This window comes from Pseudoclavibacter sp. AY1H1, from assembly GCF_002931055.1.
Classification (GTDB): domain Bacteria; phylum Actinomycetota; class Actinomycetes; order Actinomycetales; family Microbacteriaceae; genus Pseudoclavibacter.
Window position 1 is genome coordinate 115343 of sequence record NZ_PSXX01000011.1, and the last position, 40570, is coordinate 155912.

The following is a 40570-nucleotide window of genomic DNA, read 5'->3' on the forward strand; positions in this document are numbered from 1 at the left end:
TCTTCCTCATCGACGTCGCGCCGACGAGCCTCATCAGCGACCTCAACACGTTCTTCGCCCCCTACCGCATGAGCACGCTGCTGCTGCTCTCCGGCATGCTGCTCGGCCGCTCCCTCGCGAAGACCGGCCCCACCTACTTCGCGGGCAAGCTGCGCACGCTGCTCTGGCCCTACCTCGTCTGGGGCACGGTCTACTGGCTCGTCACCATGCAGGACGGCTGGACGCAGCCCAGCAGCTGGATAGCTCTCAGCTGGCTGTGGTTCATCTTCTACCTGGCGATCTACTACCTGGTCGCTCCCCTGCTCACGCGCATCCGCGGCCCCTGGTTCGCGGTCGTCCCGCTCGGACTCTGGGCGCTCAGCGCGATCCTCTCCACCCGCGGAATCGTCCCCCTCGTCCCGCTCGGAGACCTGGCCTACTACGGTGGTTTCTTCTTCGCCGGCCACCTCATCGCGCAGTACCGCGGCCAGCTCGCGCGCTTCGAGCGGTGGCCGGTGATCATCGCCTGCACGCTGACCGCCGTCGGCTTCGGGGCCCTGCTCATCGGCCAGACCCACGGCACCTACTTCGGCCTCGACCAAGCACTCCGCCTGGTCTCCGACACCAGCTCGACCGCGCCAAGTGACGGATCCCTCACCGCCGCAACGCGCCTCATCGACCGCTACGAGCTCGTGTGGATCCCCGTCGTGCTCGCCGGCGTCGCCGCCATCATCATGATCACGCGGCGCCTCACCGGCGCGACGCGCGGCCGCGACGGCGACAGCGCCCGCTGGCTGCAGTACATCGGCCGGAACTCGGTGGTCTTCTACGTGGTCCACTACCCCGCGCAGATCATGATCACCTCGTGGGTCGGCGACTGGGGCCTGCTCGACCCCACCTGGATGCTGATCATCAACACGGTCGTCGCGATCGGCCTCAGCTGCCTGTTCTGCTGGCTGCGACGGTGGCCAGCAGGTGACGCCGCATTCGTCTTCCCCAAGCTGCGGACGAGCGGGAGCCCCGCTACGCCTTGAGCGGGGCCCCGTTGTGCACGAAACCCGCCCAGGCGGACGTCACCATGTCGTCGAGCGTGTACTGCGCGGTCCAGCCGAGCTCGTCCGTGATCCGGGATGCGTCGGCCACCAGCAGCGCAGGGTCGCCGGGCCGACGCGGAGCCACCTCGGGCTCGAACGACAGGCCGCTCGCGCGACGCACCGCATCCACCACCTCGAACACCGAGTAGCCCTCACCGCGACCCACGTTGTACTCGGCAGAGACCGGCGTGCCCGCCGCGATCGCGTCGAGCACCGCCAGGTGCGCATCCGCCAGGTCGACGACGTGCACGTAATCGCGCACGCACGTGCCATCCGGAGTCGGGTAGTCGTCGCCGAACACCAGCGGAGCCTTGTCCTCAGCGAGCTTCTCGAAGATCATCGGCACGAGGTTGAGGGCGAAGCGGTCGGCCAGCTCGTCGCTGCCAGCGCCGGCGACGTTGAAGTAGCGCAGCGAGACGGCCGTGATTCCTGCGGCCTTCGCCGCGGCCTGCACAAGCCACTCGCCGGCGAGCTTCGTCTGCCCGTACGGGTTGATGGGGTTCTTCACGTCCGACTCACGGATCGGCTCGTCCGAGCCCGTGCCGAGCCCGTACACCGCCGCCGATGACGAGAACACGAGGCTCTTCACGTTGGCCCGCTGCATCGCCTCGAGCACGTTCGCGAGGCCACCCATGTTCTGCTGGTAGTACCACGCGGGCCTCGCGACCGACTCCCCCACCTGCTTCTTCGCGGCGAAGTGCACGACGCTCGTCACCTCGAGCGCCTGCATGATGTCGGCCAGCGCGTCCGCCGCACCCGTCGTCGAGATGTCGAAGTCGAAGTGCGGCGTGGCACCGACCTTCTCGGCCGTTCCCGTCGTGAGGTCGTCGATGACAACCACCTTGTCTCCGCGAGCCTCGAGGGCCGCGAGCACGTGAGCGCCGATGTAGCCGGCACCGCCGGTGATGAGCACAGTCATGGAGAATCCCCTCAGAGGTGCGCCAACGACGCGCTCCTGCGCGTCGTTGCCGATGTCGTCGAGCCCACCGAAGTGCGCCCTCCGACATTCTGGCAGTTCTCGGAGCCGCCCGGGCCGACCGTGGTCGATCTCCCTGATCGCGCGCCTAAACGAAGCGAAACGATCATGGGAACGGACTCAGCCCTGCCGGGCTTTCATGCGCGGGTTCTTCTTGTTGATGACGAAGACGCGGCCGCGACGCCGTACGATCTGCGCACCAGGGACCTTCTTGAGCGCCTTGAGCGAGTTGCGAACTTTCACGAGGACCTTTCTTCTTGAGAATCTTTCTCATTAGACTAGCCCCATGACCTCCGATCGACCAAGCGCCCAGACCGTCACCAGCTCGCTCGGCCTGACACTCGTCAGCGGGCTCGAGACATCGGGCCGACAGCTCGTCACCGCGCTCATGTGCGGAGAACCGAGCGGACCGACACCCGTCACGGAGTTCGGCGACGAGCAGACGAACGCCCTGGAACTCGGCGTCGACATCGCCGACGACCTCCTCCGGCAAGCCGCGGACGGACGCAGGGGCAACATCATCGTCGAGCTCTCCTCGGACGCCGAGACGCAGAGCGTCGGCCTGGCCATAGACCACGTCATCGCCGAGGCACGCAGCCACCCCTCCGCGCCGGACACCGCCGACGTCACCGTCGGGGCCAGAGAGTTCATCACCGTCGCGAGCATCGGCGACATCCGACGCCTCCTCTTCCAAGAAGGCACGCCGCTACCCGAGGATGCCAACACCTCCGCCACGCTCGCCGAGCAGCTCGAGTTCGCCACCATCGTCGTGCTCACCGGAGCCGACGCACACCCCTCAGGCCTCATCAGCGAGACCTGCACGCTCATCCAGCAGCTCAACCCGACGGCGGTGATCACCACCCCGGCCGCGGCCTCGGATCTCGGCAGGCACCTCAGACCGATCCGACCAGGGCTCGCACACCAGCTCGCCTCGACCGCCGGATGGATGCTGCGCCTCGACGACCGCATGCACTTCCCGCCAGCCCGCGGCCACATCGACTGCACCGTCTTCACCGAGCCACGACCGTTCCACCCGGAGCGCCTCGCCGCCGGTCTCGCGAACCTCACCCCCGAGCAGGTCGGGCTCATCACCAGATCACGCGGCCACTTCCGCCTCGCCAACAGGACAGATCACGTCGGCGACTGGTCGAGCACGGGAGGCAACATCCAGCTCGGGGCATCCGGCGTCACGAGCGCTGATCCCGAAGCGCCCCTCGGCACCTCGATCGCCGTCTTCGGGCGCCAGCTCCGCACCGACGCCATCGCCAGCCTGCTCCACGAGTGCGCCCTCACCGACGAGGAGCTCATCGCGGGCCCCAGTGCCTGGTGCGACTACGCCGACCCGTTCCCCGGGTGGGAATGACCGGCTGAGGAGACGAGCCCGCCCCACCCTCCGTGGCCGCCCTCAGCGCGCGGAGAGCGGGAGGTGGATCTCGAACGTCGTGCCGCTGCCGACCGTGCTGGACGCCTCGAGGCGCCCACGGTGCGCCTTCACGATCGCGAGCGTGATGTTCAGGCCGAGACCCACACCGGGGACCGCCTGCTTCGTGGCCGTCGTCGCACGGAAGAACTTCGTGAAGAGGCGGTGCATCTCCTCCTCGGGAATGCCCATGCCGGTGTCCGAGACGTAGACCACGACCTCGTTGCCGTCACGCCGCACCCCGACACGGACGACGCCGCCCTCCGGAGTGAACTTCACCGCGTTCGAGATCAGATTGTCGATCGCCTGCCCGAGCCGCATCGCGTCCCCGGAGAGGACGACGTCCTCGCCGCCGGCCTCGCCGACCAACTCGACCGACGCCTGCGCGGCAGTCGGCAGGGCCGTCTCCAGGGAAAGCCGCACGACCTCCCCCAGACGCACCGGCGAGAACTCCATCGGCACCTTCCCGGCATCGACCTGCGCGACGAAGAGCAGGTCGCCGACCAGCGACAGCAGGCGGTTCGCATTGCGCTCCGCGACGTCCAGGTAGTGGCGCTGCTCGTCGTTCAGCGGGCCGCTCTCCTCATCGCGGGCGAGCTCGAGGTAACCGAGGATCGAGCTCAGCGGCGTGCGCAGCTCGTGCGAGATGGTGCCCACGAACTCGTCCTTGAGCCGAGACGCCTCGTTGACCGGCGTCATGTCGTAGGCGATGAAGATGTGGCCGACCGTCTCACCATCCGGCGTCTTGCGAGGAGCACACGTCATGAGCGCCGGCATGGGTTCGTCCTCGGCGCGCACGAGCTCGACCAGCGTGCCGGCCTGCTCGTTGCATCCCGCGGTCTCGACCAGACGCCGCAGCAGACGGTTTCCGTCCTCCTCGTCATCGCCCTCGCCGCGGATCGCGGACGCGGAGTCCTCCGAGAGGAAGTCCGTCACATTTCGTTTGCCGACGACAGCAGAGGACGACGGACCGAGGAGGTTGCGCGCCCCTGGCCCCCACGCCACGATCGTCCCGTCGAGCTCCGTCACGATGGCGATCTCGTGGACCGCCGCGTTCCAGACGCTGAGGTTGAAGGCCTCCGAGGCGCGCAGCTCACGGGTGGCCACCTCTCGCGCCTTCTCGCTCGCCTGCACCTCCAGCAGGCGTCGCTCGCGCTCCTCGGCATAGAGCCTGGCGCTCTCCACCTGCACCCTGGCACGGTGGGACATCTCGTTGATGACGCTCGCGATGACCGCGAACACCAGCGGCGTGAAGACGATCCGCAGGATCTGCGGATCATTCCACGGCGCCGTCCCCATGAGGTAGGGAAGCGCGAGCGTCACCAGCAGCGTGCCGATGGCACACCAGATCGCCCGACGCCCGGGCTCGGTCGCGATGAAGATCAGCGGCAGGAGGACGAGGGACGTGAACATCGACAGCGCCCCACCGGTTCCCACGCGGAAGAGGCCAAGGGCGAGCATGGAAGCCATGGGGAGGATCAGCCGCGTGCACGGCGGCGCTGTGTCCCACGGAACCAGGAAGGCAGCTCCCGCGAGGGCGACGACGATCACCACCCCCGTCCACGCCGGAACGGGCTCCGTGATCAGGGCCCCGGGAACGAGGAGGATGGCCCCGAGCGCTATCAGCAGGCCGAGCACCGACGCGAGCTGACGGATGGCGGGCGACGTCGTGTCGACCGTGAACTGGCCGAATGGACTCTTCACCGAGACACTCATGACTGGACCTCTCTGAGCCTCGCGACGAGGCTGGCCAGCGAGAAGGGCTTCGTCAGATAGTCATCCGCCCCCGCCGCCTCACCAGCCTCCTGCGCCACGACATTGGCATTGGCCGACACGATGATCGCGTGCGCCCGAACGTCGCCCTCCTGGGCGCGCACACGCGCGAGCACCTCGAGCCCCGACAGCCCAGGCATTGAGACGTCCAGGAGCAGCAGATCCGGCACCGACTCGAGGGCGGCCCGCAGCGCGCTCACCCCATCGCCGTACGAGCCCACGATCTCGAAGCCTGCCCGCCGCGCGGCAGTCTCGAGCAGGAAGCGGATGTCGTCGTCGTCATCCGCGATCACCACCCTCGCCGCCATCAGGTGCGCCTCGCACGCAGACGCGCGACAAGCCCCTTGACCTGCTTGCCCGTGAACGGCTTCGGGAGCACATCGTCCGAGCTCGGGTAGTCGGTCTCGTCGAGCACCGAGGAGATGACGATCGCCACCTCGGGAACCAGCTCGCAGATCCGCTCGCGCACCTCCCAGCCGCTCCCGACCCCCAGCAGCAGATCGATCACCGCGACGTCCGGGACCTCCACGCGGATGCTCGCAAGGGCCTCGTCGAGCGTTGCCGCCGACTTCGCGGCGCACCCCGCCTTCCGGAACTGCGTGCGCAGCAGCTCGCGCTGGTCCGCATTGTCGTCCACGATCAGCACCCGCAACTGGTCACCGCTCACAGGAAGAACACCTCTCTCACGACAACCAGCACTGCGACACCCACAAACGCCAGCGTCGCCTGCAGGTACAGGCGGTTCTCCGCTCTGGCGTCCCGCTTGATCTCCTCGGTCAGACGGCGTTCACCCAACTCGCTCATGCCAGCACGGCTCCGCTCTTCTCCGTCTTGTCCCACGTCATCGCGGCGCCACGCGCCTCCTTGATGTAGGAGTCGAACGTCACCGCGCAGAGAATCGGCCCGTAGCCGATGAGGTAGACGAGGATGGGATTCACCACCCGGCCGAACTTCGTCGAGTCGATCAGCTTCATGCCCCACGCCGCGACCATGCACAGCGAGATCCACGCGAAGATCGCCAGGTTCCACGCGTCGTATCCGCCCTCGGTGAGCGTCAGACCGAACATCGCCGGGATGCGCTGCTCGAACAGGCCGGGGAAGAACGCCGCCAGCAGCACGACCATCGAGATCAGCCCGGGGAAGAGCAAGACCTCACGCCACGCCACCCTGCCCACCTTCGGATCGAGCTGTGCGGCGAACAGCATGATGTACACGTATGCGCAGCCCACCACGATCCAGAGCGCGCGGAACACGAGCATGGCAAGCGGCGAATCCATCAGGTACAAGCCGATGAGGCCCACCGACGAGAGCAGCATCAGCACCGGCAGCAGGAACACGCTGAACCAGAAGAGGCCGAACGAGATCGTGCCGAGCTTGTGCTCCTTCGACGGGCGGAACCAGAGGTGGCTGTACCGCTTCGTCAGCTGCACGTTGCCCCTGGCCCAGCGCAGCCGCTGCTTCCAGAGATCCCCGACGTGACGCGGCTCCTCGGCCAGCACGACAGCGTGCGGCTCGAACACCACCTTGCGGCCAGAGAGCTGCGTCTCGAACGTGGTGACCGTGTCCTCCGCCAGCGAGCTCGTGTCAATCTGCCCGCCGATGGCAAGCAGGTTCTCGCGCGAATGCAGCTGCGCACCTCCAGCGAGGCAGGCCAGAGCTCCGAGCACATTCTGCGCACGCCGGCTGCCGACCTGCGACAGGACGTACTCGAACGCGATGAACCGCGTCAGGTAGTTCTTGCGCAGGCTGCCCTCGCTGATGTACGCCGTGACCGACCCCACCTCGGGGTCGGCGAGATGCCTCGTCATCTTCCGCATCGAATCCGGAAGGTAGATGACGTCGGCGTCCATGATGAGCAGCGCCTCCATCCAGTCCTCGCTGAGCACGCGACGGAGCCCGTGGTTCAAGGTGTGCGCCTTGCCCTCCCCGCCCTTCTCGCGACGAAGGTGGAAGACCCGGCCCGGGTACCGACCGGCACGCTCGAGGACGACGTCAGGGGTGTCGTCCGTCGACGCGTCGTCGACGACGTACACCCTGAGCCGCTCCGGCGGGTACTCCAGGGCCATGAGCCGGTCGATGGACCCGCCGATCACCGCCCCCTCGTTCCACGCCGGGACGACGACGGCCACGTTCGGCAGGTACGGCGCAGCCTTCTCGTAGTGGTTGAAACGAGCGTGCAGCGGCACGATGAGGAACTGGTAGGCCATCGTGAAGGCCGGTATAGCGCCGATGGCGACGAACACGACGAAGATCGTCGCCAGCACCGCACCGCCGATATCGAGCCAGGCGTCGGCGCTCACGCGAGCCCCCCGGCGTCCGACGAACCGAACGCGGGCACCTCCGCCAGCAGCTCGCGAACCCGGGCATAGACGCCGACGTCAGCAGCACGGTGGCTATCCGTCGAGGCGACCAGCGTCGCCCCCTCCGAGAGAGCAGCCTCGATCGCCCGCGAACTCGGGCATACCCACTTCTCGTTCACCTCGATGGAGGTTCCCGTCTCACGAGCGGCAGACGCCCACGCCGAGAGGTGCTCCGCAGAGAGCTGAGACTCTTCGATGCCCACCTTGGGAAGGATCGAGAAGGGATGCGCCAGCTGCGCACCGCCACCGGCCGTCCGCATCGCGCCGATCGTCGCCCCGATCAGCAGATCGAGTGCATCCTCGACCGCAAGACCAGCCGCCAGACGCTCCCGCGTCTCACGCGGCGACCACGGGCCATCCGGACCAGGGAACTGATGATCGGCGATGACGATGCCATCCACCCCTCCGGCCCCCACCCGCAAGTCGCTCGGCACGTCGAGCGTGCCCCGCGCATCCATGATCTTCGCCTCGACGCCGATCACCAGCTCGACCCCGGTGGTGCGCCTCGCCGCGACGACCGCAGCCACGAAGTCCGGCACCCAGGCCGTGCTGCCGCGCACGTGATCGGTCGCCCGCATCGTCACCAGGCCGCGCTGTTCGGCGGCACGGACGTTCGCCGAGATGGGACTCTCCGCGTCGTCCGAGAAATCGGAATGGACATGCCAGTCGCCGAGCAGCAGCGCTTCGAGACCGGGACCCGCCTTCGTGTCAGTCACGAGCGAGAACTTCGTCAAAGGGCAGGAACACATCCTCGAGGAAGCGGACATTCGCGACCTCACGGAACTCGACGCGCGACGGAACCGGCCGTTCGAGCGCGATATCCACCGCAAGCGACGGCATATCGACACCGGCCGCGATCGTCAACGGCATGGCGCCAGAGAACCTCGGGTTGATCTCCAGCAGCGCGGGGCGACCATCGGTGCTGTACCGCAGCTGCACGTTCGCCACCCCCACGAGCCCAGCCGCACGGGCGCAGGCGGCAGCCGTCTCCTCGAGCTCAGCGCGGTGCACCGTCCTGCCGGCGACCGCCACGCCCGAATCGACGCGAGCACGCAGACGGGGAACCGCCGCGATCGCCTCGCCGTCGGCACCCATCACGACGTCCACGGAGAACTCGTCGCCCGGGAGGTTCTCCTGGATGAGCAGGGCAGCATCCCGCGTCTTCGCCTCGAGCTCCTCCCGCGAATGCACGAGGTGCACGCCGCGAGAGCCCGCACCGCTTCGGGGCTTCACGATGACCGGGAACACCCAGTCGCGGGCGATGCCCTCGTCGTCGAGCAGAGCCGTGGCCGGCACCAGTGCGTGCGGCTCGCACGCCTGCACCAGCAGCCACTTGTCGAGGCACGTCGCGAGCGCCTCCGCGGAGGGCGCGGCGAGCACCGCGCCGAGCTCCGCGCGTCGCGCCGCGAGCGGCGGGAGCTCCACGTCGACGGTCGACACGAGCACATCGATGCCGTCTGCGGCGACCAGGTCGATCAGCGCATCGCAGAAGCCTTCGGAGAGGCCAGGAGGAACGAGCCTCCGGTGCGCCTCATCCACGAGGTACAGGCCACTCGCCCAGCCGTCCATATCGGCGGCGAACACCTCGAGGTCATCTCGACCGAGGAGAGAGCGGATGACCGCCACCCCAGCCGGCCCGCCGGCACCCGTGACCAGGACTCGAAATCTCATGCGCGGTTCTTCTTCTCAGTCTCAGTCGTGCCCAGATTATGCACCGTCGCGAACTCACCGTCGCCGCGCTCCGCAGTGATGCTACTCGCATCCCGGATCACCTCGAGCGGCTCGCTGTACGTGCCAGTGCCGAAGCGCGACCAGTACCGTGCGGCGGAGAGCACGAAGTCCGGCGCCAGGTAGTCGCGGATGTCGGCCTGCGACGCGAATTGCGCAAGCAGACCGAGCTTCATATCCGTGAATCCGTCGACCGTCACGAACCGCGTCGGACGGAAGTCGATCGTGGACGACGGGCTCTGATAACAGGCCACACTCGCCACCCTGCGACTCGCGACGAGCGTCGCCTCGTGCACGGCACGGTGGTCTTGATGCCGGTCATTCCGAGAATGCGTGTAGACGATCGTCGGGTCGGTCTCCGCGATCACCCGCTCGATGATGCCCACCGTCGGGTCATTGTTCGGAATGGCGGTATCCGTGAGGTCCTCGAGAAAGAGACGAGCACCGAGCGACTCCGCAGAGGCAAGCGACTCGTGCTGCCGATCCGCAGCGTCACCGCCGCGGCCGCCGCGAGACAACGTCAGGATCACGATCGAATCTCCGGCTGCCGCGTGCGCCGCCAGCGTGCCGCCGACGCCGATCTCCACGTCGTCCGGATGCGCGCCGATCGCGAGGACCCGACGGCGCGGGCTGCGCGCCCGCTTGACCCTCGCCGCCTCGACGAGACGCTGCACCGTGCTCACCAGCACCGCCCCAGGGATGGGCTTCTGCAGGAACTCGTCGGCGCGATCGCGCAGGGCGCGAACCGCGTACTCGACGGAGGCGTGTGCCGTCATGACGACGACGGGCAGATCTGGCTTGATCTCGCGCAGACTCCCGAGAACCTCGAGTCCGTTCGCCCCCGGCAGCTCGACATCGGTGAGCACCAGGTCGGGGTTGAAGTCATTCACGTGCATCAGCACCGCAACCGCGTCCCGAAGCACGCGGACCTCGCACCCGAGGCGCCTCCGGAGCACCGTCTCCAGGAACTCGGCGACGTCGCCATCGTCTTCGATGATGAGAATGCGGTACGAAGCCTCTGGCATAGTCGCCAACAGTAATCGGAAAAGCAACCAGCGGCACCCGCTTCCGGCGATTCTCGAATGCGAGCGAAATACCCGGAGAATGCGAAAAAGGAATGCCTATGAACTTGCCGCCTTTCCGACGATGCGGCAGCTCAACGACGACCGCTACGCGGCGACCGCATCCTGCGATGCCGACGGCTCCTCTCCTCCCGGAGGAATGCGACACCACGACTCCGCGATAAGACCGATAACAAGCAGAGCCACCGCCCCGGCAAGCGAGAGGACCGCGTGCCAGATGGGCTCCTCAGGCGGCACCGTGCGAGTCACCGCGAACGCCAGGACGCCGAGCGCCGCACCGGCCAGCAGCGACGACGCGAGGCTCGCCGCCCGCGCGAACGCGAGAACCCGGAACGCGTACTGCGGATCGACACGCCTCCCCTTCACCTCACGTTGTGGCCCCCTGGTGCCATGTTCTTGACGCGCGCCGTCGTTCGACGACCGGTCTCGCTCGAGCCCGGGGGCCCGCCGCCGAGACTCGGCGTCGCGACGCTCACGCCACAGACGGCGCGTGTACGCGCGGATCGGCCACGCGAGCCACAGCAGCAGCCCCGCGAGAACAACAAGCGTCAGCGGCATGGTCAGCGGGGGCGCCACGACGGCGCGCCCTGAGGTCACGAGCCACGTCTCCACACACCAGGCCAGGACACCGCCGATGACGCCGAGCCCGACGAGCAGGCCCGGCCTCGTTCTGCTCGCCAGGTTCACTGAGCGATCCGCTCGACGCGATCCTCCGCCGCGGCCCGCAGCTCAGCGACGCTGCCGTGAGGGGCGAGCTGCGCGCGCGGATCGACCTCCAGCCACGGAGCGAGCACGAACGCGCGCTGGTGCGCCCGTGGATGCGGCAGCACCAGCTCGCCGCTGCTGACCTCGCCAGCCACCTGGATGAGGTCGAGATCCAGCGTCCGGCTCCCCCACCGCGTCTCACGGGTGCGTCCATGCGCATCCTCGATCGCATGCAGCGCCTGCAGGAGCTCGGTTGACGGCAGCTCGGTGTCCACCAGCACCACCGCGTTGCAGTACGCGGGCGCCTCCTCGCTGACCCCCTCGAGGGTGAGCGCCGGGGTCTCGTAGAGGCTCGAGGCCGCGACGAGCTTCGTGCCAGGCAGCTCGGTGATGCTCCGCAGCGCCGACCTCAGCGTCGCCTCCCGGTCGCCGAGGTTCGCGCCGAGCGCGATCACGGCCTGACGGACCCGACGGGCCCGCTCAGCGGGTGCGACGTTCGGAGCGCCCCCAGAGCCGATCACGATCGCCGCGTCCGACGCCGTTCGCGCCGCCGCCGCTGCCGCCGCCTCACGGGCGTGGAAGTCGTCCTCCGCGCTCGCCGACACCGCGTGGGCCGCCGACGACTCGAGATGATCGCCCCGCAGCGTCGGCCGGTGACGGAGGATGCTCACCGCCACGTCCTCGAAGTCCAGCGCGACCGGCGCCTGCGGCTTGTGCACCGTGATGCGCACGGCCACGGCATCGTCGAAGCCGAACGTCGCCGACGCGAGACGCTCCGCGAGCGTCTCGATGAGATCGACCGGCTCGCCCGTCACGATCGCGTGCAGCGCGTGCATCCACTCCCCGTAGTGCAGGGTGTCGCCGATGTGGTCGCTCGACGAAGCCGCCGCCGCATCGACCCACGCCTCCGCGTCGACATAGAAATCCTGACCATCGCGGCGCTCGTGATCGAAGACACCGTGATGCCCGCGCGCATGCATGCGCGTGATGAGGATGCGGTCGAGCTCAGGCTCGGGCGCGCCGGGGCGAAGAGCCGCCACCGCACCAGGCGCCAGATCGGCGCCGCCGCCACTCGCATCCGCGACCCGTTCGCGCGTGAACGCGTGCTCGTGCGCCTGCCCGCCGGCCGCGACCGCCTGGGCCGCCCGCACCTCCGCACCGCGCCGCCGATCAAGGTCCGGCTCGTGCCCGCTCATGTGGTCAGTCATCCTGTGCTCCTTCACGCCAGGAGGCGACGACATCCAACGCCACCCGGTTCGCCTCGACATTGTGGACACGCACGCCCCAGATGCCCGCCTTCGCCGCCAGCGCCGTGATGACCGCCGTCGGCAGGTCACGCTCCGTCACCTGCGCGTCCGAGCGCAGCATCTCGCCCGTGAAGCGCTTCCGGGAGGCGCCCACGAGCAGCGGGTGCCCGAGCGCCACGAACTGCTCGAGCTCGCGCAGCACCGCCCAGTTGTCATCCCTGCGCTTCGCGAACCCGAGGCCCGGATCCAGGACGATCTGAGACTCGTCGAGCCCCGCCGCGACGGCGCGGTCTCGCGCACCGGCCAGCTCGGCCAGGATCTCCGCCGCCGGGTCGCGGTAGTCGGCGAGCTCGTTCATGCGCACCGAATGGCCGCGCCAGTGGCTCAGGATGAACGGGCTCCGGCTCTCGGCGACCACCTCGAGCATCGCCGGATCGGCCAGCCCACCGGACACGTCGTTGACGTACTCAGCACCAAGTGCGAGCGCAGCCGCGGCCGTCTTCGCGTACATCGTGTCGATGCTCACCAGCACACCGAGCGCCGCCAGCTCCTTGACGACCGGCAGTACGCGGGCCGCCTCCTCCTCCTGCGGCACCCGCACCGCGCCCGGCCGCGTCGACTCGCCGCCGACGTCGATGATGTCTGCGCCCTGGTCGACGAGCTCCCGAGCGCGCCGCATGGCCCGCTTCGTGCGGCGCTTCTCGCTGAACAGGTCCTCGAACCTGCCGCCGTCGCTGAACGAATCAGGCGTGATGTTCAGGATGCCCAGGATGCGCGGACGCTTCGGGATAGCCGGCTGCAGCAGGTTCGTGAAGCGCTGCGGCAGGGCGAACGGCCTCGTGTTCGTCGTCACCGGGCCAGTGTCGTCGGCCTCATCCACCGAGCTGGCGACCGCGGCTGAGCCAGCGGCTTCGGTCTCGGCTTCGGTCGGCGTCTCCGCGGCCGGAAGACCCGCACCCGACTGCGCCTCCGCGGCCGAGGCCGACGCCTCGAACGCCAGCGCCTGCTCGGACCCCGAGGCCTCCTGCTCGACGAACAGCGGCGCGTCGTCCTCGCCCGCCGTCGAGCGAGAGCGGCGCACCGGATCGAACCGCGCACCGCGCAGCACCTGCCCCTGCACCGCGACTGGCTGATCGGATCCGGCAGCGCCCTCGGGAACCTCGGGCGCCGAGGTGACCTGCGCCTGGGACTGCGAGCCGATCAGCCCCATGATCTCCGCCCGGGCCACCGGGTCCGACAGCTCCCCGCGCGCCGACACTGTCACCACGGTGCCAGCCTGCTGGCGGGAGCCGCGAAGCCCCGCGCAGGCGTGACTCGCCTCGATCACCGCGAGGGCACCACGCGCATCCAGCGCCGACATCATGACGTCGACAAGCTCGTCGCCGAGCCGCTCCTGCAGCGTCGGGCGTGCGGAGAGCGTCTCGAGCATGCGGTGCAGACGGCCGAACCCCACGATCGACGCAGACGGCACGTACGCGAGGTGCACACGCCCCGAGAACGGCAGCAGATGATGCTCGCATACCGACCGGAACGCGAGATCTCGCAGCACGACAGGCTGCGACACTCCCCCGGTCACAGCCACCCCAGCATCCTCTTCGAACGGCGACTCGATCTCCGCCACCGGGAACCTCGCACTCGCGAGCGGCCCGCGCGCATCCACACCGACACCGCCGAACAGCTCGAGCGCCGCCTCAGCCACACGGACCGGCGTGCGCTCGAGCCCAGGGCGATCAGGATCTTCACCGATCGCCGACAGGAACTCTCGGACAGCCGCCTGAGCACGCACCAGGTCGATGCGCCCCACCGACCCCGAATCGATGTCGTTCATCTGCAAGTCCTCACTCCGCGTGGCCCGCGGCGCGGGTCTGGTTCCATCCTCCCGCGAATCGAACCCCGCGCGCACCCCCGGCCTCGCCGCGCGCGTCACACTCAGCGGTCCCTGTGCGAGGCGCCGCCAGATTGACAAGACCCGGTGGATCTCGAAAGGGTCGAAGGACCGACGAGCAGAGGAGTCACCATGACCGACGACCGGCCCGGCTTCCGGAGCTTCGCATCCGCCCCACTCGCCATCGCGCTGTGGGTCGTCACCGTCGGCGCGACCGCGCTCTTCCTCGCGCTCGGATGGAACCTGCTGCAGATGGCCATCCTCATCGTGCCCCTCGCGGCCGTCAGCGTCGCCGTGACCGTCTCCGCCCTCAAGAAGACGAGGCGCGGCACCGGCTGAACCTCGACCCCCGCAGCGCGTGAGACCCGCCCGCTGACGAGGAATGCAGGCTCCCAGATCTGGGAGCCTGCATTCTTCTCGCGTGGCGTACGCTCACCGTGCGGCGTGCGGCGCGGCGTGGGGTCTAGAAGCCGAGCTCGGCTCCGCCATCCTGCGCATGCTCGATCGGGTCCATCTGGTCGACCGGGATGTGCGGCTTGAGCGGCACCGGCGGCAGCGCGCTCACGGGACGGTCGGGGCTCGACAGCCACTGCGGGCGCTCCGGGAGCTTCCGAACGGGCTTGAAGATCTCGTCGAGGCGGATGTGGTCGAGCGTCTCCTTCTCGAGCAGCTCCGCCGCCAGCTGGTCGAGAATGTCGCGGTTGTCGTTGATGACCTTCCACGCCTCGTCATGGGCCTGCTCGATGAGCAGGCGCACCTCGCGGTCGACGGTCTCCGCAACCGACTCCGAGTAGTTGCGCCCGGCTCCCGCCTGCTGGCCGTACACCGTCTCGGCCGACGACTCTCCGAGCTTCACCGAGCCGACGGATGCGGTCATGCCGTACTCCGTGACCATCTTGCGCGCCGTCTTCGTGGCCTTCTCGATGTCGTTCGACGCGCCCGTCGTGGGGTCGTGGAAGACGATCTCCTCCGCAACGCGTCCGCCCATCGCGTACGACAGCTGGTCGAGGAGCTCGTTGCGGGTGACCGAGTACTTGTCTTCCAGTGGGAGCACCATCGTGTAGCCGAGCGCGCGACCACGCGGGAGGATCGTGATCTTCGTCACCGGGTCGGTGTGGCGCATCGCCGCGGCAGCAAGCGCGTGCCCACCCTCGTGGTACGCCGTGATGAGGCGCTCCTGGTCGTTCATGACGCGGCTGCGACGCTGCGGGCCGGCGATGACACGGTCGACCGCCTCATCCAGCGCCTCGTTGTCGATGATCTGCGCGTTGGAGCGAGCCGTGAGCAGGGCCGCCTCGTTCAGCACGTTGGCGAGGTCTGCACCCGTGAAGCCGGGCGTCTTTCGGGCGATGACACGGAGGTCGACGTCCTGCGAGAGCGGCTTGCCCTTGGCATGCACGCCGAGGATGCGGGCGCGTCCGTCGAGGTCGGGGGCGTCCACGCCGATCTGCCGGTCGAAGCGACCAGGACGGAGCAGGGCCGGGTCGAGCACATCGGGGCGGTTCGTCGCGGCGATGAGGATGACGTTCGTCGACCCATCGAAGCCGTCCATCTCCACGAGGAGCTGGTTCAGCGTCTGCTCTCGCTCGTCGTTGCCGCCGCCGATCCCCACACCACGGTGGCGTCCGACCGCGTCGATCTCGTCGACGAAGATGATGGCGGGCGAGTTCTGCTTCGCCTGCTCGAAGAGGTCACGGACTCGGCTCGCGCCGACACCCACGAACATCTCGACGAAGTCCGAACCGGAGATCGAGTAGAACGGCACGCCAGCCTCACCGGCGACCGCACGGGCCAGCAGCGTCTTGCCCGTTCCCGGAGGGCCGTACAGCAGCACGCCCTTCGGGATGCGAGCGCCCACAGCCTGGAACTTGGCCGGCTCCTTGAGGAACTCCTTGATCTCCTGCAGCTCCTCCAGCGCCTCGTTCGCGCCAGCGACGTCGTCGAACGTGACCTGCGGGCTCTCCTTCGAGACCAGCTTCGCCTTCGACTTGCCGAACTGCATGACCCCACGACCGCCGCCGCCACCGAGGCCGCCCGCGAAGAGGATCCAGATGAAGAAGCCGATGAGCAGCAGCGGGAACAGGATGCTCACCGCCGAGAGCAGCCAGCTCGGCTGAGGCACGTCGTCGTCGTAGCCGCCAGCGGGAGCAGCCGAGTCGACCGCCGACACGACATCGTCGGCGCGCGCATCCACGAAGTAGAACTGCACGTTCTGGCCGTACTCGGGGTCGGCCTGCGCGAGCTCCATGTCGACGCGGTTGTCGCCGTTCACGATGACGACCTTGTCGGCCTTCTTCTCCTGAAGAAGCTGAAGGCCCTGCTGCGTCGTCACCTCGCGGGTGCCGCTGCCGTTGATGAGACTGAAGCCCAGGCCGATGACCAGCACGGCGAGCACCACGATGAAGATCGGGCTCTTGAAAATCTTGGTAACTTGCTTCATAAGTCGAGACTCGAGTGGCGTGCTCGGTGCCTTTCAGCCGGTTCTTCGCCAGCGCACCAGGGCGCTCAATCGAAAGTCATGGTACCCGCGGCCCCCGACACCGGCGTCCAGTGTTCGCTGCAGGCGCGCGGCGCATCCGCTCGAGCGTGCGCGCCTACTCGCCGCCGTACACGTGCGGCTGGAGCACGATGATGTCGCGCAGGTGCCGGTACTGCTCGTCGTAGTCGAGGCCGTAGCCCACCACGAACTCGTTCGGCACGTCGAAGCCGACGTAGCGCACGGGGACATCCGATTTGAGCCGCTCGGGCTTGCGCAGCAGCGTGCAGATCTCGACCGAGGCCGGGCCCCGCGACTCCAGGTTCTGCTTGAGCCACGACAGCGTCAGCCCCGAGTCGATGATGTCCTCGACGATGAGCACGTGGCGACCCGTGAGGTCCGTGTCGAGGTCCTTGAGGATGCGCACCACACCGCTCGACTCCGTTCCGGAACCGTACGAGCTCACCGCCATCCAGTCCATCTTCAGCGGAATCGTCAGCTCCCGCGACAGGTCGGACACGACCATGACCGCGCCCTTCAGCACACCGATGAGCAGCGGCTCGCACTCGGCGTAGTCGCTCTCGATACGGCGGGCGATCTCGGCGAGCTTCGCCTGGATCTCCTCCTCCGTGATGAGGACCTCGCGGACGTCGTTCGGAATATCAGTAGCGCGCATCCTGGCTCCCTGGGTGGTTCAGCGCTCGACGAAGCGAGCGCGGTGTGCGAAACGGTAGAAGCTAGGCGGTCTCGTCGAGGTGGTCGTCGTGCGCGGAAGCCGTCGCCCCGAACAGGATGCGACCCTTCTCGCGCTCGACCCGGATGCCAGGCAGATCGACGGGGCCCTGCCCGCGCCACTCCGTCGCCAGCGCCGTGACCGCCATCGTGTGCCCACGAGTGAGCGAGACGCCGAAGCCCTGCTCGGCGACGATGCGGCAGATGCGCTGACGCAGCGCCGGAGGCTGCGCGACGATGCCGCCGACATCGAGGGAGATGCGGCCGTCCGCATCGGTGTTGACGATCTCGTGCGCCCACTCGAGCGCAAGCGCATCCAGCGTCTCAGAATCCTCGCGGAGCGTCGTCGCCGTGCGAGCGAGCGCCTCCGAGATGCCGGGGCCGAGCTCCTTCTCGAGCAGCGGGAGGACCGTGTCGCGAACACGGACACGCGTGTACGCGGGGTCGCTGTTGTGCGGGTCGATCCACGGCGAGAGCCCCTGGTCTTCGCACGCCTGCACCGTCACCGCGCGGTGGATGCCGAGCAGCGGCCGAAGCAGAGCACCAGTGACCGGGGCCATGCCGTGCAGGCTCTTCGCTCCGGAACCGCGAGCCAGGCCAAGCAGGACCGTCTCCGCCTGGTCGTCCAGTGTGTGCCCAAGGAGGACCCACGGCGCACCCGTCTCGACGCGCACCGCCTCGATCGCCTCGTAGCGGGCCACCCGGGCAGATGCCTCGGGACCGGCTCCGACGTCTTCCACGCTCACACGCACGACGCTCACCGGGGCGAGCCCGAGCTCGGCTGCCTGCTCTGCGGCGCGCTCCGCGACCCGCGCAGAACCCTCCTGCAGATCGTGGTCGATGATGACCGCGCCAGCCTCGACCTCGAGGCGCTTCGCCTCGAACGCCGTCGCGGCAGCGAGCGCCAGCGAGTCCGGACCACCACTCAGCGCGACGAGGATGCGGTCGCCCTTCTGCACGCGCCCGAGGAGAGAACCACGGACGGCTCGACGAAGGTCGGCAACAGCTGGAGTGAGGCGAGGGCGATCTGACACAGGTACAGCCTAAACGCGCCCGCGCGAACCGTCACGCTCGAAGCCGGAACATCCCAGAAGGACGAACCCGCGAGCCGCGGAAACGGGCAGACGGCTCAACGCTTGCGACCGAAGAGGAAGTAGGAGATGGGACCCACGAAGTTCACCAGCGAGAACGCGCCCCACGCGAGTCGCGAACCCCGCACCTGGCTTGGCTTGCGGCGCAGCAGGCTCAGCAGCGCGGCCCCGAGCAGCGTGAACTGCACACCAGCCGCCAACGCCGTGCCCAGCGTCAACGCGTGCGGAAGCGCCTGGCCAGTCCCCTCCCGGAGCGGGATGAACGGATCGACGTGCAGCGCTTCCTTGAGATCAACCATGGAGACCAGCATGCCACGACCGTGCGCCCGGCGATCATTCCGGTGTCACACAGCACCCCCGCCGCGCCCGACGCCGAAACGCGCGACGCGAACCGCGCATCCGCAGCCCCGAGCGAGGCGCATCCACTACCCTGAAGCCGAACGAAACCAACGGTTTCGTGCGGCGAGCAGCGCCACACCGGGCCCGCCGACAAGCCACACAGAATGAGCGCCACCAGGCGCAACGAAGGAGCGCCATGGGCAGCTACGACGTCGTCATCGAAATCCCGCGCGGAAGCCACAACAAGTACGAGGTCGACCACGAGACCGGCCGCGTGTTCCTCGACCGCGTGCTCTTCACGCCGTTCGTGTACCCCGTCGACTACGGCTACTTCGAGCACACCCTCGCCGACGACGGCGACCCCCTCGACGCACTCGTGCTGCTCGAGTACCCGCTCTTCCCGGGTGTCGGACTCAAGGTGCGCCCCGTCGGCGTCCTCAACATGGCCGACGAGGCCGGCGGAGACGACAAGATCCTCTGCGTGCCGGCGAAGGACCCCCGCTGGGCGAAGATCCAGGACCTCGGCGACGTCGACGACTCCACCAAGGACCAGCTCAAGCACTTCTTCGAGCACTACAAGGACCTCGAGCCCGGCAAGTGGGTCAAGGTCGAGGCGTGGGGCGACGCCGCCGCCGCCGAGGCGATCATCGAGCGCTCCATCGCGCAGTACAAGCCCGCCGAGTAGGCGCAGCTCACCGGCCAGACCGGTGACCGGCTGACGAAGCCCCGCATCCACTGCAGAAGTGGCTGCGGGGCTTCGTCGTGCGCGGACTCGGTCGTGCGCGGACTCGGCGCTGCGGGGACTTGGCGCTGCGCGTGACCAACATGAGTGCAGATCTGGGGCTCGCGGCGTCGATCCGCTCGAATCCGCCCCAATCTGCACTCATGTTGGTCAGCGCCCGGTGCGGCCGATCCCGTCGCTGTCCAACTTGCGTGACGAAACCAGCCGCAGGGGCCCTCAGAGCACGCCGATACCCGAACCGTTACGCAAGTCGGACAGCGGCGGCGGGCGGGGACAGCGGCGGGCAGCGACCGACACGACGCAGCGGCTGCCAGCGGCCGGCAGGAACCAGCAGCGGACAGCGGCCGGCACGGGCGGCGGCCGGCACGGGCGGCGGCCGGGCGGCGGCCGGGCACAGAAGGCTCGCAGGCACGCAGAAGGGCGGCCCCCGCCGAAGCGAGGAGCCGCCCTCTCGTGCGCGCTGACGTCAGCTGACGTCCGTGCGGATCAGTAGTAGTAGATGCCTGCCGAGGCGAGCCAAGGCTTCGGGTCCATCAGCGTGCCCCAGTACTTCAGCTCGAAGTGCAGGTGGCAGCCGGTGGACGAACCGGTGGTGCCGGCGTAGGCGAGCACGTCTCCCGCGTTCACGGTCTGGCCGACGTAGACGTTGATGCCGCCGTCCATGATGTGCGAGTAGGAGACCTCGGTGCCGTTGCCGAAGTCGAGCACGACGTGGTTGCCGAAGCCGCCGTTGTAGCCGGCGTACGTGATCGTGCCGCTGTGCACCGCGTAGAGCGGGGCGCCGCACGTGCCGCCGTTGACACCGAGGTCGAGGCCGTTGTGCATGCGGTAGGTGCCGAAGATCGGGTGCAGGCGCATGCCGTACTCATCGGTGACGACGCCGCTGCTGATCGGGCCGTAGTAGCCGGCGAGGACACCGTTCGGGGTCTCGGGCGTCGTCGGTGGGACGACCTCCGGCTCCGGCTCGGGTTCCGGCTCGAGCTCGACGTCAGGCTTCTGCGGCTCTTCCGGGAGGATCTCGATGTCGGGCTTCGTGGGCTCCGGCTCGGGAGCCGCCGTGGGCGCTGCCGTCGGCTGTGGCTCAGCGGGGGTCGAGGGTTCCGGTGCAGCTGTCGGCTCCGGTGCCGTCGTCGGCTGCGGGGTGACCGGTTCCTGGCTCGGTGCCGGGGCCGGGGACTCGGCGGGCGTGGTCGGCTGCTGGGGCGTGACCGGAGCGGTCGGGTCGGCCGTCGCCGTCGGCGGGGTCGATGGCTGGCGCGGAGGCGTGACCTGCTGCGGCGGGCGCAGCGTCTCGGGCGCGACGGAGGTGTCGGTCGGGTCGGCAGGCGCGAGCGGCGCGTTCACTGCCGGAGCCTCGCTGGAGATGTCCGGCTTCGGCGGGGCCTGCACGCCGGCGGCCTCAGCCTCGGCGACGACCTGCGCGTAGGCCTCTTCCTGGTACGCGGCGGCCGCCTCGGCACGCTCGCGGTTGGTCTGCGCGACCTGCTCCTGACGCAGCTTCTCACCCGCCGCGTAGTCGGTGGCGGTGACATCGCGCTTCTCCTTGAGCGGAGCGAGCATGGCCTGGAGGTCGGCCTTCTTGCTGTCAGCGAGGTACTTCTCGTTCTGGAGGACGACCTGCTCGGCCTGCGCCGTGTCGAACTTCGTCTTCGCCTCGGACTCGAGCTTCGCCAACTCGTCGTGCGCGGTGGTCGCCTGCGTTCCGAGCACGTCCGCTGTGTTCTTCTCGGTCACGGCCTGGTTGTAGATGCCGTCGGTCTGCTCGGAGAGCTTGCTGATGGTGCCGAGCTGGTAGAGGAGCGTGTCGGCGTCGCCGGGGTTGAGGAAGAGCGCCAGCTTGGGGTCGCCCGCGCCTCGCGTGCTCATGGCGGCGGCGAGCTGGCCTGCCTTCTCACGAGAGGTCGATGCCTTTTCTTCGGCAGCATCGGCCTGGTCCTGCAGGATGGTGACCTCGGCGAACTTCTCGCTCGACGCGGTCTGCGCCTTGCCGTGCTCTTCGCCTGCGGTCTTCGCCTGCGCGGCGGCTGCGGTGACCTTCGCGTCGAGGTCTGCGATCTGCTGCTCGATCTCGCTGATGAGCGCTTCCTGGCGGTCGACGTTGCCCTCTGCGGCGACGACGTCCTCCCAGGTCGCGTAGCCGTCATCGGCAGCGAAGGCTGGGCCGGCTGCGAGCGCAAACGCGGCGAGGACTGCTGCGGATGCCGCACCGACGAGCGGTGTGCGCCAGCGGTTGCGAAGTCGCAGGGGCTTCGGGCTCCTGGTGGCGGGCATGCGCTCTCCTCGTGATGAATCTTGGGTGCGGAACGAGGCGGACGCCTCTGCGGCAACGCGAGACCGCATCTACCACTGCAGCCACTCGTTTCACACCAACAACACGAGAAACAGTAACAAGTTTGTCAACATCTGCCTAGCGCGTCACAGAGACCCGGGTGACAAATCACGTACCGGGTCGCCGTCTGCACCGGGATTCCGCGCATCTCGGGGAACATCCGGTCACGACGAAGCCTGCGCTCGCCACCACCTGAGCACCCCACGACACGCCGAAGAGGCACCGATGCGGCACCCGATTTGCCGCGAAGGAAAAACGCCCCTATGCTTTTCTCTCGGTAGTCAAGTCAGCTACAAGCACTCGGCCCCATCGTTTAGCGGCCTAGGACGGCGCCCTTTCACGGCGTTAACACGGGTTCGAATCCCGTTGGGGTCACGGTCGTGACAACACCAGGTGCTGAGATGCTGTACATTGAACTGTCGCAATCGAATACGGATGAATCAGCCCCGGCTGAGACACCACAGTAAGGCCCTGTAGCGCAGTTGGTTAGCGCGCCGCCCTGTCACGGCGGAGGTCGCGGGTTCAAGTCCCGTCAGGGTCGCCAAGCATCTTGCCCTCTTCTCGGAGAGGGCAATTTGCAACGGTGACGAACATCAGTGCGTCGCCACGAGGCCTCGGCCTCCGGCTCTGTAGCTCAGTTGGTAGAGCGCACGACTGAAAATCGTGAGGTCACGGGATCGACGCCCGTCGGAGCCACTGAAACCCCGCCTAGCTTCTACATGGCGGGGTTTCTTTATGTCCGCGCAGGCGCCAGGCGGTAGACACGCCGCGCCCGCCCCGCGGTGAAGCCGGCCCGCACGTAGCGCTCGAGCAGTGCATCCGTCGCCGCCGCCGCGACCAGCACGGAACCGGCAGGCGCGTGCTCGATGAGTCGCCTCGCGAGCATGACCGCCGTCAGCCGCGTGCCAGGATGCTGCGCGAGGGCCGCGACCATCCACCGATCCCCTTCCGGGGTCTCAGGACCGGACGCCGACAGCGTCGTCCCACCCGGCTGCACCAGCGCGATCACCGCACCCGCGAGCAGCACGGCGTAGACGGAGAAGCCGAGCAGCAGCACGGTCGTGGCGTCGAAGACCAGGATGCAGGCCACCCAGAGCACGAACGCCGCGATCGTCACGAGCGCGACGACGAACCCGTCGAGGATGGGCCTCCGACGCTCGAACAGCACGGTTCCCGTGCGCGTCCTGTCGAGGTAGAGGCCACCCCGCAGGGTCATCGGCAGGATCGAGAACGCGTAGATCGGCACCGACAGCACCGCCAACGGGACGTTCGGCGTGGACGCGCGGGCCGAGATCCACGCGGCACGCGGCAGATCCCGGACGGTCGACGGACGGGGGCGCGCTTGAGCGGAATGTGGGGGCATCCCGATCAGGCTAGCGGGGTGCCGTCAACGGCCCGCTGCAGCACATCCGTCAGCCAGATGCAGGTTCTTCGCGAGACGAGGGTGCGTCTCGCTCACTTCCGTGCGGGTGGGGGCGGAAGCACGGGCAGAAGAACAGCGACGCGTCAGGCCGTGACGTTGACCGTGATCTCGTGGTGGCCGGTCGCGCCGTCGGGGACGACGTTGGCGCGCGCATCCGTCTGCACCTCGCCGTCGCTCGACGTGGCGCGGACCTTCACGGAGTGCTCGCCGGCTGGGGCATCCCAGTCGAGCTTCCACTGCAGCCACGTGTCGTCCGAGATGGGAGCCGCGAGCTCCGTCGGCATCCACTCGCCGTCGTCGATCTGCACCTCCACCGCTTCGATGCCGGTGTGCTGCTGCCAGGCGAAGCCGGCGATCGTCGTGGGGCCCGCGTTGAGGCTGCCGCCGCTTGGCACGTCGATGCGGGAGCCGATCTTGATCGGGCCCTCCGCGCTCCAGCCGCGGTCGGTCCAGTACGCGTTGACGCGGTCGAAGCGCGTCACCTCGAGGTCGACGACCCACTTCGTCGCCGAGACGTACCCGTAGAGGCCTGGCACGACCATCCGCACGGGGAATCCGTGTTCGGCTGGCAGGGTCTCGCCGTTCATGCCGACCGCGAGGATCGCGTTGCGGTCGTCGGTGAGGGCGCCGATGGGGGTGCTCGCCGTCCAGCCGTCGACGGACTTCGAGAGCACCATGTCGGCGTCGGCCTGTGGTCCAGCGCGCTTCAGCAGCTCGCGCAGCGGGTAGCCGAGCCAGAGGGCGTTGCCGATGAGGCCGCCGCCGACCTCGTTCGACACGCACATGAGGGTCGTGATGCTCTCTTCGAGCGGCAGGGCGAGGAGCTCGTCCCAGGTGATCGTGACCTCGTTGTCGACGAGGCCGTGGATGCGCAGCGACCAGCCCTCCGGGTTCACGAGCGGCACGCTCAGCGCGGTGTCGATGCGGTAGAAGTCATCGTTCGGCGTAACGACCGGTGGGAGGCCGGGGATCTCGAACTGGGCTCCGGCGGGAACCGCCGCGGCGCGCACGGCCGCCTGCGGCAGCGCGATCGCCTCACGCACCGCTGTGACGGCGCGAGTCCCGGCAGAGAGGGCGGCACCGGACGCCGCGGCGATGGCACCGACGATGACGGAGGCACCCGTGTAGATCAGGAAGCGGCGGCGATCGACTCCGGCGGGCGTCGTGTCCCCGCGAACGTCGAGGTCTTCGCCGTCGGACGCAGCGGCACGGCCCGTCGCTCCGACCGCGGAGCTCCGCGTCGCCGCGACGGCCGCCTCGCGGGACCGCTGACGTGCGCGCTGCTCAGCACCTTCGAGGGTCTTGGCGAGGAACTGCAGCGTCAGCACGGCGACGACCATCGCGAGCAGCGGAGGCACCGTGTCGAGCGGCGAGAAGGGAGTGCGGGTGGCAACTGCGACGGCGCCGATGGCGGCGATGAGTCCGAGGACGACCCGACCCCACGGCGGGCGCCGCGACTCGAGCACCCCGGCGACCGCTGCGAGGAGGACGAGCACCACCGCGACGAGCGCGATGAGCGCGATCTTGTCCGCGGTTCCGAACAGGGCGATCGCGGTGTCCTTCGCCCACGGCGGGGCGAGGTCGATGAGCAGCGCGCCCACCGCGACGATGGGGCTCGCGGTGGTCTGCAGGAACGCAGCCGCGAGCTCTCCGAGGCCGACGCCGAGGGCCGCCGCGCCGATCCCGGCGAGGCCCGCCGGAACGGACTCGCGGAGGCGACGACGGCGCGTTCTCACCTGTTCGGGACTGGTTTCGAGGGACATGGCGGACACGCTACGCGCGCGAAACCCGGCCGGGCTGAGTGTGGGCGGATGGTGTGCATCCCCTGTGAATAGTGACCCGAGGTGGGCCTCAGGGGCCGCCTGCACGAGAGCGGCTCGGGTGCGGCCACCCACCGCGCCTGGCAGACTGGGGGCTTTGCGCCGCGTCACCCGGCGCACGTGCATCCGGCGCCGTTCCGACCCCGGCGCCCGAGAAGGGCCGGTTTGTCAGCGCTCAACGTCCTCGCCAATCTGCTTCGCGGCGCGCTCATCGGCGTGACCGAGATCATCCCCGGCGTGAGCGGTGGAACCATCGCGCTGCTGATCGGCGTCTACGAGACCCTCATCGACTCGGCCGGCCACCTCGTGCGGGGTGTCGTCCGCGCCGTCGCCGACACGCTGCGCCGCCGAGGCCTGAACCGGGCCCGCGAGCACTTCGCGCAGGTGAGGTGGGGCATGGTGCTCCCGATCGGCATCGGGATGCTCGTCGCGCTCGTCGTCGCGGCCCGCCTCGTCGCCCCGCTCATCGAGGCGCACCCCATCCCCTCGCGGGCGCTCTTCGCGGGACTCATCGCCGTCTCCCTCATCGTCCCGGCACGCATGCTCGGCGCCCGCTGGCAGCTGCGGGACTACGCCATCGCGGTGCCCGCCGCGGTCCTGAGCTTCGTGCTCACGGGGCTCCCCTCGGCCAACGACGCCGACCCCTCTGCGCTCGCCATCTTCGTCTCCGCCGCCGTCGCCGTCTGCGCGCTGGTCCTGCCCGGTGTCTCCGGCTCCTTCGTGCTCGTCACGACCGGCATGTACGAGCCGACGCTGCGGGCCCTCAACTCGCTCGACCTCGGGTACGTCGCCATCTTCGCCGTCGGCGCCATCACGGGACTCGCCCTCTTCGTCCAGGTGCTGCTGTGGCTGCTCTCCAAGCACCGACGCGTGACGCTGGCCCTCATGACGGGTCTCATGGCGGGCTCGCTCCGCGCCCTCTGGCCCTGGCAGACCGAGGACCGCGAGCTGCTCTGGGCCTCCGGGGACGTCGTCGGCCCAGTGCTCTGGTTCCTCCTCGGAGCCGCGATCGTCGCCGCCCTCCTCATCGCCGAGGGCCTGCTCGTGCGTCGCGCGCTCCGTCGCGCTCCTGAAGCGCACGCGTAGCTCGCGCCGGGCGTCCGGGCACGATTTCGCAGGCCAGCCCGCGCGATGTCGGTGGTGCTCGGTAGCATGAGACGCGCATCCACTCGACAGCAGGGAAGTGCCCGATGAGCCTCGTTCCAACGGACCCGTACGCCTCACAGCCCGACGATGGCCAGTCGCGATCGTCGCAGGCGAGCGGCACACCCTCCTCACCTGCCGCCGGCTGGTACCCCGACCCGACAGGACGACAGCGCTACTGGGACGGCGCGCAGTGGGGCCAGTACGCGCCAGCGCAGTCGCAGGCAATCGGGGCTCCCATGCTCTACCAGCAGACCGTCGTGGTCAGCGGAGGCAAGGAGGTCGGCATCACCTACGTGCTCGCGATCTTCCTCGGCGGGCTCGGCATCCACAACTTCTATCTGGGGCGCACCGGCATCGCCATCACGCAGCTCGTCCTGTACCTCGTCGGAATCGCCACCTCGTGGCTCGGCATCGGGCTCCTGCTCATGTTCGGCGTCGCGATCTGGGTCATCGTCGAGCTCTTCCTCATCCCGCAGTTCGTGCGCGAAGCCAACGCGCGCCTCGCCGGGGCCGGCGCGTACGCGGCGAACCAGGGCTACGGCCCGGCCGGTGGCGGCGGGTCGTACCCGGGTCAGTACTAGCGCACGTCCCGCGCCGGTCCCGGCTCAACTGAGCGAGAAGGCCCGATCGCCCCAGGCGGTACGGAGGTCCGCGTCGAGGTCGTCGACGACCCGATCTGCGTGGTCGATGACGAGGGTCGAGCGGGCCGCCCCAAACGCGGGCCACGGCACCGCGCCCGACAAGCCCCCGTCGGTGGGCCGCCCCTCGCGCGCGAACGACGTCCAGAGGGCGAGCATCCGGTCAGACACCTCCCCGGCTTGCCTTCGCCCGCCGAGTTTGTACGCCAGTCCACGAGGGTCCGTGTCGAGGTTGCCCCAGACGAGCGAAAGCTCGGACGCATGCGTCGCGCCGAGTCGGAGCACTCTCAACAGCGGTGTCGAGAAGTCGAATCTGTAGAGGAACGTGGGGGCGATCCGCGAATGGCCCTCAGCTATCCACACCGTCGGCATCCGGAAGGCCACATCCCTCACCACGCCGAGGCCCACAAGCCGTTGCCGGACGCCCTCATAGGCCTCCAGGATGTGCTCGCGATCCGGCATCTCGACGGTGGGGTTCTCGGCGGCGATGGAGGTGATCATGGTCGTCAGCGCTTGCTCACCGACCGGAAGCAGTGGTGAGTTCGAGGCCTTGAAGAACGTGGCCTCATCACGATTCGTTCCGATTATGAGCGGAACAGGCAGCCCTCGGCCCTCGCTGAGCACCGTCACTGGATGCTCCGGAACCAGATCTCCGTCGACGACAGGCGCGAACGCAAGCGTCCCTGGAAACTCGGTCGGGATCTCAGCGAACAGCTCGGCCGAGGTCTCGATGATGCTCGAGACCGGGAGCGCACGCAGCGCGGCAGCATCGTCGATGCCGAGCTTGGCGACGAATCGCTCGGCCACGATCTTCGCTCGTGCAAGGCCGTACATGCTCGTCGCCGGTGAACTCTCGACGATCGCCGCGGAGAGCAGGCCCCGCGCTGACGGCGTCGCGAGCAACGTCGAGACGATGCCTGCACCAGCTGACTCCCCGAAGACCGTCACCCGTTCGGGGTCACCTCCGAACGCGCCGATGTTCGTCTGCACCCACTCGAGCGCGCAGAGAACATCCCGCATCGCGAGGTTCGAATCGAACGCCTGCTCTGCTCCCTCGAGCGTCGAGAGCTCGAGGAATCCGAGACCGCCGAGACGGTAGCCGAGCGACACGACGATCAGGTCGCCGCGCTCCGCCAGCGCCGCCCCGTCGTAGATCGGCTCCGAGGTTCCTCCGATCACGTACGCGCCGCCGTGTACCCACACCATGACGGCCCGCGGGGCCGCACCAGGTTCACCGGCCGCCGTTGGACGCCACACGTTCACGAACAGGCAGTCCTCATCCGTCATCGCTCGCTCCCCCATGTCGACAGCCTTCATGCGAAGCTGCGGGGCGATCGGCGGAAGGGCTCGCGCGTCCCGCACTCCCGCCCACGACTCCACGGGCACCGGGGCACGCCAGCGGCGATCACCTGTTGGCGCCTGCGCATAGCGGACACCGAGCCAGCGCTCGGTGCGTCCGTCTGAAGACCCGCGAAGCGTTCCGTCTCGCGTTTCGACGAGCGGATCCGAGACGGAGAGGCCTCGGGGGGTCGTGTTCGGTCCAGCGGCTGAGTCCATGAGCTGCTCCGGCGTTCGGGAGGGACGAGTGGAGTGCCAGCTTCCCACCGCGCACGCCAGCTGCGGCGTGCCGCGGAGCCGGCCGACTCGTGCGCGTCACGTCACGGGATGGACGCGTCCCGCCAGCCGAGCGGGACTACTCGAACATGCCCTCGATGGGGCCCCGGGCGAAGTAGATGAGGAAGCCGACCGCCACGATCCACAGCAGCGGAGAGACCTTGCGGGCCTTGCCCGTGAGGGTCTGCACGAGCACCCACGAGATGAAGCCGGCGCCGATGCCGTTCGCGATGGAGTAGGTGAGCGGCATGATGACGATCGTCAAGAACACGGGGAGCGCGACGGAGAAGTCGTCCCACTTCAGCTCGCGCACCTGAGACACCATGAGCACACCGACGACGACCAGCGCCGCGGCGGCCACCTCGAGCGGCACGATCTGCGTCAACGGGGTGAAGAACATCGCGAGCAGGAACATGACGCCCGTCACGACGCTCGCGAGGCCAGTGCGGGCCCCCTCGCCGACTCCGGCCGCAGAGTCGACGAAGATCGTGTTCGACGAGCTCGACGTCGCGCCACCCGCGACGGCGCCGATGCCCTCGACGACCAGCGACGATTTGAGGCGAGGGAAGTTGCCCTGCTTGTCCTGCAGGCCCGCTTCGCGCGTGAGACCCGTCAGGGAGCCGACCGCGTCGAAGAAGTTCGTGAACACGAGCGTGAAGACGAGCATCACGCCCGCCAGGACGCCGATGCGCTCGAACGCGCCGAAATCGAACGCGCCGATCAGGCCCAGGTCCGGGACCGAGACGATCTGCGTCGGCAGCACCGGCACGTTGAGCGACCATCCGCCCTCGTTCTCGAACGCCGGGCCGAGCTTCATGATCGCCTCGACCACGACCGCGACGACCGTCGTGCCGACGATGCCGATGAGCAGCGCGCCCTTCACGCGGCGCGCCATGAGCACGCCCATCACGATGAGCCCCACCACGAAGATGAGCGTCGGCACCGTTGTGACCGAGCCGCCGACACCCAGCTGGACGGGCGGCGACGCGTTCCCCGAGGACGTGACGAAGCCCGCATCCACGAGCCCGATGAAGGCCAGGAACAGGCCGATGCCCACCGTGATCGCCGTCTTCAGCTGCGGCGGCACGGCGTGGAAGATCATCTCGCGCAGACGGGTCGCCGAGAGCACCACGATGACCAGGCCGTTGATGACGACGAGCCCCATCGCCTCAGCCCACGTCACTTGCTGCACGACATTGACGGCCAGGAAGGAGTTGATGCCGAGCCCCGCTGCCAGACCGAACGGCAGATTCGCGATGACACCGAACAGGATCGTCATCACACCGGCAGTGAGCCCCGTGACCGCCGCCACCTGCGAGGCCTGCAGCCAACCGCCCTCCACGTCGAGCGTGGCCTGGTCCTGCGAGAAGCCGCCGAGGATGAGCGGGTTCAGGATGACGATGTACGCCATTGTCATGAACGTGACGAGCCCGCCGCGGATCTCCCGCGGCACGCTCGAGCCCCGATGCGTGATCTCGAAGAACGTGTCGATGCGCTCCTTGAACGTCGAGCCGCTGCCGCGTCTCGTCGGCGCGACCATCGTCGCGCGGGCCGGAGCCGCCGCGTGACCGAGGTCGCCAGCTCCCGCCTGCTCGTGATCGCCTGCGGACTCGTGGCTGTCGCTCATGCGGCTCCCCTGATCGTGCTGCTCGCGTTAACAGGGACAAGCGTAGTCAGCGCGCGAGACCGGCGAGGCGCGCACCGAACGCAGCGACCGACCCCGCCGCGACCCCGGGCGCGCCGACCCTCACCCGATCCCCTAATCTCGTAGAGGTCACGCGCCGCTCCCCCGCGCAGGCCCAACCCCGCCGAACGACCTGGAAGCGAGACCATCGTGGCACTGCCCTGGAAACTGCACGGAGACGGCAAGAACGTCCCCGCGAGCGACATCGTGCTCCCCGAGGAGCGGCTCACCTGGCCGCGCACCATCGGCCTCGGCGCGCAGCACGTCGTCGCGATGTTCGGAGCGACATTCCTGGTGCCGCTGCTCACCGGCTTCCCGCCATCGACGACGCTGCTGTTCTCCGGCATCGGCACGATGCTGTTCCTCCTCATCACCCGCAACCGGGTGCCCAGCTACCTCGGCTCATCATTCGCGTTCATCGCGCCGATCCTCGCCGCCGTCGCATCCGACGGGCAGGGCGTCGCCCTCGCCGGCATCATCGTCGTCGGCGCGCTCCTCGCCGTCGTCGGCCTCATCGTGAACCTCGCGGGCACGCGCTGGATCAACCTGCTCATGCCGCCCGTCGTGGCAGGAACGATCGTCGCCCTCATCGGCTTCAACCTCGCACCCGCCGCGAAGAACAACTTCGAAGCCTCCCCGATCGTCGCCTCCATCACGCTGCTGACGGTCATCGTCGTCGCCGTCGCCTTCAAGGGCATGATCGGTCGCCTGTCGATCCTCATCGGCGTGGTCGTCGGCTACATCGTCGCCGCGTTCATGGGCCAGGTCGACCTCGCCGGGCTCGACGAGGCCGCGTGGGTCGGGCTCCCCACGTTCACGGCCCCCGTCTTCGCCGCCGAGCACCTCCTCGTCTACCTCATGTTCGTGCCCGTCGTGCTCGCGCTCATCGCCGAGAACGTCGGTCACGTGAAGGGCGTCGGCCAGCTCACGAACCGCAACCTCGACCCCATGGCCGGCCGCGCGCTGCTCGCCGACGGCCTCGCGACCGTGCTCTCCGGCTTCGGCGGCGGCTCCCCCACGACCACGTACGGCGAGAACATCGGCGTCATGTCGGCAACCCGCGTCTACTCGACGGCCGCATACTGGGTCGCGGCGATCGCCGCCATCCTCCTCGCCCTCTCGCCCAAGGTGGGAGTGCTCATCGCGAGCGTCCCCGGCGGCGTGCTCGGCGGCATCACCACCGCCCTGTACGGCCTGATCGGCATCATCGGCGTGCGCATCTGGCTCGAGAACAAGGTCGACTTCTCGTCACCGACCAACCAGTTCACGGCGGGCGTCGGCCTCATCGTCGCGATCGGCGACTTCACCATCAACAGCGGTCAGGTCACGTTCGGCGGCATCGTCCTCGGCACCGTGGCGACGCTCGTCGTCTACCACCTCATGAGCGGCATCGCCCGGCTCCGTGGCTCCGACGCCGACGACGCTGGTGACGACCTCGTCGCCGGCGCCGACGGGGCAGCGGATGCGGAGCGCACAACGCGCTAGCCGCATCCCTCGCTACGCTCACCCCTCAACTCTGCCGAAAGCGGACTTGTGGTCGTCAAACCTCGAGTTTGACGACCACAAGTCCGCTTTCGACGTTCGGGGAGAGGAGGGAGGGAGGGAGGGAGGGAGGGAGGGCGGGAGAGAGGGAGGGGGCTAGGAGAGGGCCAGCTCGAGGGCGTCAAGCCATGCGCCCCAGTGGGCTTTCCACAGCTCGATCTCGTCGACCACCTGCAGCTTCTCGTGCGCGATCGCGAGCTTCGTGCGCCCGTTCGGTGCAGCGTCGAACGTGAACAGGAGCCCACCGAACGGCTGCGCGTCGCGAGCGATGAGCACCTTGTAGGTCTTCGACGCGACCTTGGAGCGGAACTCCGTCTCGAAGCCGAGCAGCGCATCCCGGGCCGCGTCGTCGGCGATCAGCGCCCTGAGCACCTCGCGGTCGACGGGCAGCGTTCGCGAGCGGTTCGCCGTGAACGTGCCGTCCGGCATCTGCCCCGCGAGACGCCGGCCCGTCATGCGCTCGAAGCTGACCGCGATGCCCTGGCTCCACCAGCCGTTTTGCGTCGAGTTCGCCATGACCCACTCGACGATGCGCGGATGCGCCGCGTCGCGCCCCACACCCGCGTCGATCGCGTCGATCCAGTCGTCCCATCCCTGCCCGGTCTGCGCGCGGATCGCCGCGTCGGAGTGCATCGGCGGCGCCACCCACTCGTGCCGGGACGCCTCGCCGATTCTCTCGGCGGCACCCGAGGTCGGCTCGGGCGCTGGGTGTGTGGGTGCCGCGGTGGATGCTCCGGTGGATGCGGCAGCACCCGCATTCTCGCTCGACTCGGCGCATGCATCCGCCCCGCCACCGAGCAGCTCGGCACGTCGCGCGAGCGTCTCCTGGAGCCGCGCTCGCATCTTCGCGCCGACGGCCTCTGGAATCTCCGCTTGTGATCTCACGTCGCATCCCCTCGTCCTTGGTCACACTACTCAGCGCAGCCCCGCCCGGCCGCAGTCCCCTCAGCCACCCAGCAGCCCCAGTCACCCAGCAGACTCAGCCGCTCAGCCCCCACCCGCGACAGACATGTGGGAAGTGCAGCTTCCCGCCCTCGGGAAGCTGCACTTCTCACATGTCTGCGTGGCGGCGCGGACTGGGCGGCAAGACGCGTGGGACAGCTCACGGAGACCCGCCACCGGCTTGGCGACCGCATTCGGATAACTGTCCACAGCCAATTTGGCAGCGCTACTGGTAGCGCTGCCATTTTTGGGCTAGTGTCACGAAGCAAGCTGGCGAACAGCCCCGGATCTCGGTCAGAGGCCCTCCACCCCACTCACGCCGCCAGCAGCATCCGCCAGATTTCAAAGGAGAAATCATGCACACTCGTCGACCCAAATCGCGCTTCAGGATGGGCACAGCACTCGTCGCCACGGCCTCCGCCGTGGTCCTCCTCGCCGGATGCACGAGCGCACCGGCAGAAGGTGGCGGCGGTTCCGCAGGAGGCGAGGACGGCAAGTTCGTCATCGGCTTCCAGCAGCCCCTCGGCGGCCAGGCCTGGCGCGAGATGGGCCTCGCCTCCCTCCAGGCGCTCGCGAACTCCCCCGAGTACATCGACAAGGTCGAGCTCAAGATCGTGCGCACGGACGACAACGACGCGGCCCAGCAGAACGCCGCCATGCAGAACCTCATCGCCGACGGCGTCGACCTCATCCTCTTCGACCCGGCCTCCTCCAGCGGCGCGGACCCCGCCATCGCGCAGGCGACCGCGCAGGGCATCCCCGTGATCGCCAACGGCGGGCCCTACGAGAGCGAGGACGTCTACACCGTCTCCACCGACTGGGCGAGCGCCGGCACCATCGGCGCCGAATGGCTGCTCGAGAACCTCACCGACAACAAGGACGTCGCGGTGCTCGAGGGCCTCGCCGGCGTTCCCCTCAACGAGGGCTCCATGCCGGGCGTCATCGACGCGCTCGAGGCCGGCGGCGCATCCGTCGTCGCCCAGGACACCAACGGCTGGAACGAGGCCACCGCGCAGGAGTCGATGGCCAACATCCTCCGCTCCAACCCGGACATCGGCGGCGTCTACTCCTTCCTCACGGGAGGCCAGGGCGTGGCCGAGGCCTACAAGGCCGCCGGGATCCCCTTCGTCCCCACCGTCGGCGGCTCCGGCTACAACGGCGAGGCCTGCGCCCTCGTCGAGTACGCCCCCGAGGGCTTCACGGGCAACATGATCTTCGGCCAGCCGTCGATCTACGCGAAGGGCCTCGAACAGGCCGTCCTGCTCCTCGAAGGCCAGGAGATCGAACGCGAGCAGTTCTTCCCGCCGCTCGAGATCACCACGGAGAACGCCGCCGACTACTGCCTCGAAGACCGCCCCGCGAACTTCCAGCTCGGCTACGACTTCCCCGGCCTCGACCTGAAGCTCGAGGACGTCATGGAGTACTACTCCGGGTCCTAGGGCACCGCGGCAGCCCTCACCAGCAGGGCTGCCGCCAGCTCTCACTCGAACCGATCAGCGAGGACACATCGAGTCATGAATGCAAGTGAAGTGGGCGCCGCGGACGTCGCCGCGGCGCCCGGGCAGGCGGAAGCCACCCGGCCGGCACGCACCGGGAACGCGGGGTCGGGCGAGGCGCTCCTCGTCGCGACCGACCTGGTGAAGAGCTATGGCCCGGTCAAGGCCGTGCAGGGGGTGAGCTTCGTCTGCCACCCCGGCGAGGTGCTCGCCCTCGTGGGCGAGAACGGCGCGGGAAAGAGCACCGTCGCGAAGATGCTGGCGGGCGCGGTCACCCCCACGTCCGGCACCATCACGGTCGAGGATGCGCCGCTCGCCTCAGGGAGCGTGCGACTGTCGCGTCGTTCCGGCGTGCGCTGCGCGTTCCAGGAGCTGGCCCTGGTGCCCGAATGGACCGTCGCCGAGAACCTGAGCCTCCCGGACGGGGCACCGCTGCGCGGCTTCTCGCAGAAGAAGGCGATCAGCGCGGCGAGCGCCCTGCTCGATTCGCTCGACCTCCCCCAGATCGACCCTCGGGCGCTCGTCTCCGACCTGTCGCTCGCCAACCGGCAGCTCGTCGAGATCGCGCGGGCCTTCGCCGGCGAGCCGAAGCTGCTCATCCTCGACGAAGCGTCATCCGCCCTCACCCCTCCCGGTGTCGAGTGGCTGTTCACCCGCATCCGCGAGCTCACCGCACGCGGCGGCAGCGTCATCTACGTGTCGCACCGACTCGGGGAGATCGCCGAGATCGCCGACCGCGGCATCGTGCTGCGCGACGGCGGCCTCGCCGGAGAGTTCTCTCGCGGCTCCTGGACCGACGACGAGCTCATCTCGCTCATGGCTGGCCGCAAGGCCGAGCGGTTCTTCCCCGACCCGCCCGCCCGGACCCGCGAGGGCGACGTCCTCGACGTGGAAGGGCTGCGAGCCGAAGGCGTGCACGGCATCTCGCTCACCATCGGCGCGGGCGAGATCGTCGGCATCGGCGGTCTCGCGGGGCACGGGCAGGCTGAGCTGCTGCGCGCGCTGTTCGGCGCATCCGCCGCCACGGCAGACTCGTGGACGATCGACGGCGACTCCGTCACCCGCCTCACGCCCGTCCGCGGCGTGCGCCGCGGCCTCGGCTACGTGCCGGAAGACCGCAAGAAGGAAGGGCTCGCGCTCGAGCTCGGCGTCGGAGAGAACCTCCTCGCGCCCTGGTTCAAGGCCTGGCAGCTCGGCGGCAAGCCACGTCTCGCCCGCGAGCGCGGCTGGCTCGACGGCGTGCTCGCCGCCCTCTCCGTGCGAACGCGCGGCCCCCTCGAAGCGGCCGGCTCGCTCTCCGGCGGCAACCAGCAGAAGCTCGTCTTCGGCAGGTGGATGAACCGCTCCCGGTCCGTCATCCTGCTGCACGACCCCACGCGCGGCATCGACGTGCGTGCCAAGCAGGAGCTGTACGGCGCGATCGTCGACCTCGCGAAGCAGGGCGTCGGCGTCCTCTGGTTCTCCACCGAGGTCGAGGAGCTCGTGCACGTGTGCCACCGGGTGCTCGTGCTCTACAACGGGCAGATCACCGACGAGCTCGCCGGTGAGCGACTGACCGCGGATGCCATCGTCGGCGCCGCTGTCGGCGTGACGGGCAGCATCCAGACCGTCTCGGCCGCCGAGCTCGAGGAAGCGGCGAGCGAAGCCGCGAAGACGCCAACGCGCGGCAGGGCAGCGCGCGAGAAGACATCGAGGAGCAGCAGATGACCGCCACCGTCACCCCTCCACCGGCGCAGCCGGTCACCCGGGCCGTCGCGCGCCGACAGGGGCTCGTCAGGCTGCGACGCGAGGGCGCGTTCGCCCCCGCCGCGGCGTTCGTCGTGTTCCTGGTCGTCTACCTCATCATCAACCCGGAGCTGCTCACGCGCTTCCAGCTGCAGACGGCCGCGAACCTCGTCGTGCCGCTCGCGTTCGTCGCGCTCGGCCAGCTGCTCATCGTGCTCGTCGGCGGCATCGACATCTCCATCGGCGCCATCATGAGCCTCTCCAACGTGGTCTTCGCGGCCCAGACCGAGGTCGTGCCCATCCCCATCGCCGTGCTCCTCGGCCTCGCGACGGGCCTCGCCTGCGGCCTCTTCAACGGATTCCTCGTCTCCTACGGGGGACTCCCCGCCATCGCGGTGACGCTGGCGAGCGCCTTCATCTTCGGCTCGCTCGCCCGCGAGGTCATGGACAGGCCAGGCGGCAACATCACCACCGAGTTCCATCTGGCGACGAGCGGCGAGGCCATCCCCTTCGTGCCCGTCGCCCTCGTCTGGCTGACCATCATCGCCGTGCTGCTCTGGTTCGTCCTGCAGCGCAGCGCCCTCGGCAGGCACATCTACGGCGTCGGATCGAACATGGACAGCATCCGCGCCGCGGGCCTCAACGCCCGCCTCACGAAGCTCGCCGCCTTCGGCATCGCCGGCGTGCTCACCGCCACGGGCGCCATCATGCTCGCCGGCTCCACCATGACCGGCGACCCGCGAAGCGGCGACCCCTACCTGCTCTCCTCGATCGCCGCCGTCGCCCTCGCCGGCGCCAGCTTCACGGGCGGACGAGGCAGCATCATCGGCACCATCCTCGCCGGCATCACCCTCGGCCTCATCGGCAACCTGCTCTTCTTCGCAGGCATCAACTCGTACTGGCAGTACGTCATCTCGGCGCTCATCATCGTCTCGGTCGTGGGCATCCCCGTCGTCTGGCGAAAGCTGTCGTTCGCTCGGAAGGGAGCACGGTCATGACCGCAACAGTTCCGGCCGCAGTCGGCAATGCCGGGACGGCAGGCGCGGGAGCCCCCGCCCCCGGCGACCACGAGGTCGAATACGCGCCGTCCAAGTCGCTGCTCGCGCGAGTCCCACGCAGCGTGTGGCCGCTGGTCGCATTCCTCGTGCTGTTCCTCATCGGCGGCATCATCCGCCCGAACCTCATCACGATCGAGTCGCTCATCGGCACGGCGACCTTCGCGATCATCCTCTCCATCGCCTCGTTCGGGCAGACGTTCGCCGTCATCCAGGCCGGCATCGACCTGTCCGTCCCCAACACGATCGCGTTCTCCGCGCTGTCGTTCCTCGCCATGGTCGGCCCCCTCGGCCCGTTCGGCGCGTTCCTCGGCGCGCTCCTCGCAGGCGCCGTCATCGGACTCCTCAACGGGCTCGTCATCGCGAAGCTCGGCCTCACCCCCATCGTCACGACGATCGCCATGAACGGCCTCCTGTTCGGCGTGATCCTGCTGCAGTTCAACTTCTCCGAGCTGACGCAGATCCCCGACTTCATCACGGCGATCACCTCCGCGCAGATCAGCGTCCTCGGCCTCTCCATGGCCGCGGTCCTCCCCCTCGGACTCGTGCTCATGGTCGTGCTGCAGCTCGTCCTCAGCTACACCGGATGGGGACGCTCCCTCTTCCTCGTCGGTGCGGCCCCCGAGACGGCGAGGCTCGCAGGCCTCCCCGTCGACCGCATCCGTATCACCGGGTACATCATCTCGGGCATGCTCGCCGCCTTCGCCGGCATGGTCATCGTCGGCTACTTCCAGCAGGCGTCCGCGACCATGGGCGACAGCTACCTGCTCTCCTCCGTCGCCGCAGTCGTCGTGGGTGGAGCGTCCATCTTCGGTGGCCGAGGATCGGTGGTCGGCACGGTTGGCGGAGCGCTCGTGCTCGGCCAGGTCGCGACGCTCGTCACCGTCCTCAACCTGGGCTCCAACGTGCAGCAGCTCATCTACGGCGCCATCATCCTCGTCGTGATCTCCCTCTACGGGCGCAAGCGCGGCTAGCCCACATTCCGCCTCGCTGGCGCAGCGTTGTGGCCTCCTGCTGTTCCCGCCCCCGGGAGCGACAGGAGGCCACAACTCTGCCGCGGGGTGGTGCGGCGAGGACTCCCCTCGCCGCAGCCCTGACCGTTCGCCAACCTCGCGTGCCGGCTGCGTCGCCCCCAGAACGTGGGTACGCTCTCTGTGCTCCGAAAGTCCGCGAAGCGCACCTCCCCGTCGCACCGCCGACCCGAAGCGTCTCCCCCGTCCGACCAGCATCCAGCGCAGGAGAACACCCGTGTCGACCTTCGTCTCCCTCATCCGAGCCAGCACGCTCAGCGACGCCGCCGAGTACGCCTACGCCTCCGCCGTCGAGCCCAGCGCCCGCCTCATCTTCCCCGCCGGCGCCTGCCCGCTCAACGACGACGGCACGACCGCCGCGATCGGGGACTACGCCGGGCAGGCAGCCAAGTGCGTCGAGAACCTGCGCGTCGCCCTCGCCGAAGCCGGGGCCGAGCTCAGCGACGTCGCCAGCACCCGCGTGCTCGTCGCATCCACCTCGCAAGCCGACCTCGTCACCGCGTGGGAGGTCGTCCGCGACGCATTCGGCGACCACGACGTCCCGAGCACCCTCCTCGGCGTCACCGTGCTCGGCTACGACCACCAGCTCGTGGAGATCGAAGCCGTGGCCGCCGTCGCGCCTGCGGAGTAACCCGCCGTCGGCGTCCTCCTGAGCGGGTCGCTGGGGTTGCTCCCATCTGCGGTCAGCAGTATGGGCAGCGGGTGCGAGACGTGCACCCACCTGACAGGCGCGGACGGGCGCAATCCGCCCGCCGTGCCGCCCGCGTATCGATCAAAGGAGATCGCCGTGTTCAAGAGCCCCTACCCAGACGAGCAGATCCCGAACGTCTCGGTCTTCGATTTCCTCTTCTCCGAGCTCAGCGAAGCAGATGCCGCCCGCACCGCGATCGTCGACGGCACCACCGGCGCCGAGACGACCTTCGGGACCCTCAAGCAGCACATCGAGCTCATCGCGGGCGCGCTCGCCGGGGGCGGGCTCGGACTCGGCGACGTCGTCGCCCTCCACTGCCCGAACGTGCCCGCCTTCGCATCGGTGTTCCACGGCATCCTCCGCTCCGGCGCGACAGCCACCACCATCAACGCGCTCTACACCGCGGAGGAGATCGAGACGCAGCTGCGCGACTCCGGCGCGAAGCTCCTCTTCACGGTGAGCCCCCTCCTCCAGCAGGCGCGCGCCGGCGCCATCGCCGCCGGCCTCGAGCAGGACGCCATCATCGTCCTCGACGGCGCAGAGGGCTACCACGACCTCCGCGAGCTGCTCGCCGCGGGACTCCCCGCCCCAGAGGTGAGCTTCGACCCCGCCACGCACGTCGCCGTGCTCCCCTACTCATCCGGCACGACGGGCAAGCCGAAGGGCGTCATGCTCAGCCACACGAACCTCGTCGCCAACGTCGTGCAGACCTACCCCGTCCTCGACGTCGAGGACGACGACGTCGTGCTGGCGCTCCTCCCCTTCTTCCACATCTACGGCATGACCGTGCTCCTCGACATCGCCATCAAGAAGCGGGCCAGACTCGTCACCATGCCGAAGTTCGAGCTCGGCGAGTTCCTCCGCATCATCGAGACGCATCGATGCACGTACCTGTTCATCGCGCCGCCCATCGCAGTCGCCCTCGCGAAGCATCCGCTCATCGACACGTTCGACCTGTCGAGCGTGCGGTCCGTCTTCTCCGGAGCAGCCCCCATCGACGTCGCCCTCATGAAAGCCGTCGCCGACCGCATCGGGACCCGCACGAGGCAGGGCTACGGGATGAGCGAGGCGAGCCCCGTCACGCACGTGCTGCCGCCCACGGAGACCGGCATGTCGCTCGGGTCCGTCGGCGTGCCCATCGCCAACACGGAGGTGAAGCTCGTCTCGGTCGACACGGGCAAGGAGATCGACGCGGTCGAAGACGGGCAGAGCGAGCCGGGCGAGATCTGGGTGCGCGGACCCCAGATCATGCTCGGCTACCTCGGCCGCGACGACGCCACCCACGAGGCGGTCGACAGCGACGGCTTCCTGCACACCGGCGACATCGCCACGGTCGGCCCACTCGGCGAGTTCACCATCGTCGACCGGCTCAAGGAGCTCATCAAGTACAAGGGCTACCAGGTCGCGCCCGCCGAACTCGAGGCGCTGCTGCTCACGCACCCCGACATCACCGACTCGGCCGTCGTCGGGGCGCTGGATGCCGACGGGCAGGAGATCCCGAAGGCATTCGTCGTGCGCCGCGAGGGCTCGCCCCTCGACGAGGCGGGCGTCGAGGCCTTCGTCGCGGGCCACGTCGCGCCCCACAAGAAGGTGCGGGCCGTCGCGTTCATCGACGTCATCCCGAAGTCGGCCTCGGGGAAGATCCTTCGCAAGGACCTCCGCGCCCGCTGACGCGCACGGGCGCCGCGCCCGCCCGCGCGCGCCGAGAGCTGAGTTGTGGTCGTCAAGACGGCCGCAGAACGACCACAACTCAGCCCTCGGCGAGAAGAGCAGCGCGAGGGGGAAGGGCGCGGGGAGGGGGGAAG

36 protein-coding genes and 3 tRNA genes (1 of these 39 only partly in view) are annotated in these 40570 nt (G+C 68.9%); 16 read left to right on the plus strand and 23 right to left on the minus strand.

Features of this window, described 5'->3' with window-relative positions; all coding sequences use genetic code 11:
• Positions 1-1013: the 3' portion of an acyltransferase gene (locus C5E05_RS15650; protein ID WP_104342456.1), read on the plus strand. 163 nt of this gene lie to the left of the window's left edge; only the last 1013 of its 1176 coding nucleotides appear in the window; its start codon lies off the left edge, out of view; it ends in the stop codon at positions 1011-1013.
• Here the strand turns inward: C5E05_RS15650 and galE are convergent.
• Together galE and ykgO are read right to left on the minus strand one after the other, a co-directional pair.
• On the minus strand, positions 1003-1992 hold the full coding sequence (gene galE, locus C5E05_RS15655; protein ID WP_104240282.1) for a UDP-glucose 4-epimerase GalE: 990 nt from the start codon (positions 1990-1992) through the stop codon (positions 1003-1005). The genes C5E05_RS15650 and galE overlap by 11 nt on opposite strands.
• A gap of 177 nt (positions 1993-2169) precedes the next feature.
• Positions 2170-2292 (minus strand): type B 50S ribosomal protein L36, encoded by a 123-nt coding sequence (gene ykgO / locus C5E05_RS15660; protein WP_104240281.1) that lies wholly within the window; start codon positions 2290-2292, stop codon positions 2170-2172.
• Between the two features lie 43 nt (positions 2293-2335).
• Between ykgO and C5E05_RS15665 the strand changes: the two genes are divergently transcribed.
• Positions 2336-3412 (plus strand): GTP-binding protein, encoded by a 1077-nt coding sequence (locus C5E05_RS15665; RefSeq protein ID WP_104305860.1) that lies wholly within the window; start codon positions 2336-2338, stop codon positions 3410-3412.
• A 42-nt stretch (positions 3413-3454) separates the two neighbouring features.
• Here C5E05_RS15665 and C5E05_RS15670 read toward each other — a convergent pair whose 3' ends face one another.
• The 11 genes from C5E05_RS15670 to folP all read right to left on the minus strand — a co-directional run bounded on the left by C5E05_RS15670 (position 3455) and on the right by folP (position 14192).
• On the minus strand, positions 3455-5173 hold the full coding sequence (locus C5E05_RS15670; protein WP_181059679.1) for a cell wall metabolism sensor histidine kinase WalK: 1719 nt from the start codon (positions 5171-5173) through the stop codon (positions 3455-3457).
• A gap of 8 nt (positions 5174-5181) precedes the next feature.
• A complete protein-coding gene (locus tag C5E05_RS15675; RefSeq protein ID WP_104240278.1) occupies positions 5182-5550 on the minus strand; it encodes a response regulator transcription factor in 369 nt (122 codons plus the stop codon).
• Entirely contained in the window at positions 5550-5909 is a 360-nt protein-coding gene (locus C5E05_RS15680; RefSeq protein ID WP_104342458.1) for a response regulator, read from the minus strand. The genes C5E05_RS15675 and C5E05_RS15680 overlap by 1 nt, the downstream gene beginning before the upstream one ends.
• Positions 5906-6046: a hypothetical protein gene (locus C5E05_RS20265; RefSeq protein WP_181059680.1), complete on the minus strand. Its 141-nt coding sequence runs from the start codon at positions 6044-6046 to the stop codon at positions 5906-5908. The genes C5E05_RS15680 and C5E05_RS20265 overlap by 4 nt, the downstream gene beginning before the upstream one ends.
• A complete protein-coding gene (locus C5E05_RS15685; RefSeq protein WP_258064898.1) occupies positions 6043-7542 on the minus strand; it encodes a glycosyltransferase family 2 protein in 1500 nt (499 codons plus the stop codon). The genes C5E05_RS20265 and C5E05_RS15685 overlap by 4 nt, the downstream gene beginning before the upstream one ends.
• The gene (locus C5E05_RS15690) at positions 7539-8318 is read right to left on the minus strand and encodes a PHP domain-containing protein (protein WP_104342476.1); all 780 of its coding nucleotides are present in this window, start codon (positions 8316-8318) and stop codon (positions 7539-7541) included. The genes C5E05_RS15685 and C5E05_RS15690 overlap by 4 nt, the downstream gene beginning before the upstream one ends.
• The gene (locus C5E05_RS15695) at positions 8311-9273 is read right to left on the minus strand and encodes an ATP-grasp domain-containing protein (protein ID WP_104240276.1); all 963 of its coding nucleotides are present in this window, start codon (positions 9271-9273) and stop codon (positions 8311-8313) included. The genes C5E05_RS15690 and C5E05_RS15695 overlap by 8 nt, the downstream gene beginning before the upstream one ends.
• Entirely contained in the window at positions 9270-10355 is a 1086-nt protein-coding gene (locus C5E05_RS15700; RefSeq protein WP_181059684.1) for a response regulator, read from the minus strand. Before C5E05_RS15700 ends, C5E05_RS15695 begins: the two co-directional genes overlap by 4 nt.
• Before the next feature lie 144 nt (positions 10356-10499).
• The gene (locus C5E05_RS15705; protein WP_104240274.1) at positions 10500-11099 is read right to left on the minus strand and encodes a DUF3180 family protein; all 600 of its coding nucleotides are present in this window, start codon (positions 11097-11099) and stop codon (positions 10500-10502) included.
• Positions 11096-12325 (minus strand): 2-amino-4-hydroxy-6-hydroxymethyldihydropteridine diphosphokinase, encoded by a 1230-nt coding sequence (gene folK / locus C5E05_RS20590; protein ID WP_181059685.1) that lies wholly within the window; start codon positions 12323-12325, stop codon positions 11096-11098. The genes C5E05_RS15705 and folK overlap by 4 nt, the downstream gene beginning before the upstream one ends.
• On the minus strand, positions 12318-14192 hold the full coding sequence (gene folP / locus C5E05_RS15715) for a dihydropteroate synthase (protein WP_104305855.1): 1875 nt from the start codon (positions 14190-14192) through the stop codon (positions 12318-12320). The genes folK and folP overlap by 8 nt, the downstream gene beginning before the upstream one ends.
• Before the next feature lie 189 nt (positions 14193-14381).
• On the opposite strand from folP, the gene C5E05_RS15720 reads away from it, so the two are divergent.
• Entirely contained in the window at positions 14382-14588 is a 207-nt protein-coding gene (locus C5E05_RS15720; RefSeq protein ID WP_104342459.1) for a hypothetical protein, read from the plus strand.
• Between the two features lie 124 nt (positions 14589-14712).
• Here the strand turns inward: C5E05_RS15720 and ftsH are convergent, their stop codons facing one another.
• The 4 genes from ftsH to C5E05_RS15740 all read right to left on the minus strand — a co-directional run bounded on the left by ftsH (position 14713) and on the right by C5E05_RS15740 (position 18847).
• On the minus strand, positions 14713-16689 hold the full coding sequence (ftsH, locus tag C5E05_RS15725; protein WP_104240270.1) for an ATP-dependent zinc metalloprotease FtsH: 1977 nt from the start codon (positions 16687-16689) through the stop codon (positions 14713-14715).
• 154 nt (positions 16690-16843) lie between these two features.
• Entirely contained in the window at positions 16844-17401 is a 558-nt protein-coding gene (gene hpt, locus C5E05_RS15730) for a hypoxanthine phosphoribosyltransferase (RefSeq protein ID WP_104240269.1), read from the minus strand.
• A 61-nt stretch (positions 17402-17462) separates the two neighbouring features.
• Positions 17463-18491 (minus strand): tRNA lysidine(34) synthetase TilS, encoded by a 1029-nt coding sequence (gene tilS, locus C5E05_RS15735; RefSeq protein WP_104240268.1) that lies wholly within the window; start codon positions 18489-18491, stop codon positions 17463-17465.
• A 95-nt stretch (positions 18492-18586) separates the two neighbouring features.
• Positions 18587-18847 carry a PLDc N-terminal domain-containing protein gene (locus tag C5E05_RS15740; protein WP_104240337.1) on the minus strand — a complete coding sequence of 87 codons (261 nt, stop codon included), beginning with the start codon at positions 18845-18847 and terminating at the stop codon, positions 18587-18589.
• A 236-nt stretch (positions 18848-19083) separates the two neighbouring features.
• Between C5E05_RS15740 and ppa the strand changes: the two genes are divergently transcribed.
• A complete protein-coding gene (gene ppa, locus C5E05_RS15745) occupies positions 19084-19572 on the plus strand; it encodes an inorganic diphosphatase (RefSeq protein WP_104240267.1) in 489 nt (162 codons plus the stop codon).
• 543 nt (positions 19573-20115) lie between these two features.
• Here ppa and C5E05_RS15750 read toward each other — a convergent pair.
• Positions 20116-21900: a peptidoglycan DD-metalloendopeptidase family protein gene (locus tag C5E05_RS15750; RefSeq protein ID WP_104342460.1), complete on the minus strand. Its 1785-nt coding sequence runs from the start codon at positions 21898-21900 to the stop codon at positions 20116-20118.
• Positions 21901-22260: 360 nt separating this feature from the next.
• Here C5E05_RS15750 and C5E05_RS15755 point away from each other — a divergent pair.
• The 3 genes from C5E05_RS15755 to C5E05_RS15765 all read left to right on the plus strand — a co-directional run bounded on the left by C5E05_RS15755 (position 22261) and on the right by C5E05_RS15765 (position 22654).
• A tRNA-Glu gene (locus C5E05_RS15755) sits at positions 22261-22333 on the plus strand.
• A 92-nt stretch (positions 22334-22425) separates the two neighbouring features.
• A tRNA-Asp gene (locus C5E05_RS15760) sits at positions 22426-22502 on the plus strand.
• 79 nt (positions 22503-22581) lie between these two features.
• A tRNA-Phe gene (locus C5E05_RS15765) sits at positions 22582-22654 on the plus strand.
• Positions 22655-22691: 37 nt separating this feature from the next.
• Here C5E05_RS15765 and C5E05_RS15770 read toward each other — a convergent pair.
• Together C5E05_RS15770 and C5E05_RS15775 are read right to left on the minus strand one after the other, a co-directional pair.
• Positions 22692-23321, minus strand: coding sequence for a hypothetical protein (locus C5E05_RS15770; protein ID WP_146081150.1), 630 nt, complete (start codon positions 23319-23321; stop codon positions 22692-22694).
• Between the two features lie 143 nt (positions 23322-23464).
• A complete protein-coding gene (locus tag C5E05_RS15775; RefSeq protein ID WP_104342477.1) occupies positions 23465-25144 on the minus strand; it encodes a molybdopterin-dependent oxidoreductase in 1680 nt (559 codons plus the stop codon).
• A gap of 222 nt (positions 25145-25366) precedes the next feature.
• On the opposite strand from C5E05_RS15775, the gene C5E05_RS15780 reads away from it, so the two are divergent.
• Positions 25367-26287, plus strand: coding sequence for a DUF368 domain-containing protein (locus C5E05_RS15780; RefSeq protein WP_104342462.1), 921 nt, complete (start codon positions 25367-25369; stop codon positions 26285-26287).
• Positions 26288-26391: 104 nt separating this feature from the next.
• Positions 26392-26928 (plus strand): NINE protein, encoded by a 537-nt coding sequence (locus C5E05_RS15785; RefSeq protein ID WP_104342463.1) that lies wholly within the window; start codon positions 26392-26394, stop codon positions 26926-26928.
• A 24-nt stretch (positions 26929-26952) separates the two neighbouring features.
• Here the strand turns inward: C5E05_RS15785 and C5E05_RS15790 are convergent, their stop codons facing one another.
• Positions 26953-28542, minus strand: a complete 1590-nt coding sequence (locus C5E05_RS15790; RefSeq protein WP_104342464.1) for a carboxylesterase/lipase family protein — start codon at positions 28540-28542, stop codon at positions 26953-26955.
• A 136-nt stretch (positions 28543-28678) separates the two neighbouring features.
• Positions 28679-30139 carry an NCS2 family permease gene (locus C5E05_RS15795; protein ID WP_104240336.1) on the minus strand — a complete coding sequence of 487 codons (1461 nt, stop codon included), beginning with the start codon at positions 30137-30139 and terminating at the stop codon, positions 28679-28681.
• A gap of 294 nt (positions 30140-30433) precedes the next feature.
• Here C5E05_RS15795 and C5E05_RS15800 point away from each other — a divergent pair, with 294 nt between their 5' ends.
• Entirely contained in the window at positions 30434-31768 is a 1335-nt protein-coding gene (locus tag C5E05_RS15800; RefSeq protein ID WP_104305849.1) for a uracil-xanthine permease family protein, read from the plus strand.
• 153 nt (positions 31769-31921) lie between these two features.
• Here the strand turns inward: C5E05_RS15800 and C5E05_RS15805 are convergent, their stop codons facing one another.
• Positions 31922-32710 carry a hypothetical protein gene (locus C5E05_RS15805; RefSeq protein ID WP_104342465.1) on the minus strand — a complete coding sequence of 263 codons (789 nt, stop codon included), beginning with the start codon at positions 32708-32710 and terminating at the stop codon, positions 31922-31924.
• Positions 32711-33123: 413 nt separating this feature from the next.
• Between C5E05_RS15805 and C5E05_RS15810 the strand changes: the two genes are divergently transcribed.
• The 6 genes from C5E05_RS15810 to C5E05_RS15835 all read left to right on the plus strand — a co-directional run bounded on the left by C5E05_RS15810 (position 33124) and on the right by C5E05_RS15835 (position 40436).
• Positions 33124-34206 carry a substrate-binding domain-containing protein gene (locus C5E05_RS15810; RefSeq protein WP_104244993.1) on the plus strand — a complete coding sequence of 361 codons (1083 nt, stop codon included), beginning with the start codon at positions 33124-33126 and terminating at the stop codon, positions 34204-34206.
• Positions 34207-34281: 75 nt separating this feature from the next.
• Entirely contained in the window at positions 34282-35970 is a 1689-nt protein-coding gene (locus C5E05_RS15815) for a sugar ABC transporter ATP-binding protein (protein WP_104342466.1), read from the plus strand.
• Positions 35967-36986 carry an ABC transporter permease gene (locus C5E05_RS15820; RefSeq protein ID WP_104342467.1) on the plus strand — a complete coding sequence of 340 codons (1020 nt, stop codon included), beginning with the start codon at positions 35967-35969 and terminating at the stop codon, positions 36984-36986. The genes C5E05_RS15815 and C5E05_RS15820 overlap by 4 nt, the downstream gene beginning before the upstream one ends.
• Entirely contained in the window at positions 36983-38017 is a 1035-nt protein-coding gene (locus C5E05_RS15825; RefSeq protein ID WP_104342468.1) for an ABC transporter permease, read from the plus strand. The genes C5E05_RS15820 and C5E05_RS15825 overlap by 4 nt, the downstream gene beginning before the upstream one ends.
• Positions 38018-38291: 274 nt before the next feature.
• Entirely contained in the window at positions 38292-38705 is a 414-nt protein-coding gene (locus tag C5E05_RS15830; RefSeq protein WP_104244985.1) for a RidA family protein, read from the plus strand.
• Between the two features lie 156 nt (positions 38706-38861).
• A complete protein-coding gene (locus tag C5E05_RS15835; protein WP_219819557.1) occupies positions 38862-40436 on the plus strand; it encodes an AMP-binding protein in 1575 nt (524 codons plus the stop codon).
• Positions 40437-40570 lie beyond the last annotated feature (134 nt).

What these genes read in the sequence shown, in the direction of transcription:
- C5E05_RS15795 (WP_104240336.1), bottom strand. Translation starts at nt 30,139, where the DNA reads ATGGTCGCGCCGACGAGACGCGGCAGCGGCTCGACGTTCAAGGAGCGC.
- C5E05_RS15815 (WP_104342466.1), top strand. Translation starts at nt 34,282, where the DNA reads ATGAATGCAAGTGAAGTGGGCGCCGCGGACGTCGCCGCGGCGCCCGGG.
- C5E05_RS15665 (WP_104305860.1), top strand. Translation starts at nt 2,336, where the DNA reads ATGACCTCCGATCGACCAAGCGCCCAGACCGTCACCAGCTCGCTCGGC.
- C5E05_RS15740 (WP_104240337.1), bottom strand. Translation starts at nt 18,847, where the DNA reads ATGGTTGATCTCAAGGAAGCGCTGCACGTCGATCCGTTCATCCCGCTC.
- folP (WP_104305855.1), bottom strand. Translation starts at nt 14,192, where the DNA reads ATGAACGACATCGATTCGGGGTCGGTGGGGCGCATCGACCTGGTGCGT.
- hpt (WP_104240269.1), bottom strand. Translation starts at nt 17,401, where the DNA reads ATGCGCGCTACTGATATTCCGAACGACGTCCGCGAGGTCCTCATCACG.
- ftsH (WP_104240270.1), bottom strand. Translation starts at nt 16,689, where the DNA reads ATGAAGCAAGTTACCAAGATTTTCAAGAGCCCGATCTTCATCGTGGTG.
- C5E05_RS15700 (WP_181059684.1), bottom strand. Translation starts at nt 10,355, where the DNA reads ATGCCAGAGGCTTCGTACCGCATTCTCATCATCGAAGACGATGGCGAC.
- C5E05_RS15820 (WP_104342467.1), top strand. Translation starts at nt 35,967, where the DNA reads ATGACCGCCACCGTCACCCCTCCACCGGCGCAGCCGGTCACCCGGGCC.
- C5E05_RS15785 (WP_104342463.1), top strand. Translation starts at nt 26,392, where the DNA reads ATGAGCCTCGTTCCAACGGACCCGTACGCCTCACAGCCCGACGATGGC.
- C5E05_RS15775 (WP_104342477.1), bottom strand. Translation starts at nt 25,144, where the DNA reads ATGTCCCTCGAAACCAGTCCCGAACAGGTGAGAACGCGCCGTCGTCGC.
- galE (WP_104240282.1), bottom strand. Translation starts at nt 1,992, where the DNA reads ATGACTGTGCTCATCACCGGCGGTGCCGGCTACATCGGCGCTCACGTG.
- folK (WP_181059685.1), bottom strand. Translation starts at nt 12,325, where the DNA reads ATGACTGACCACATGAGCGGGCACGAGCCGGACCTTGATCGGCGGCGC.
- C5E05_RS15790 (WP_104342464.1), bottom strand. Translation starts at nt 28,542, where the DNA reads ATGGACTCAGCCGCTGGACCGAACACGACCCCCCGAGGCCTCTCCGTC.
- ppa (WP_104240267.1), top strand. Translation starts at nt 19,084, where the DNA reads ATGGGCAGCTACGACGTCGTCATCGAAATCCCGCGCGGAAGCCACAAC.
- C5E05_RS15695 (WP_104240276.1), bottom strand. Translation starts at nt 9,273, where the DNA reads ATGAGATTTCGAGTCCTGGTCACGGGTGCCGGCGGGCCGGCTGGGGTG.
- C5E05_RS15750 (WP_104342460.1), bottom strand. Translation starts at nt 21,900, where the DNA reads ATGCCCGCCACCAGGAGCCCGAAGCCCCTGCGACTTCGCAACCGCTGG.
- C5E05_RS15770 (WP_146081150.1), bottom strand. Translation starts at nt 23,321, where the DNA reads ATGCCCCCACATTCCGCTCAAGCGCGCCCCCGTCCGTCGACCGTCCGG.
- C5E05_RS15675 (WP_104240278.1), bottom strand. Translation starts at nt 5,550, where the DNA reads ATGGCGGCGAGGGTGGTGATCGCGGATGACGACGACGACATCCGCTTC.
- C5E05_RS15825 (WP_104342468.1), top strand. Translation starts at nt 36,983, where the DNA reads ATGACCGCAACAGTTCCGGCCGCAGTCGGCAATGCCGGGACGGCAGGC.
- C5E05_RS15720 (WP_104342459.1), top strand. Translation starts at nt 14,382, where the DNA reads ATGACCGACGACCGGCCCGGCTTCCGGAGCTTCGCATCCGCCCCACTC.
- C5E05_RS15810 (WP_104244993.1), top strand. Translation starts at nt 33,124, where the DNA reads ATGCACACTCGTCGACCCAAATCGCGCTTCAGGATGGGCACAGCACTC.
- C5E05_RS20265 (WP_181059680.1), bottom strand. Translation starts at nt 6,046, where the DNA reads ATGAGCGAGTTGGGTGAACGCCGTCTGACCGAGGAGATCAAGCGGGAC.